This is a genomic window from Vreelandella boliviensis LC1, assembly GCF_000236035.1.
In the GTDB taxonomy this organism is placed as follows: Bacteria; Pseudomonadota; Gammaproteobacteria; order Pseudomonadales; family Halomonadaceae; genus Vreelandella; species Vreelandella boliviensis.
Window position 1 is genome coordinate 1488392 of the sequence record NZ_JH393257.1, and the last position, 57233, is coordinate 1545624.

54 protein-coding genes and 1 tRNA gene (1 of these 55 cut by a window edge) are annotated in these 57233 nt (G+C 56.2%); 35 read left to right on the forward strand and 20 right to left on the reverse strand.

Annotated elements, in window-relative coordinates; all coding sequences use genetic code 11:
* From KUC_RS19970 to hemE, 4 genes are all read right to left on the reverse strand, one after another.
* Nucleotides 1-524 (reverse strand): ABC transporter permease subunit (locus KUC_RS19970; RefSeq protein WP_244264749.1); only part of this gene is annotated, 524 nt, incomplete at its 3' end.
* A gap of 102 nt (nucleotides 525-626) precedes the next feature.
* Nucleotides 627-1652 carry an amino acid ABC transporter substrate-binding protein gene (locus KUC_RS06635; protein WP_007112381.1) on the reverse strand — a complete coding sequence of 342 codons (1026 nt, stop codon included), beginning with the start codon at nucleotides 1650-1652 and terminating at the stop codon, nucleotides 627-629.
* A 285-nt stretch (nucleotides 1653-1937) separates the two neighbouring features.
* Nucleotides 1938-2804, reverse strand: coding sequence for a polyamine aminopropyltransferase (speE, locus tag KUC_RS06640; protein WP_007112382.1), 867 nt, complete (start codon nucleotides 2802-2804; stop codon nucleotides 1938-1940).
* Nucleotides 2801-3916: a uroporphyrinogen decarboxylase gene (gene hemE, locus KUC_RS06645; RefSeq protein ID WP_007112383.1), complete on the reverse strand. Its 1116-nt coding sequence runs from the start codon at nucleotides 3914-3916 to the stop codon at nucleotides 2801-2803. Before hemE ends, speE begins: the two co-directional genes overlap by 4 nt.
* A 299-nt stretch (nucleotides 3917-4215) precedes the next feature.
* On the opposite strand from hemE, the gene ribA reads away from it, so the two are divergent.
* From ribA to cheZ, 3 genes are all read left to right on the forward strand, one after another.
* Entirely contained in the window at nucleotides 4216-4851 is a 636-nt protein-coding gene (gene ribA / locus KUC_RS06650; protein ID WP_007112384.1) for a GTP cyclohydrolase II, read from the forward strand.
* Between the two features lie 36 nt (nucleotides 4852-4887).
* Entirely contained in the window at nucleotides 4888-5598 is a 711-nt protein-coding gene (trhA, locus tag KUC_RS06655) for a PAQR family membrane homeostasis protein TrhA (protein ID WP_007112385.1), read from the forward strand.
* Between the two features lie 233 nt (nucleotides 5599-5831).
* Nucleotides 5832-6518, forward strand: coding sequence for a protein phosphatase CheZ (gene cheZ, locus KUC_RS06660; RefSeq protein WP_007112386.1), 687 nt, complete (start codon nucleotides 5832-5834; stop codon nucleotides 6516-6518).
* 85 nt (nucleotides 6519-6603) lie between these two features.
* Here the strand turns inward: cheZ and KUC_RS06665 are convergent, their stop codons facing one another.
* The 5 genes from KUC_RS06665 to KUC_RS06685 form a co-directional block, all read right to left on the reverse strand.
* Nucleotides 6604-7227, reverse strand: coding sequence for a glutathione S-transferase family protein (locus tag KUC_RS06665; protein WP_007112387.1), 624 nt, complete (start codon nucleotides 7225-7227; stop codon nucleotides 6604-6606).
* 91 nt (nucleotides 7228-7318) lie between these two features.
* Complete coding sequence (gene djlA, locus KUC_RS06670; protein WP_007112388.1) at nucleotides 7319-8083, reverse strand: co-chaperone DjlA; 765 nt, start codon at nucleotides 8081-8083, stop codon at nucleotides 7319-7321.
* A gap of 32 nt (nucleotides 8084-8115) precedes the next feature.
* Complete coding sequence (dxs, locus tag KUC_RS06675; RefSeq protein WP_007112389.1) at nucleotides 8116-10041, reverse strand: 1-deoxy-D-xylulose-5-phosphate synthase; 1926 nt, start codon at nucleotides 10039-10041, stop codon at nucleotides 8116-8118.
* Between the two features lie 16 nt (nucleotides 10042-10057).
* Entirely contained in the window at nucleotides 10058-10951 is an 894-nt protein-coding gene (locus KUC_RS06680) for a farnesyl diphosphate synthase (protein WP_007112390.1), read from the reverse strand.
* Entirely contained in the window at nucleotides 10945-11235 is a 291-nt protein-coding gene (locus KUC_RS06685) for an exodeoxyribonuclease VII small subunit (RefSeq protein WP_007112391.1), read from the reverse strand. Before KUC_RS06685 ends, KUC_RS06680 begins: the two co-directional genes overlap by 7 nt.
* 248 nt (nucleotides 11236-11483) lie before the next feature.
* Between KUC_RS06685 and serA the strand changes: the two genes are divergently transcribed.
* The gene (gene serA, locus KUC_RS06690; protein ID WP_040479767.1) at nucleotides 11484-12728 is read left to right on the forward strand and encodes a phosphoglycerate dehydrogenase; all 1245 of its coding nucleotides are present in this window, start codon (nucleotides 11484-11486) and stop codon (nucleotides 12726-12728) included.
* A 72-nt stretch (nucleotides 12729-12800) separates the two neighbouring features.
* Here the strand turns inward: serA and KUC_RS06695 are convergent, their stop codons facing one another.
* Nucleotides 12801-13490 (reverse strand): pirin family protein, encoded by a 690-nt coding sequence (locus tag KUC_RS06695; protein WP_007112393.1) that lies wholly within the window; start codon nucleotides 13488-13490, stop codon nucleotides 12801-12803.
* Nucleotides 13491-13701: 211 nt separating this feature from the next.
* Between KUC_RS06695 and trhO the strand changes: the two genes are divergently transcribed.
* The 5 genes from trhO to ybiO all read left to right on the forward strand — a co-directional run bounded on the left by trhO (nucleotide 13702) and on the right by ybiO (nucleotide 19613).
* Nucleotides 13702-14664 (forward strand): oxygen-dependent tRNA uridine(34) hydroxylase TrhO, encoded by a 963-nt coding sequence (trhO, locus tag KUC_RS06700; protein WP_007112394.1) that lies wholly within the window; start codon nucleotides 13702-13704, stop codon nucleotides 14662-14664.
* A gap of 85 nt (nucleotides 14665-14749) precedes the next feature.
* Complete coding sequence (locus tag KUC_RS06705) at nucleotides 14750-15556, forward strand: enoyl-CoA hydratase (RefSeq protein ID WP_007112395.1); 807 nt, start codon at nucleotides 14750-14752, stop codon at nucleotides 15554-15556.
* A 217-nt stretch (nucleotides 15557-15773) separates the two neighbouring features.
* The gene (locus KUC_RS06710; RefSeq protein WP_007112396.1) at nucleotides 15774-16595 is read left to right on the forward strand and encodes an IclR family transcriptional regulator domain-containing protein; all 822 of its coding nucleotides are present in this window, start codon (nucleotides 15774-15776) and stop codon (nucleotides 16593-16595) included.
* Between the two features lie 28 nt (nucleotides 16596-16623).
* Nucleotides 16624-17055 carry a YqaA family protein gene (locus tag KUC_RS06715; protein ID WP_007112397.1) on the forward strand — a complete coding sequence of 144 codons (432 nt, stop codon included), beginning with the start codon at nucleotides 16624-16626 and terminating at the stop codon, nucleotides 17053-17055.
* Between the two features lie 158 nt (nucleotides 17056-17213).
* Nucleotides 17214-19613: a mechanosensitive channel protein gene (ybiO, locus tag KUC_RS06720; RefSeq protein WP_007112398.1), complete on the forward strand. Its 2400-nt coding sequence runs from the start codon at nucleotides 17214-17216 to the stop codon at nucleotides 19611-19613.
* A gap of 85 nt (nucleotides 19614-19698) precedes the next feature.
* Here ybiO and KUC_RS06725 read toward each other — a convergent pair whose 3' ends face one another.
* Complete coding sequence (locus KUC_RS06725) at nucleotides 19699-20445, reverse strand: SDR family NAD(P)-dependent oxidoreductase (RefSeq protein ID WP_007112399.1); 747 nt, start codon at nucleotides 20443-20445, stop codon at nucleotides 19699-19701.
* 167 nt (nucleotides 20446-20612) lie between these two features.
* On the opposite strand from KUC_RS06725, the gene folK reads away from it, so the two are divergent.
* Nucleotides 20613-21056 carry a 2-amino-4-hydroxy-6-hydroxymethyldihydropteridine diphosphokinase gene (gene folK, locus KUC_RS06730; RefSeq protein ID WP_007112400.1) on the forward strand — a complete coding sequence of 148 codons (444 nt, stop codon included), beginning with the start codon at nucleotides 20613-20615 and terminating at the stop codon, nucleotides 21054-21056.
* A gap of 77 nt (nucleotides 21057-21133) precedes the next feature.
* A complete protein-coding gene (locus KUC_RS06735) occupies nucleotides 21134-21955 on the forward strand; it encodes a flagellin N-terminal helical domain-containing protein (RefSeq protein WP_007112401.1) in 822 nt (273 codons plus the stop codon).
* Between the two features lie 5 nt (nucleotides 21956-21960).
* Here KUC_RS06735 and KUC_RS06740 read toward each other — a convergent pair whose 3' ends face one another.
* Nucleotides 21961-23529 carry a BCCT family transporter gene (locus KUC_RS06740; protein WP_007112402.1) on the reverse strand — a complete coding sequence of 523 codons (1569 nt, stop codon included), beginning with the start codon at nucleotides 23527-23529 and terminating at the stop codon, nucleotides 21961-21963.
* 360 nt (nucleotides 23530-23889) lie between these two features.
* Here KUC_RS06740 and KUC_RS06745 point away from each other — a divergent pair, with 360 nt between their 5' ends.
* From KUC_RS06745 to KUC_RS06755, 3 genes are read left to right on the forward strand one after another with little or no spacing between them, the layout of a single operon-like run.
* Nucleotides 23890-24993 carry an ABC transporter substrate-binding protein gene (locus tag KUC_RS06745; RefSeq protein ID WP_244264750.1) on the forward strand — a complete coding sequence of 368 codons (1104 nt, stop codon included), beginning with the start codon at nucleotides 23890-23892 and terminating at the stop codon, nucleotides 24991-24993.
* A 2-nt stretch (nucleotides 24994-24995) separates the two neighbouring features.
* Nucleotides 24996-25778, forward strand: coding sequence for an ABC transporter ATP-binding protein (locus KUC_RS06750; RefSeq protein ID WP_007112405.1), 783 nt, complete (start codon nucleotides 24996-24998; stop codon nucleotides 25776-25778).
* Between the two features lie 11 nt (nucleotides 25779-25789).
* Nucleotides 25790-26560 carry an ABC transporter permease gene (locus KUC_RS06755; RefSeq protein ID WP_007112406.1) on the forward strand — a complete coding sequence of 257 codons (771 nt, stop codon included), beginning with the start codon at nucleotides 25790-25792 and terminating at the stop codon, nucleotides 26558-26560.
* Between the two features lie 13 nt (nucleotides 26561-26573).
* On the opposite strand, the gene KUC_RS06760 is transcribed toward KUC_RS06755, so the two are convergent.
* Entirely contained in the window at nucleotides 26574-27320 is a 747-nt protein-coding gene (locus KUC_RS06760) for a DUF481 domain-containing protein (RefSeq protein WP_007112407.1), read from the reverse strand.
* A 123-nt stretch (nucleotides 27321-27443) separates the two neighbouring features.
* On the opposite strand from KUC_RS06760, the gene KUC_RS06765 reads away from it, so the two are divergent.
* From KUC_RS06765 to ureG, 18 genes are all read left to right on the forward strand, one after another.
* Nucleotides 27444-29198 carry an ATP-binding protein gene (locus tag KUC_RS06765; protein WP_007112408.1) on the forward strand — a complete coding sequence of 585 codons (1755 nt, stop codon included), beginning with the start codon at nucleotides 27444-27446 and terminating at the stop codon, nucleotides 29196-29198.
* Between the two features lie 11 nt (nucleotides 29199-29209).
* Entirely contained in the window at nucleotides 29210-29953 is a 744-nt protein-coding gene (locus KUC_RS06770) for a response regulator (protein ID WP_007112409.1), read from the forward strand.
* Nucleotides 29954-30144: 191 nt separating this feature from the next.
* The gene (locus KUC_RS06775; RefSeq protein ID WP_040479770.1) at nucleotides 30145-31143 is read left to right on the forward strand and encodes a Bug family tripartite tricarboxylate transporter substrate binding protein; all 999 of its coding nucleotides are present in this window, start codon (nucleotides 30145-30147) and stop codon (nucleotides 31141-31143) included.
* 148 nt (nucleotides 31144-31291) lie between these two features.
* Entirely contained in the window at nucleotides 31292-31774 is a 483-nt protein-coding gene (locus tag KUC_RS06780; protein ID WP_007112411.1) for a tripartite tricarboxylate transporter TctB family protein, read from the forward strand.
* 54 nt (nucleotides 31775-31828) lie between these two features.
* On the forward strand, nucleotides 31829-33331 hold the full coding sequence (locus KUC_RS06785) for a tripartite tricarboxylate transporter permease (protein WP_007112412.1): 1503 nt from the start codon (nucleotides 31829-31831) through the stop codon (nucleotides 33329-33331).
* Between the two features lie 477 nt (nucleotides 33332-33808).
* Nucleotides 33809-35170, forward strand: a complete 1362-nt coding sequence (gene urtA, locus KUC_RS06790; RefSeq protein ID WP_007112413.1) for an urea ABC transporter substrate-binding protein — start codon at nucleotides 33809-33811, stop codon at nucleotides 35168-35170.
* A 93-nt stretch (nucleotides 35171-35263) separates the two neighbouring features.
* Nucleotides 35264-36883, forward strand: a complete 1620-nt coding sequence (urtB, locus tag KUC_RS06795; protein WP_007112414.1) for an urea ABC transporter permease subunit UrtB — start codon at nucleotides 35264-35266, stop codon at nucleotides 36881-36883.
* Between the two features lie 3 nt (nucleotides 36884-36886).
* Nucleotides 36887-38062 carry an urea ABC transporter permease subunit UrtC gene (urtC, locus tag KUC_RS06800; RefSeq protein ID WP_007112415.1) on the forward strand — a complete coding sequence of 392 codons (1176 nt, stop codon included), beginning with the start codon at nucleotides 36887-36889 and terminating at the stop codon, nucleotides 38060-38062.
* Nucleotides 38059-38895, forward strand: coding sequence for an urea ABC transporter ATP-binding protein UrtD (urtD, locus tag KUC_RS06805; RefSeq protein ID WP_007112416.1), 837 nt, complete (start codon nucleotides 38059-38061; stop codon nucleotides 38893-38895). Before urtC ends, urtD begins: the two co-directional genes overlap by 4 nt.
* Complete coding sequence (gene urtE, locus KUC_RS06810; protein WP_007112417.1) at nucleotides 38895-39602, forward strand: urea ABC transporter ATP-binding subunit UrtE; 708 nt, start codon at nucleotides 38895-38897, stop codon at nucleotides 39600-39602. The genes urtD and urtE overlap by 1 nt, the downstream gene beginning before the upstream one ends.
* A 128-nt stretch (nucleotides 39603-39730) precedes the next feature.
* Nucleotides 39731-41092: a diguanylate cyclase gene (locus KUC_RS06815; protein ID WP_007112418.1), complete on the forward strand. Its 1362-nt coding sequence runs from the start codon at nucleotides 39731-39733 to the stop codon at nucleotides 41090-41092.
* 239 nt (nucleotides 41093-41331) lie between these two features.
* A complete protein-coding gene (locus KUC_RS06820) occupies nucleotides 41332-42216 on the forward strand; it encodes an urease accessory protein UreD (protein WP_007112419.1) in 885 nt (294 codons plus the stop codon).
* Nucleotides 42217-42253: 37 nt separating this feature from the next.
* Entirely contained in the window at nucleotides 42254-42556 is a 303-nt protein-coding gene (locus KUC_RS06825) for an urease subunit gamma (RefSeq protein ID WP_007112420.1), read from the forward strand.
* A 39-nt stretch (nucleotides 42557-42595) separates the two neighbouring features.
* Nucleotides 42596-42916 carry an urease subunit beta gene (locus tag KUC_RS06830; protein WP_007112421.1) on the forward strand — a complete coding sequence of 107 codons (321 nt, stop codon included), beginning with the start codon at nucleotides 42596-42598 and terminating at the stop codon, nucleotides 42914-42916.
* A complete protein-coding gene (ureC, locus tag KUC_RS06835) occupies nucleotides 42913-44628 on the forward strand; it encodes an urease subunit alpha (protein ID WP_007112422.1) in 1716 nt (571 codons plus the stop codon). Before KUC_RS06830 ends, ureC begins: the two co-directional genes overlap by 4 nt.
* Nucleotides 44629-44827: 199 nt before the next feature.
* Nucleotides 44828-45355: an urease accessory protein UreE gene (gene ureE, locus KUC_RS06840; RefSeq protein ID WP_007112423.1), complete on the forward strand. Its 528-nt coding sequence runs from the start codon at nucleotides 44828-44830 to the stop codon at nucleotides 45353-45355.
* Nucleotides 45345-46076, forward strand: a complete 732-nt coding sequence (locus tag KUC_RS06845) for an urease accessory protein UreF (protein WP_040479773.1) — start codon at nucleotides 45345-45347, stop codon at nucleotides 46074-46076. Before ureE ends, KUC_RS06845 begins: the two co-directional genes overlap by 11 nt.
* A 26-nt stretch (nucleotides 46077-46102) precedes the next feature.
* Nucleotides 46103-46741: an urease accessory protein UreG gene (gene ureG / locus KUC_RS06850; protein WP_007112425.1), complete on the forward strand. Its 639-nt coding sequence runs from the start codon at nucleotides 46103-46105 to the stop codon at nucleotides 46739-46741.
* A gap of 2 nt (nucleotides 46742-46743) precedes the next feature.
* Here the strand turns inward: ureG and KUC_RS06855 are convergent, their stop codons facing one another.
* Nucleotides 46744-47670 carry a YihY/virulence factor BrkB family protein gene (locus KUC_RS06855; RefSeq protein ID WP_040479776.1) on the reverse strand — a complete coding sequence of 309 codons (927 nt, stop codon included), beginning with the start codon at nucleotides 47668-47670 and terminating at the stop codon, nucleotides 46744-46746.
* A 437-nt stretch (nucleotides 47671-48107) separates the two neighbouring features.
* Here KUC_RS06855 and KUC_RS06860 point away from each other — a divergent pair, with 437 nt between their 5' ends.
* A complete protein-coding gene (locus tag KUC_RS06860) occupies nucleotides 48108-49889 on the forward strand; it encodes a methyl-accepting chemotaxis protein (RefSeq protein ID WP_007112427.1) in 1782 nt (593 codons plus the stop codon).
* Between the two features lie 114 nt (nucleotides 49890-50003).
* Here the strand turns inward: KUC_RS06860 and KUC_RS06865 are convergent, their stop codons facing one another.
* From KUC_RS06865 to KUC_RS06875, 3 genes are read right to left on the reverse strand one after another with little or no spacing between them, the layout of a single operon-like run.
* Entirely contained in the window at nucleotides 50004-51266 is a 1263-nt protein-coding gene (locus KUC_RS06865) for a TRAP transporter large permease (protein ID WP_007112428.1), read from the reverse strand.
* On the reverse strand, nucleotides 51263-51787 hold the full coding sequence (locus KUC_RS06870) for a TRAP transporter small permease (RefSeq protein WP_040479779.1): 525 nt from the start codon (nucleotides 51785-51787) through the stop codon (nucleotides 51263-51265). Before KUC_RS06870 ends, KUC_RS06865 begins: the two co-directional genes overlap by 4 nt.
* Complete coding sequence (locus KUC_RS06875) at nucleotides 51788-52825, reverse strand: TRAP transporter substrate-binding protein (protein ID WP_007112430.1); 1038 nt, start codon at nucleotides 52823-52825, stop codon at nucleotides 51788-51790.
* Between the two features lie 290 nt (nucleotides 52826-53115).
* Between KUC_RS06875 and KUC_RS06880 the strand changes: the two genes are divergently transcribed.
* A complete protein-coding gene (locus tag KUC_RS06880; protein ID WP_007112431.1) occupies nucleotides 53116-54507 on the forward strand; it encodes an FAD-binding oxidoreductase in 1392 nt (463 codons plus the stop codon).
* Between the two features lie 14 nt (nucleotides 54508-54521).
* On the opposite strand, the gene KUC_RS06885 is transcribed toward KUC_RS06880, so the two are convergent.
* Nucleotides 54522-55487, reverse strand: coding sequence for a LysR family transcriptional regulator (locus tag KUC_RS06885; RefSeq protein ID WP_040479782.1), 966 nt, complete (start codon nucleotides 55485-55487; stop codon nucleotides 54522-54524).
* Between the two features lie 28 nt (nucleotides 55488-55515).
* Nucleotides 55516-56511, reverse strand: coding sequence for a TRAP transporter substrate-binding protein (locus KUC_RS06890; protein WP_040479783.1), 996 nt, complete (start codon nucleotides 56509-56511; stop codon nucleotides 55516-55518).
* 144 nt (nucleotides 56512-56655) lie between these two features.
* Here KUC_RS06890 and KUC_RS06895 point away from each other — a divergent pair.
* A tRNA-Arg gene (locus KUC_RS06895) sits at nucleotides 56656-56732 on the forward strand.
* A 168-nt stretch (nucleotides 56733-56900) separates the two neighbouring features.
* Here KUC_RS06895 and KUC_RS06900 read toward each other — a convergent pair.
* On the reverse strand, nucleotides 56901-57233 hold the final stretch of the coding sequence (locus KUC_RS06900) for a calponin homology domain-containing protein (protein WP_007112434.1). 354 nt of this gene lie beyond the right edge of the window; the window shows 333 of its 687 coding nt (coding positions 355-687); its start codon lies beyond the right edge, outside the window — the gene reads right to left on this strand; the stop codon is at nucleotides 56901-56903.

Sequence of the window (57233 nt, forward strand, 5' to 3'; positions counted from 1 at the left end):
TACAACCCGCGAACATTGAGGAAAATGGCTTCGCCAAACGCCATACTTTCCCTGGCGCTGGGTAGCGTCCGCAGCACAGCGAAGTACCAGAAGAAAATTTGCAGCAGCAGCGGGATATTGCGAAACGTTTCGATATAAGCGTTGGCCAGTTTAGAGATCAGCCAATTGGGCGATAGCCGCGCAATACCGACGATAAAACCAATAATCGAGGCCGCTAACACCCCCAACCCACCGACCAGCAGCGTGTTTAGCAAGCCAATCACGAAGGTACGGCCGTAGGTGCTTTGGGATGAGTACTCGATTAAGGTTTGACCAATACCAAAGCCGGCTGTGTTGCCCAGGAAGCCGAAGCCAGTGGTGATGCCGCGGGCGTTCAGGTTGGCTTGGGTATTGCCGATAATATAGATCAGGAAAGCCGCGACAACGGCGACCAAAATGAGCTGAAAAATAAGTGCGCGCTTAGCGCGGTCTCGCCAGAAAGGCGGCTTGTGGCCGGCGGGGCGAACGTTAGGTCTTACAGACATGGATGGCGTCTCCGCGATACGGAAGGTCAATCAGATGGCCCGCCTATTCCCTTTTAACAGAAACCTGTGAAGAGGGCGGCGGGCCGGGGTCAAGCGAGACGCTTAGCGAATCGGGGGAGCGTACTGAAAGCCGCCGTCGTTCCACAGGGCGTTTACACCGCGCTCAATTTCCAGCGGAGAGTCCATACCCACGTTACGTTCGAAGCTTTCCGCGTAGTTACCTACTTGGCTAATAATGTTGTAAGCCCAGTCAGCTTCAAGATTCATACCTTCGCCGTAGTTGCCGTCTTGACCCAGCAAGCGAGCTACATCGGGGTTTTCAGAGCTGAGCATCTCTTCAGCGTTTTCGCTGGTCACGCCATACTCTTCTGCGTTAATCATGGCGTACAGTGACCACTTCACAATATTGAACCAAACATCGTCACCCTGGCGAACAACAGGGCCTAGCGGCTCTTTGGAGATTACTTCAGACAAGATCATTGACGCTTCAGGGTCGTCGAGCTGAATACGTAGCGCGGCTAGCTGAGAGGTATCAGAAGTCAGTACGTCACAGCGGCCTGCTTGGTAACCACCCACGGTTTGCTCTGAGGTATCGAATACAATCGGGTTGAATTCCATGTCGTTCGCACGGAAGTAGTCAGCCAGGTTCAGCTCGGTCGTAGTGCCCGACTGAATACAGATGGACGCACCGTCGAGCTCATCGGCACCGGTAATCCCTAAGTCACGCGCGACCATGAAGCCCTGGCCGTCATAAAAGTTAACGCCGGTGAAGTTCAGGCCCAGGGTAGTGTCGCGGGTGGTCGTCCAGGTGGTGTTGCGTGACAGAACATCAACTTCGCCAGACTGCAGGGCGGTGAAGCGCTCAACGGCGTTGAGTGAAATGTAGTTAACCGCATCCGCATCACCAAGTACTGCGGCTGCTACTGCGCGGCAAACATCAACGTCCAGGCCCTGCCAGTTACCGTCGTCATCCGGTGCTGAGAAGCCCGGCAAACCATCGCTCACACCACACTGAACTGCACCACGCTCGATGGTATCTTCCAGGGTATCGGCTTGAGCAGTTGCCATTCCCGCCAGGCTAAGTGAGCCAGCGGACGCTAGCAGCGCTAGGTGTTTTTTATTGAACATTTAGTTTCCCTCGAAGTTATTAGAAATCAGCTATTGGAAATCAGCTATTGAAATCAGTCGCTGAAATCAGTAATAGATATCGTTATGCATGCCGTAGCATGTAACTAAACCTAGCAAGGAAGATGCCAATAAGGGTACATGCGTTAATTCAGCGCTTTTCAACGCTACTCAACGAGTTCGAGACGAAGGTCTAGGTGCAAAAAAGGTTACCGCCCACCTCGCTTTGCACCTTTATAGGGCGAGCAGAGATGGGCGGTAACATAAAGGCGGGTAATAGGCGTGCGTTTACTCGGACGCAAATGCCTTGCGCATAAACGGCGGTAGGGCGAGAGCGCCACGATGGGCTTCAACGGTGTAGTACTCAAGCGGCAGGTCGTGGCTTGCGGCTGCCTGCTCGCGGAACGTATTCACTTCGGTGGCTTTACCGGCCAATGTCACGCTCCACCAGCCTGATGGGTAAACCGGCTGTGGGAAGGGCAGCGTGGCAACGCTGTCAAAACCGGCTTTCAACATGTCGTTACGCAGCTCACGGATGATCGAGCCGCTGTGGTAAAGCGGTGACTCGCTCTGTTGCACCATCACGCCGCCGCTTTTCAAAATACGGTGACAGCGCTTTAGAAAGTCGGTTTTAAACAGACCTTCAGCGGGCCCAACCGGGTCAGTAGAGTCGATAATCAGCACATCGATGCTCTCATCAGGTGCATCGTCCACCCACTTGACGCCATCGGCGAATAGCAACTCTGCGCGAGGGTCTTTATTCGAGGCTACCAACGACGGGAAGAAGCGTTCAGACGCCTTTGTGACCTCTTCGTCGATATCAATTTGGGTAACTTTCTCTATACCCGGGTGGCGCAGCACCTCTTTTAAGGTGCCGCAGTCGCCACCACCGATGATCACCACCCGCTTGGGATCTTGATGGGTAAACAGCGCCGGATGCGCAATCATCTCGTGATAGAGGAAGTTATCGCGATCGGTCAGCATCACGCAGCCGTCCAGCACCATTAGGTTGCCATAAGTCTCGGTAGCGTAGACCTCCAGGTGCTGGTACTGGCTCTGCACATCCAGCAGTTTTTCAGAGATTTTCAGTGAGAAAGCGCTGCCGTGGCTATCAAAGACTTCGGTAAACCACTGGCCGTCGCGTAAATCGCTCATGAATTGGCTCCTGAATGCTGTGCATTCTTGTGAGTCGGAATATCTCGGTGATACTGCGGGCTTAGATCGTGCAGCGCCTCCATAAAGGCGGTGACGTTGTCGGGGTTGGTAAATTGGCTGATACCGTGGCCCAGGTTAAACACGTGGCCTGGGCCGTGACCGTAGCTTTCCAGTACGCGGGCCACTTCGGCGCGGATAGCCGAGGGGCGGGCAAACAGCACGTTAGGATCCAGGTTGCCCTGAAGGGCAACTTTGTGACCAACGCGAGCGCGGGCATCGGAAAGCTCGGTAGACCAGTCGATACCCAGCGCATCGGCGCCTGCGCAGGCAATATGTTCAAGCCACTGGCCGCCGTTTTTGGTGAACAAAATCACCGGTACCCGACGTCCGTCGTGCTCGCGGATCAGCCCGGAAACGATCTGCTCCATATAGCGCAGTGAGAATTCCAGGTAAGCAGGGGTAGAGAGTGCGCCGCCCCAGGTATCAAAAATTTGCACTGCCTGGGCGCCCGCGCGGATCTGCGCATTCAGGTAGTCGGTCACCGCATGAGCCAGCGTGTCCAGCAGCTGGTGCATAGTATCCGGCGTATCGTAGAGCATGGTTTTTAGGTGACGGAAGTCTTTGCTCGAGCCGCCCTCCACCATGTAGGTCGCCAGCGTCCAAGGGCTGCCGGAGAAGCCAATCAGTGGCATACGACCGTTCAGCTCGCGGCGAATGGTCGACACCGCACGCATCACGTAATCCAAGTCGCGCTCGGCATCGGGCACGCTTAGCGCGGCGACTTCTTCCGGTGTACGCACGGTTTTGCGGAATTTAGGGCCTTCGCCGGTTTCAAAATAGAGCCCCAGGCCCATGGCATCTGGGATGGTCAAAATATCTGAAAACAGAATAGCCGCATCCAGCGGGTAACGCTCCAAGGGCTGCAGGGTGACTTCGCAGGCCAAGTCGTGGTTGCGGCACAGATCCATAAAACTGCCTGCATCGGCCCGGCTGGCCCGATATTCTGGCAGGTAACGGCCCGCTTGGCGCATCATCCACACCGGGGTGCGGTCGACGGGCTGGCGCGCTAGTGCGCGAAGGAATCGATCATTTTGCAAAGGTGTAGTGGTCATAGACACTTGCTCTTAAGAAATTTGCCCGCATCGTACTTGAAACAGTACTTGGAAACTTACTTGAAACCGTACTTGCAAACCATAACGGGGAACGTATGGACGCAATTGTACTTGAAGATAGGCATGAGAGCGGCGTACTCAATGGCAAAAATCGTCGCACCCGGCCTATTTTTCTCGCTTAAATAGCCGATTTTAGCTTCTTCGCCAGCGTGAGGCGTGCGCCGCTTCCTGTTAGAATACTGTCCCACTTTGCCAACACTGGTGTGGTTAACTGGTTTGGTCAATCAGCGAGGTAACCTGTGACCATTCGCTTCATTGCCGCTTCCCGGCTGCCCACGCCCTGGGCAACATTTACTATGCATGGCTTCGAAGATGAGGCCACCGGCAAGGAACATATTGCCCTAACGCTGGGTGATGTGACCGGCGGCGAGCCGGTGTTGGGGCGGGTGCACTCCGAATGTTTAACCGGCGATGCGCTCTTTTCCATGCGTTGCGACTGTGGTTATCAGCTTCAGGAAGCGCTTAAACGCATCGCTGAAGAGGGTCGCGGCGTTCTATTTTATCTACGCCAAGAAGGGCGTGGCATTGGCCTGTTAAACAAAATTCGTGCCTATCACCTGCAGGATCTAGGCGCTGATACGGTCGAAGCCAACGAGCAGCTCGGCTTTGGCGCCGACATGCGCCGCTACGACCTGTGCGTGCCGATGCTTAACCATTTGGGCGTCACATCGTTAAGGTTAATGACTAACAACCCACGGAAGGTGGATGCACTCACCCGCGACGGCGTGAATGTAGTAGAGCGCCTGCCGATCACCACCGGCCTGAACCCACATAACGAGCAGTATCTCTCGACCAAAGCGGGCAAACTCGGCCATATGATGGCCCTGGATGACTTCACCCACGCCAGCGATGTGGATATTGAGCGTAAGGGGTGATAATAGTGGGGTGTCGGTTTTTAGGAGCGTCCCAGGATGAACGCCTTAAGTAAGGAGCAGTATAAGCAGTACAACCCGCAGCGTGAAAAGCCTTCCGACGAGCAGGGCGAATTCAGCGTTGTCGAAGAGTACCTGCACAGTATCACCCACGGTATCGGGGCGGTGCTCAGCCTGGTGGGGATGGTCGTACTGCTGGTGGCCGCAAGCTTTGCGGCTCATATCGACCCGTGGAAAATTGTCAGCCTGAGCCTGTACGGCACCACGCTAGTCCTGCTTTATACCGCTTCGACTCTTTACCATGGCATTTCTCATCGGCGCTGGAAGCAGCGCTTTCAACTGCTCGATCACTGTGCGATTTATCTACTTATCGCGGGAACTTACACACCCTTTTTGCTCGTCAATATGCGCGGTACAACGGGCTGGACCTTGTTTGTGGCCGTGTGGTCGCTGGCGCTGGTAGGAATTGTCTGCAAATTGCTGTGGCCTAAGCGCTTTGCGCTGTTACGCGTGGCGATTTATTTGCTCATGGGCTGGATGATCGTGCTGGCGTCAGGTGAGATGGCGTCGAGTCTATCGACGACCGGCATCGCCCTGCTTGCCGCGGGAGGGATTACCTATACGCTAGGGGTGATCTTCTACGCCGTGCGCACTATCCCCTACAACCACGCGATCTGGCATTTGTTTGTGATTGCCGGAAGCGTCTGTCACTACTTTGCCGTATATAGCGCCGTTCTGCCCCACGTCTAGCCTGTTTAATGGCTAAGACCGCTTGAGTGCACCACCGATGACGTAAAAGTAAGAGATCTCTTACAAAATCGAGTGAGCAAAATGAATTGGTGGTTAATAGCTTGTCTTAATGGGTAATCGGCCCTCAAATAAGTATGCATAATGTTGCCCTTATACGTTCGTATATGTATAGATGACGACTGAAAAAGTAATAAAAGCGACATTCAATAAGATTTTCCAACAAGAGGATTGTCATGAGCACTGTTAACAACGCCCACGACACGACCATGCCGTCGGTACTGGGCAAAAAAGACAGTACTGATGAGATGGTACATCGCATTGGCCACTTGACGCGCCTGCTTCGGGACAGCATGAAAGAGCTGGGCTTAGATCAGCAGATTACCCAGGCGGCGCAAGCGATACCGGATGCCAATGACCGGCTCAACTACGTTGCCTCAATGACGGAGCAGGCCGCAGAAAGGGCATTGAACGCCGTTGAGCGGGCGCAGCCAGTGCAAGATAGCCTTGAAGAAGAGGGCGCGGCACTTAATAAGCGCTGGCAGGCAGCGGCAGCTAAGCTCGCCGCGGTAGAGGGTGATCCTAAGCTTGTCGAGGATACACAACGCTTTTTGAGCGATAAGCTGCCCACCGCAACTGGGGCGACGCAAAAAGAGCTGCTCGAAATCATGATGGCTCAGGACTTCCAGGATCTCACCGGCCAGGTGATTAAGAAAATGATCGAAGTCATCAAGCTAATCGAAGAGCAGCTTGTTCAGGTGTTAGTCGATAATGTGCCCAACGTTACCGATGGCGTTAAGCTTGAAGATAACCGCGATGAACATGCCAAACTGCGTAATGGGCCACAGGTGGGTAAAGACAAAACAGATGTGGCAGCAGGGCAGGATCAAGTAGACGACCTGCTTGATGAGCTTGGTTTTTAAGGGGCGCCTAGCCTGAAGCACACATAACCGTTGCCGCGCACTGCCAGCAACGGTCTTGAAAGCGTTTAGATGCCGTTGGTTCTGCTTAGCCCTTCGCTGCTGCCTGCTCTTTTTCCATTGCCTTTGTCATCGCGGCGCGCTGAATATGGCGTTCGCGATAGGCCATTAGCGGTTCGGGTAAGCGGTGCTTCATGCTGATCGCCCACGACAAGGTATGGGTTAAAAACAGATCCGCGAGGGTAAAGGTATTACCCACCAAGTTTTCTTGACCGTTATAGCGGCGCTCCAGGGCGCTTAACGCACGCTGGAACTCCCAGGCGCAAGCTGGTAGAACGGCAGGAACGCGCTTATCTGCAGGCAGGGCAAATTTATGCTTGGCCTGGTTCCATAGCGGCTGCTCAACTTCGGTGACAATAAAGCTCAGCCACTGGTCGACTTGAGCGCGGGCGATGGTGTCGCTGGGTAGTAACGAGCCATCACCGTACGTCTCGGCCAAGTAGCGGCAAATCGGTGCCGACTCAAATAGCGTTAGCTCTCCATCCTCAATCACCGGTACCTTGCCGTCCGGGTGGCGCGCCAAATGCTCGGCTGTTTGCCCCTCGCCTTTATCCAGCGCCACGTGCTGACACTGATACTCAAGGCCTAGCTCTTCAAGCGTCCACGCTGCTCTTAACGAGCGTGAGTGAGGGAAACTGTATAGCGTGATCATGGCGTGCTCCTGGCGACAAAAATCGATTCTTCAATCTAGCGGCCGTTAGGCACGCTGTCGATTACCTAAACACTATCTTTAAAAGCCATTTCTAAGCGCTACCCCTCGCCTCACGGATCCGCTCGTAGGCGTTGCCGATTTCGCTAGTGCGCGCTTGGGCGACGTCACGCATGCTTTCGGGTAGGCCCTTGCCAGCCAGTTTGTCCGGGTGGTTTTGGCTCATCAGGCGGCGGTAGGCTTTTTTGATCTCGCTGTCACTGGCATCTTCAGAAACGCCCAGTACGCGATAGGCATCTTTCAGCGCTTCTTCGCTGGCGCCCTGGGAGTTAGCGGCGGCGCCGTGCAGCATCGCTTCGATCTGCTGAACTTCGGCGTCGCTGCAGCCTACGCCGCGGGCAACGCGCAGAATCATCTCGTGCTCGGCGGGGTGCAGCACGCCATCAGCCGCGATAGCCGAGAGCTGGACCTGGATAAAGACCTGACGCAGAACCGGCTGGCGCTGGGTGAGACGGTTAACGTTGGCCAGCTCGGCGTCAAGATTAAAGTCATCGGCGCGGCCACGCTCGAAGGCGGCGCGCGCCTTGGCCCGCTGTTCGCCCTGGAGGTGCATCTGGTCAAACAGCTTTTCGGCGATGTCCAGCTCGCCGTCGGTGACCTTGCCGTCGGCTTGGCACAGGCAACCCATCACCGAGAAGATCGACTCCAGAAAACCTTCTTGGATGCGCATCCGGGCGATATTTAGGCGACGACTGATGCGCCGCCCCAGCCACCAGCCCAGGCCACCGCCAATCAGCAACCCCACTGGGCCGCCGAACGCAAGACCGATCAGGCCGAAAATAACAATAAGCAATAGCATAGCAATCTCAAAAGTGGTTTAAAGATAATGGCTTATGGTAGTCGGGCGCGAATGGCGCGCTCGATACCTTCGATATCCAGTTGGCAGTCGGCAAGCAGCTGCGCAGGCGTGCCGTGCTCCACAAAGGCGTCCGGTAGGCCGAGGTTGAGCACTTCCACCTGAACGCCATCGGCGTGGAGCAGCTCATTTACGGCGCTACCTGCGCCACCGGCAATCACGTTCTCTTCCAGTGTCACCAATAGTTCGTGCTCGTCGGCGGCGTGAAGCACCGCATCGCGATCCAGCGGCTTAATGGAGCGCATATTGATATGGGTGGCGTTGAGTCTTTCGGCGACTTCCGCTGCGGCGCTGTTGAGGCTGCCAAAGGCAAGTAGCGCGATACGCACGCCGTCATTGGCAGCATGGCGGCGCACTTCCGCTTTACCTATGGTTAACGGCTCAAGGTGCGTGGGTGTCTCCACGCCTGGGCCGGTGCCGCGGGGGTAGCGTACAGCGGCGGGGCCTGGGTGGTGGTAGGCGGCACTCAGCATGGCGCGGCACTCGGCTTCATCCGCAGGGGCTAGAATCACCATGCCGGGTACGCAGCGCAGAAAGGAGAGATCCATGCTGCCGTGGTGAGTAGGGCCGTCTTCGCCCACCAAGCCCGCGCGGTCAATCGCGAAGGTGACGTCCAGGTTTTGTACCGCGACGTCATGAATCAGTTGATCGTAGCCGCGTTGCAGAAAGGTCGAATAAATCGCCACTACCGGCTTCATGCCTTCGCAGGCCATGCCCGCCGCCAGCGTTACCGCGTGCTGTTCGGCAATCGCCACATCAAAATAGCGCTGCGGGTACTCTTTTGAGAAGCGAATCAGGTCGGAGCCTTCGCGCATGGCGGGTGTAATGCCCATCAGACGCGGATCGGTGGCCGCCATATCGCACAGCCAGTCGCCAAACACGTTGCAGTACTTTTGCTTGGCGGGTGGCGGGGTAACCACCGGTTTCTTGACCGTTGTAGCGTTGGCTAACGTGTCGGGTTTTTCCAGCTTGGTGATGGCGTGGTAGCCAATCTGATCCGCCTCTGCGGGCAGGAAACCTTTGCCTTTCACCGTTTTGATATGCAGAAACTGCGGGCCGTCGAGGTCGCGCAGGTTTTCAAGCGTATGGGTGAGCGCGTCGAGGTCGTGGCCATCAATCGGGCCAACGTAGTTAAAGCCCATCTCCTCAAACAGCGTGGCGGGGCTGACCATGCCTTTCATATGCTCTTCGGTGCGTCTTGCCAGCTCTAACGCGCCGGGCAGGTGCGAAAGCACTTTTTTGCTCTCTTCGCGTATTTTCAGGTAGGGCTTGCTGGAGAGCACTCGGGCAAGGTAGGTCGCCATGCCGCCGACGTTCTCGGAAATCGACATTTCGTTGTCGTTGAGAATCACCAGCAGGTTGGCATCTACGTGGCCTGCGTGGGCCAGGGCTTCAAAGGCCATGCCGGCGGTGAGCGCACCGTCGCCAATAATCGCGCAAACGCGGCGTTTATCACCCTGTGCCTTGGCGGCCAGTGCCATCCCCAGCGCCGCTGAAATCGATGTGCTGGAGTGACCCACACCGAAGGTGTCGTACTCGGATTCGGCGCGGCGGGGAAAGGCCGCCAAACCGCCGTGCTGGCGAATACTCAGCATCGTCTCGCGGCGGCCGGTAAGAATCTTATGCGGGTAAGCCTGGTGGCCAACGTCCCAGACCAAGCGGTCATGGGGCGTATTAAAAGCGTGGTGTAGGGCAACGCTCAACTCGACCACGCCGAGCCCGGCGCCAAAGTGACCGCCAGAGACGCCCACGCTATATAGTAGGTAGGCGCGTAGCTCATCGGCCAGTTGGTCGAGTTGCTTGGCATTCATGGCCCGCAGGGCGGCGGGGTGATCAAAAGTGTCAAGCAGCGGCGTCGTTGGGCGCTCGCGGGGTATTTGGTCGAACAGCTTCATGGGCATGTTTTCATAGACGTGTTTAGTGGTCGCGCTCGATCATATAGTGGGCTAAGTCGGCCAGCGGTGCGGCACGTTCGCCCAATGGGGCGAGCGCGGCAATGGCCTCGTCAATCAGGCTGTGCGCTTTGCGTTGAGCACCCTCTAACCCCAGCAGGCTGGGGTAGGTGGGCTTGGCTCGTGCGGCATCGGCGCCTGACGTTTTGCCTAGGGTAACGGTGTCTCCGGTTACATCCAGGATGTCGTCGTGAATCTGAAAGGCTAGACCAATGGCGCGGGCGTAGCGAGTAAGCGCATTTAATCGGGGGTCGTCGTCGGCGACCGCGACCAAGCCACCCAGGCGCACGGCGGCGACAATCAGGGCGCCGGTTTTATGGGCGTGCATATGGGCCAGCGCGTCGACATCCGGATGGCCGCCAACGGCGTCTAAATCCAGCGCTTGCCCGGCCACCATGCCATCCCGGCCAGAGGCCGAAGCCAAGGTGTGCACTAAATGGCCCAGCCGGGGATGAGCCTTGCTGGCCAGTACTTCAAACGCCAGCGCCTGAAGGGCATCACCGGCGAGAATCGCGCTCGCTTCATCAAAGGCTTTATGCACCGTGAGCTGACCCCGGCGCAGGTCGTCGTCATCCATGGCCGGAAGGTCATCATGGATCAACGAGTAGGCGTGGATTAACTCAATGGCCGCGGCGGGGGCGTCCAGCGCCTCATCTTCTGCGCCCAACGCATGCCCCGCCATATATACCAACAGCGGGCGCAGGCGTTTACCACCCGCCAGCAGGCCGTGGCGCATAGCGGCTTCAAGCCGAGGCGCTACCGCTGGGCGGCTATCAAACAGCGCCGCTAGCGTGGCGTCTACACGGGCATTGCTGGTCTGGCGCAGGGTGGCAAGCTGGCTAGGCTGCATGGCTACCATGGGGGCGTCTCCTTGCTCTCATCCTCGGCCGCATCCTTGGGGTCGTCGTGGCCAGAGAAGGGCGCTACGTTTAAACGCCCTTCACTGTCTTCACTGAGTGCCCGCACCTTCAGTTCGGCGCTATCCAGGCGCTGCTGGGCATCGCGGGTTAGCCGCACGCCCTGCTCGAACGCGGTCAGTGCATCTTCCAATGAGAGCTCGCCTGACTCAAGACGTTCAACGATGGATTCGAGTTGCTCAACCGTCGCGGCAAAGTCCTGCGGGGGTGGTGTCGTGTCGCTCATTGGGGTATGCCTGCAAACCGGTATGTTTTTAAATAAGCTAAAATAGGCCCACAGTATACACCGAGGCTGGGGGGCGGCGTCTGCCCTCTTCAATACAGCGTGTTGCGCGACTTGCGGTTCATTCATCGTCAGCACGCAGACTTTTCATCATTCACACCCGGCCTGAACGACGTAGGCTGTGCTACGATATGCGCCTCCCGTGAACCGATACACGGCGCATGCCGCCGACCATAGAGGTTGATTCAGCCATGGCCAAAACGTCCCTGGACAAGAGCAAGATCAAGATCCTGCTACTCGAGGGCGTCCACCAGAGTGCGGTGGACAATTTTCACACGTCAGGGTACGCCAATATTGAGCACCTGCCGACCTCTCTTGATGAGGATGCGCTGATCGAAAAGATCCGCGATGTTCACTTCATCGGTATTCGTTCCCGCACCCAGCTGACTGAGCGCGTGTTCGAGGCGGCGGAGAAGCTGGTTGGCGTTGGCTGTTTCTGTATCGGCACCAATCAGGTCGATTTAACCGCTGCCCTTACTCGCGGTATCGCGGTATTTAACGCCCCGTACTCCAATACCCGTTCGGTGGCCGAGCTGGTGCTGGCAGAAGCGATTATGCTGCTGCGCGGTATCCCAGAGAAAAACGCCCGTGCCCATCAGGGCGGCTGGCTGAAGTCCGCGAAGAACTCCCATGAAGCGCGAGGAAAAACGCTGGGTATCGTTGGCTACGGCAGCATCGGTGCGCAGCTCTCTGTGCTGGCCGAATCGCTGGGCTTTAACGTCATTTACTATGATGTCATCGCCAAGCTGGGCATGGGCAATGCAAACCAGGTGGCAAGCCTTGAAGAGCTGCTGGGCCGTTCCGATGTGGTCAGCCTGCACGTGCCTGACCTTGCCTCAACCCGCTGGATGATCGGCGCGAAAGAGATTGCCGCTATGAAGCCGGGCGCGATCTTTATCAATGCCTCCCGCGGTAGCGTCGTTGAAATCGAACCGCTGGCCGAAGCGCTTAAAGCAGGTAATCTCAACGGCGCGGCTGTTGACGTCTTCCCGGTAGAGCCGAAAGGCAACGACGAAGAGTTTGAAAGTCCGCTACGCGGTCTGGAGAACGTGATTCTGACCCCGCATATCGGTGGCTCTACCCTGGAAGCCCAGGAGAACATCGGTATTGAAGTGTCAGAAAAACTGATCACTTACTCCGATAACGGTACCACAGTGACCTCGGTCAACTTCCCCGAGGTGGCGCTGCCCGCTCACCCGGACAAGCACCGTTTGCTGCATATTCACGACAACGTACCGGGCGTGCTGTCGCAGATCAACCGGGTACTGTCTGAAAACGGCATCAACATCTCCGGCCAGTATCTGCAGACTAATGAGAAAGTCGGCTATGTGGTCATCGATGTAGATAAAGCCTACGGCCCTCAGGCGCTGGAAGCGTTGAAGCAAGTGGATCATACGCTGAAAATTCGTGCGCTCTACTCGGCGCATAATAGCTAAAACGCCGTTAGCCAAAAAGGCGGTAAAAAAACGGCGCCTCTTAGGAGGCGCCGTTTTAGTTGGTGTCGGTAATCAAGCAAGGTCAAACAACAACACTTCGCCCGCTGCTTTCCCCGTCAGATTGATCGACTCCTCCGGCTGAAACGCCGCGGCGTCACCTGCGCTCAACGTCTCGCCGTTAACGTCCATTTCGCCATTCACTACATGCAGCCAAGCGTAGCGCGAAGGGGGAGGTGCTACCTGTTCGCCCGCGCTAAACAGGCCCGAGTATAGGTTTAGGTCTTGATTAATACTCACCGACCCATCGTGCCCTTCTTGAGAAGCCACTAGGCGCCACTGCCCTTGACGCTCGACGGTAGGAAAGGCTTTCTGCTCGTAGCTGGGTTTAATGCCGAGCTGCTTGGGTTCAATCCAAATCTGTAAAAAGTGCAGCTCGTTCTGCTTGGAGTGGTTGAACTCGCTATGCAGCACGCCAGTGCCCGCTGACATGCGCTGCACGTCGCCAGGGCGCATCACCTCGCCGTTGCCCATGTTGTCTTTGTGCTCCATCTCACCTTCCAGTACGTAGGAGATAATCTCCATATTCCGGTGGGGGTGGGCGCCAAAGCCATGGCCGCCAGCTACGCGGTCTTCATTGATCACGCGCAGGGCGCGAAACCCCATATGGTTGCGGTCAACGTAATTGGCGAACGAAAACGTATGGAATGAGCGTAGCCAGCCATGGTCGGCGTAGCCGCGCTCGTTTGAACGACGAATAATCATGCTGTGCTCCGCAGGTTGCGTGAGGTTGAATAATGACAATATACAGCCTTGCTGACGCCGGGTGGGGTGAAGCTTTCAGCACGATACTGTCGAATAAATCGATGTATTAAATGTGATTGCCAGCGCTAAACTTTTGGTTAGCTTTCGAGTAGAATCGCGGCCTCTTTTAACCCGGTCCGCCCTTTGCGAGGGCGACTACCAGGAGCTTTGCATGCCTGTATCCAACACGGTATCAACCCCAATGCCGCCCATTGTGGTCGCGGCGCTGTATAAGTTTGTCACCCTGGACGACTTTGAAGCGCTGCGCGAGCCGCTGCGCCAAACCATGCTCGATAGCGATGTAAAGGGCACGTTGCTGCTTGCCAAAGAGGGCATTAACGGCACGGTGGCGGGCAGCCGTGAAGGTATCGACGCGCTGCTTACCTGGCTGACCGCTGATCCTCGTTTGGCGGATATTGACCATAAAGAGTCTTACTGCGACGAGACGCCGTTCTACCGCACCAAGGTCAAACTCAAGAAAGAGATCGTCACCCTCGGCGTGCCCGATATCGACCCTAACGACACCGTAGGTACCTACGTCGAGCCGGAAAACTGGAACGCCATCATCGCCGACCCGGAAGTGCTGGTGATCGATACCCGCAACGATTACGAAGTGGCCATTGGCAGCTTCGAGCGGGCGATCGATCCTAAAACCACCACGTTTCGTGAATTTCCCGAGTACGTGCGCGAGCACTACGACCCGGAAAAACACAAGAAGGTAGCGATGTTCTGCACCGGCGGCATCCGCTGCGAAAAAGCCTCCAGCTTTATGCTTAAAGAGGGCTTTGACGAGGTCTACCACCTGAAAGGCGGTGTGCTGAACTACCTGGAAAAGGTCCCGGAAGAGCAGTCGCTATGGAAAGGCGAGTGTTTTGTGTTCGATAACCGGGTCACCGTTCGCCACGACTTGAGCAAAGGCGAGTTCGAACAGTGCCACGCCTGCCGCATGCCGATCTCTGCCGACGATATGCAGTCTTCAGCCTATGAGCCGGGGATCAGCTGCCCGCACTGCATCGATTCATTGCCGGAGAAGACCCGCGCCGCCGCCCGCGAACGCCAGCGCCAAATTGATCTAGCCAAACAGCGCGGCGAGCCGCACCCCTTAGGGCGTGATACCCGCAAAATGAAAAAATGAGGTAGTGCTTTGCACGCAGGCTCTATACGCAAGCCTTGTGCGCTAGACTGATGGGCAATGTGTTACTCAAATTCAGGAGTTCACCATGCCCATCGCCTCTGACGACCTCTCTTCAACGACCCCTCTCTTGCAACGCCTTGACCAGCAAGGCGTAACAACGCTGACGATGAGCACACCGCAGCGCTTTAATGCGCTCTCGGAAGCCATGCTACAAGCCCTTCACGATGCGTTAACCGAGATTGGCGACGATAACAGCGTGCGCTGCGTGGTCATTGCTGCCGAAGGCAAAGCCTTCTGCGCCGGGCATGATCTGAAACAGATGCGCGCCAACGCCAATAAAGCCTACTACCAAGCACTGTTTGCCCGCTGTAGCGAAGTGATGCAGGCCATTGAGCACTTGCCGGTGCCGGTGATTGCCAAAGTGCAGGGCATCGCCACTGCCGCGGGCTGTCAACTGGTGGCGAGCTGTGACTTGGCCGTAGCAGCGCGCAGTGCCCGATTCGCTGTTTCAGGCATCAACGTGGGTTTGTTTTGCTCCACGCCGGCGGTGGCGCTGTCGCGTAACGTTGCCAGAAAGCGCGCCATGGAAATGCTGCTGACCGGCGAATTTATCAGCGCTGATCAGGCCGCCGAGTGGGGCTTGATTAACCGTGTGGCAGAGGATGATGCGCTGGATGAGGCAACTAAACAGCTGACGGCCAGTATCTGCGCTAAAAGCGCCGTTGCGGTGCGCACCGGAAAAGCCATGTTTGCCCGCCAGCTTGCCATGCCGCTCGATGAAGCCTACGCCTTTGCCGGGGAAACCATGGCCTGCAATATGCTGGCTGAGGATGTGGGTGAGGGGATCGATGCGTTTATCGCCAAGCGGCCACCGCACTGGCGGCATTGCTGAGGTGCTATCGCTGACAAGCCATCGCTGACGAGCCATCGCTGAATGAATGGAATTCGTTTCCGTAAACGCGACAATCGCCCTGTTGACACGTTATCCTGACGCCCTTTGTATTTTCAGGGAAGGCTCCGTCAGCAAGGTCGCTTTTAGTAAGTAGGCGCGCTTTTGTGAGTGTCTTTTTAGGAGCGTCTTTTAGGAGCGCCTTTTAGGAGAAAGCCAGGTGAGTGAAGCCAAACGCAGGACGGTCGGTCGTCCGGCGAGTACCGCCAAAGCCAGCGGAGGCCATAGCCAGTCGCTGGTACGTGGCTTAACGCTGCTGGAACATCTCGCAGCCAGCCCGCTTGGGTTAGCCCTTTCAGAAGTGGCAGAGATGGCCGAATTGGCACCCTCTACCACCCACCGCTTGCTACAAGCCTTACAGAGCCAGGGTTTTGTGACCCAGGAGAACGAGCAAGGCCTGTGGCGAATTGATGTCAAAACCTTCCGTATCGGCAATAGCTTTCTTGAAGCCCGCGACGTAGTGGCCACAAGCCGGCCCTTTCTGCGCCGTTTAACTGCGGAAACCGGTGAGACCGCTAATTTGGGCATTCGCGATGGGGCGACCGCGGTGTTTCTCGCTCAGCACGAATCCCCGCAGATGATGCGCATGATCACTCGCCTAGGCTCCCGCGCGCCGCTGCACGCCTCCGGGGTGGGTAAAGCGCTGCTGGCATGGATGCCCGATGATGAGCGCGCCCAATTACTGGATGGTCGCGAGCTGGCAAGAGTGACCGCGAATACGCTGTATCAGCCCGACACCTTACATGTGGAAACGGGGCAAATTCGTGCCCAAGGCTTTGCCTGCGACCGTGAAGAGCATGCCGTTGGCCTGCACTGCGTGGCTGCCTGTGTGTTTGATGAGCACAGCTCGCCGCTGGCAGCGATTTCGGTTTCAGGCCCGGTGGCGCGAATCCCTGAAGCTCGCTTACTCACTCTGGGTGCGCTGGTTCGCCAAACGGCCGATGAGATAACCCAGCAGTTGGGTGGGCAGGTGCCACGTTAACGTGGGCCGCTAAGGTCATGGCAAAACCATGCTAAGCCTGTTTTTTGTCGCCCTGGTCAGCGCAACGCTGCTTCCCGGTGGGTCGGAAGTGTGGCTAGCGCGACTGTGGTGTCTCGGCGAGCCGCCGCTGGGGCTATGGTTGGTGGCCACGGCGGGCAACACCCTGGGTAGCATGATCAACGTAGCGATGGGGCGCTATGCGCGTCGGTTTCAGGATCGCCGCTGGTTTCCTGCATCGCCGCGCAGTTTGGCGCGCGCTGAGGGGTGGTATCACCGCTTTGGTGAGCTGAGTCTGCTGATTTCCTGGGCGCCGATTATTGGTGACCCCCTCACTGTGCTAGCCGGTGTGTTTCGGCTGCCCTGGTGGCGGGCGCTAGCGTGGATTGTGGTCGCTAAAGGAACGCGTTACGCCTTGGTTTTACTGCTGGCACAGCAGTGGCTAGAGCCGCTGTGCCAGTGAAACGTCTTATTAATCAAGTCATGTTGACCTGTACAACTTTTTAACAAGCTGTGCAGGCAGTGTAGAGTGTAAGCAACATCAGTTGCCTAACGGTAGCTTGCGTAAAACCAGGCAGCCGTTAGATTGAACGCAACACTCACCCAAAAGGAGGTTTAGGTGTGAAGCCACTTCGTTTATTACCCTGGCTAGGTGTCTGGCTGTTGGCAATGATCGCCTTAATAGCCACGCCAGCAATGGCGCAAAGCGCGCCAAGTGAGCAAGCCAGCGCCGATGGTGCAGGGTCGTCTGAAAAGGCGGCGCCTACGTCCTACGAGGCGTTGGCCAGTCTGTTGGAAGATGAGCAGTCGCGGCAAGAGTTGATTGAGATGCTGCGCAATCAAGCTTCATCACTGCCTGGTAGCGTAGCTAGCGAACTTTCGCCAGAGGCTGCCGCTCAGGGCGGTGAGATAGCGCCTGAAGATGTCTCGCTGCCGCGCCAGTTAGCTGAACTCACCAGTCGTGTCGTTAGCGATGTGGGTGGCCAGTTTGAGCAAGTGGTGAGTATTGTAGGCGGGTTGTTCGCGGGTCAAGAGACAGACAGTGTCTTTGATATGGCTGCGTTCACCAGTGCGGCAATCAATCTGGGTATCGTGATTGTCGCCACGTTTGCGTTGTTTATGATTGTCCGGCGATTAGCTAAGCCGCTGTTTACCAAAATCAGTGGTTGGTCGCTAAATGGTAATAATTTAACCCCTGTTCTGCGCTTGATTGTCTGTGTGGCGATTGCGGTGGTCATCGATGTATTGCTTGTCGGCTTGGCCTATGTGGGCGGTAATTTGGTGGCGACGTTTGCTGTCGGGGAAGCCGGGGAGCTCACGACCCGTGCCTCACTGTTTTTAAATGCATTCTTAATTATTGAGTTGCTCAAAGCCGGTGTGCGGATGCTGTTCTCGTCGCGCTACGAAGGGCTGCGGCTACTGCCAATTTCAGCCCAGGAGGCGTCCTATTGGAACCGCTGGTTAGCCCGTTTGATCGGCATGGTCGGTTACGGCCTGATGGTCGTAGTGCCGCTGGTTAACTACTACGTGGCGGCCTCGTTGGGTCAGGCAGTTGGCACGCTGATTATGCTGTTGGCGTTTATCTACGCAGTGGTCGTGGTGCTGAGAAACCGTACCCGCCTGCGCGATAACCTGAACGAGATGGCGGTAAAATCAACCTTAACCGCCAGCCGCGTCTCGCTGCAGCTCTTTGCTCGCACCTGGCACCTGTTCGCGCTGCTGTATTTCTTGATCGTATTTGTACTGACGCTAACGCGCCCCGGGGATGCGCTGCCGTTTGTAATGTTCGCCACCCTGAAGACGTTGGCTACAATTGTTGTTGGTCTATTGGTGTCGTCTTTTCTTACCCAGACCATTGGCCGCCGTATTACGCTGTCGGACGATCTGCGGCGCAAACTGCCTCTGCTTGAAAAACGCTTGAACAGCTACGTGCCAAATGCGCTACGCGTCCTGCGCACGATCATTCTGATCGTGGTTGTTATGGTGGTGCTGAATGCTTGGGGCGCCTTTGATCTAGCCGCTTGGTACGCCTCAGAGCGTGGTGCCAACTTGATCGGCAACCTGACGGGTGTCGCGGTGATTTTGATTGTGGCACTAGCCGTTTGGCTGGGCCTGGCGAGCCTTATTGAGCACAAGCTCAACCCGGAAACTGGCTACGGCGAGCCGTCGGCACGGGCGAAAACTCTGCTCAGTTTATTCCGCAATGCGCTGGCAATCGCCATGGTGACCATCACAGGTATGATCGTTTTATCCGAAATCGGCATCAACATTGGCCCGCTGATCGCCGGTGCCGGTGTGCTCGGTTTGGCGATTGGTTTCGGTGCCCAGAAGTTGGTACAGGATGTCATCACCGGGATCTTTATTCAGGTGGAAAACGCCATGAATACCGGCGACGTGGTCACGGTGGGTGGGATTACCGGCACCGCCGAGAAGTTGAGCATTCGCTCGGTGGGGATCCGCGATCTCTCCGGCACTTTCCATCTGATTCCGTTCTCCAGTGTGGACACCGTGTCTAACTACATGCGCGAGTACGGCAACCATGTAGGCGAGTATGGCATTGGTTACAATGAGAGCATCGATGAAGCCATTGAGCAGCTCCAACTCGCTTTTGAAGATCTTAAAGCCAGTGAAGAGCATGGCCACAAGCTGTTAGCCGATTTGACCGTAGCCGGTGTTGTGGCGCTGGCGGACAGCTCTGTGAATATCCGTGTGGTGATCAAAACCACGCCGGGCGACCAGTGGGCCGTTGGACGTGCCTACAACCGTCTGGTTAAGTTGCGCTTTGATGAGGCGGGTATCGAAATACCTTTCCCGCACACCACGCTCTACTTTGGCGATAACAAAAACGGCAACCCGCCGCCTGCCCATGTGCGGGTGCTGGAGTCGACCGCTAAAGAGAAGAAAGTGGAGGCGTCTGCGGAGGTGGCACCGGCTGCTAAGAGCGACATCCAGAAAGGGGTGCAGCAAACCAGCGAGGCTGATCACCTGAAGCCCGACCATGATGATGTCGATGAAACCTAGACGGTGCTCATCTTAACCTTCCGCGGGGTCGCCTTAGGGCGGCCCCGCTGCGTTTTAAGCAGAATAGTTTTAAGCAGAGGCAGTTTTATAAAGAATAGTTTTCCGAGTGGCGCCCTTCTAAGTTGATTGACTCCCCGCCATCCACAAACAGAATTTGTCCTGCCACAAAAGAGTTGTTCAATAAGTAGTGCAAAGATTGTACAAGATGATCAGGGGCACCCTGACGTTTCAGTGGAATACCTTCAATACGCCACTCAATATAGTCGCTAGTACGCTGGGAAGCAGGCAGCACCACGCCAGGGGCGATGCCGTTAATGCGAATGCGCGGGGCGAACTCAAGTGCCGCCATACGGGTCATCTCCGCGAGGCTCTTTTTCGACAACAAATAGGCTGCGTAGGGATACTGGTGATAGGCCACTTTGTTATCAATGATATTGATCACCTGGCCCTCTTGAACCGCTTCGGCAAAGTGGCGCGTGAGTAACAGTGGGGTAAACATATTGACCCGGAACTGGGTTTCCAGCATCGCCAGTTCGGTCTCGGCAATCGGCGCTGGCTCATAGGCAGAGGCACTGTTCAGCAGTAGATTAAGTCCTGGGAAGCGCTGCTTTGCGGCCTGAATTAAATCGCCTGGCTCATCGCTTAAAAAATCGCAGGGAAGAATCTCGCACTCACGCCCCTTAGCACGGATACCGCTGGCGACTTCTTCGGCCTCTTCGCGGGAGCGATTAACATGAATCGCAATGTTGTAACCCGCATCGGCCAGGGCTTCGGAAAAGTAGCGTCCCAAACGGGTGGCACCACCGGTTACCAGAGCAGCTTGTTGGTGCATACAGCGTTCCCTATTGTTTAGTTGGTATAGGAAGACTTTCTGCGTGAGTGTAACGTTTGTCAATAACTTATACAGGACTTGCACGTGGCGCTGGCTTAGAGGTATTGATAGTGGTGTCCTACTCCTAAGAAAATTCTTAAAGACGTCATTTTAAATAGGATGTCGCTATGCCACCTCTGTATTCACCTTCCGAGCAAGCCGCCGTGCTCCATGAGTGTTTCATCTCTTTGGGATCCAATATCGACCCTGAACACTATTTCGCTCAAGCACTTGAGATTATCAGCAGAGAGTGCGTGCTATTGGCACGTTCAAACGCGATTCGTACAGCGCCGGTGGGTTACCAGCAGCAGCCCGACTTCTTAAACGCCGCGCTGTTGGTGAGTACCCCGCTTGAACATGAGGCGTTTCGCGCTTATCTCAAAGGCGTCGAGGATCGTTTGGGCCGTGTTCGTGGGGAGATTAAATCGGGGCCACGTACCATGGATCTAGACATTGTGGCGTGGGATGGGGAGATCGTCGATGACGGCTACTTCCAGCATAACTATGTTAAAAAGCCCGTCGATGAAGTGCTGGCGGGCAGTGGCCGCTCCCTCGAACCTCAAAAGGGCTAATGATTTTTGCGTTAAGGCCGATAGTTACGTTATAGCCACCATAATGTGGGTGGGCTAACCTTCCCCGGAGGCGCGCGGTGCTCAGCCTAAACACCAATGTGATGTCGCTTACCGTGCAGAATAATCTGCGCGGCAGTCAGCAGGCTATGCAGACTGCAATGCAGCGCCTCTCTTTTGGGCTACGCATCAATAGTGCCAAGGATGACCCCGCTGGTCAGGCGATTGCCAATCGCATGACGGCGCAAATCAAAGGCATGACCCAGGCGATCCGCAACACCAATGATGGCATCTCTATGGTGCAGACGGCGGAAGGTTCGCTCAATCAGATTAACGACAACCTGCAGCGCATCCGTGAGCTGAGTGTACAAGCAGCTAACGGCACTAACTCTTCTAATGACCTTGTCTCTATCCAGGCCGAGATTGATCAACGCTTAGAAGAAATTGACCGCGTTTCAGCGCAGAGTAAGTTCAATGGCATTGGGCTGCTTAACGACACTAGGTCACTGAACATTCAGGTTGGCCCCAACGCTGGTGATAGCATTGCCGTTCGTTTTGAAGCAATGAACTTACAAGGGTTAGGTCTGGATGGCTTAAGCGTGCTAGACGATGCTAGCGGGACGGATAAACCGATTGATAGGGTGGATGAGGCGATTAAGCAGTTAGATCGCCAGCGCAGCTATATGGGCGCCGTGCAGAATCGCTTCGAGAGCGTAATTGACGGCCTCAATAACAGCATTGTTAACACCTCGGATGCCCGGTCGCGCATTCAAGACGCCGATTACGCTAAGGAAGTTTCCAACCTTATTCGCGCGCAGATCCTGCAGCAGGCAGGTATCGCTATGCTGGCCCAGGCCAACCAACAGCCGCAGATGATTCTGCGTCTGTTGGAAAGTCTCTAGGTCGCCTAGTCAATAATGCCCTGTTCACGTGCCATGGCGTAAGCTGCCTTAGGGCCATCCCACAGAGAGGGCAATAGAATGAACGACACCGGGATGGCTGTTATCACAATAAATTGTTGAAGGGCTGAGATTTGCCCTGCGCCCATATATAAAAGTACGGCCGCCATAATCGCCATGGCGATTCCCCAGAAGGCGCGTATATAAGGGCTGGGGTCGTCGTGGCCCGCTCCCACTACCGCAATGGCGTAGCTCATTGAGTCGCCGGTGGTGGCGACGAATATCGTCGTCAACACTAAAATGGCCAGTGTCATCCAAGCACCGCCCGGTAGGGCCTGGGCAACCGTCAACGTCGCGACATCAAACTGGAAGTTATTAAGCGCTTCGCTTAGCTCAATTGCGCCCGTCATTTGGTAGTAAATACCTGAGCCACCGAGCAGAGTAAACCACACGGTGGTGGCAATGGGTGCGAGAACTGCCACGGCGACGATCATCTCGCGGATGCTGCGGCCGCGGGAAATACGCGCCACAAAAATCGCTACCAGCGGGCCAAAACCGATAAACCAGGCAAAGAAAAACACCGTCCACCACTGCATCCACCAGGCGGGAGCGGTTTCCGCTGTCATGGTGGCCATGGGGAAGAACTCCCTCATATAGACCCCCATGCTGGAAAGGTAGCTATTGAATAAAAATAGGCTAGGGCCAAACAGCATAATGACGCCACCCACTGCCAGGGCCAGAAACACATTGAAACGGCTAAGCAATTGCATCCCTTTGTGAACACCACTCATGGCAGAAAGCACATACATGCTGGCTAACACCGCTAATATAACCAATTGACTGGTGTAGCTGTTGGGAAGACCGAACACCTCATGCAGACCAAAACTGACCTGGGTCGCTAAAAAACCGATGGGGCCAACCGTACCGGCGACAACCGCTATAACGCAGCACGCATCAATGATGCCACCCAAGGGCCCACGCATTAGTCGCTCTCCTAATAAAGGGTAGAGCAGGGTACGCGGCTGTAACGGCTGGCCTTTCACATAGTGGGCATGGGCCAGCACGATAGCCGTTAATGATCCTAATACCGCCCAGCCGATAAATCCCCAATGCATAAACGACTGCGCCAAGGCGTTGGAAACGGCTTCCGCCGAGCCTGCTTCGCTACTAAAAGCGGGCGGCGTGACGATGAAATGGTAGACCGGCTCCCCGGCGGCAAAAAATACCCCGCCGCCCGCAAGTAACGTACACAAAATAATCGAAAGCCACTTAAACGTGCTCATTTCTGGTGCATCTAAATTGCCGATTTTGGCTTTTGCTGCGGGTGTGACCGCCAATCCCATCGCAATAAAGAACGTGAGTAGCAGCAGCAATTGGAAGTAACTACCCAAGGCTAATGCCGTCCAAGCGAAGCCTTTGCTGATGGACTCAGCGACGAGTGTCACGTCGTAAAGCGATAGCGACAAAAAAGCGATGATAAAGCCGATGCTCAAGATTAAAACGACAGGATCGCCGAGCGAAAGCCGCCCAGAACCGTTAACGTCAGGGGCTTCGCCGTCAGGGGCGGGGTGATTCATGGTGAATACCTTGTAGGGGGCAGGGCTGGCAAAACAGCAGCCTATCAACGCCTTTTGTTAAGCGGCGTAGTGTTAATTAAGGAGTGCTGATTTACATGCCAAATAACGGATAAAAAAAAGCGCCATTCAATGAATGGCGCAAGGACAGGAAACTGAGCATAGTATACCGTCAATTTAGACTAACGTCTAACATGATTTATTTTGGTGCGTTATTAGATTGGAAATGCACCATATTGGCGAAATAAGACCAGAGGTGAGCGCTTAAAAAGTTGTCTAATAACCTGATAAATAAATAAAAAACTAAAAATGGCAACATTGCTGCAGAGCTAAATTATATTTTGTATACAAGGTATGCTCACAATGATGACGCCCGCTTCAATATCCTTTATTTCTACTCCAAAAACCTCTTCTTCTACTCCAATCCCCGGTCACTCTACTGCGCGCCTGCTCACTGGCTGCGTGGCAGCGTTACTATTAATACCGGCGATCAGCCATGCCGATGACACCCAAATACGTTTTCAATTGGACTGGCGCTTTGAAGGCCCCTCCGCGCCGTTTTTAATGGCCGCTGAAAAAGGCTACTTCGCTGAAGAGGGGTTGGATGTACAAATTGATTCGGGCAGCGGCTCGGCAGGGGCGATTAACCGGGTGGCATCCGGGGCCTATGAAATGGGCTTTGGCGATCTTAACGCGTTGGTCGAGTTTCTCGCTGAAAATCCCGACGGCCCCGGTATTCAGGGCGTATACATTGTCTATGACGGCACCCCTGCCGCGGTGTTCGCCCGCAAAGACCGCGGTATCGAAAGCCCGGCTGATTTAGCCGGTAAAACCATCGCCGCTCCCACCTTCGATACCGGTTATCGCGCCTGGGGCGTGTTTGCCGCCGCCAATGACCTTGAAGCCGACGCAGTGGCGTGGCAAAACGTCGACCCCACACTGCGTGAAACGCTGCTCACTCGTGGTGATGTGGACGCGATCACCGGCTTTTACTTTACCAGCCTACTCAATCTTGAAGAGCGCGGTATGAGTGAAGATGAGCTGACGATTATGCCGTTCCCCGACTACGGCGTGCCGCTGTATGGTAATGCCATCATCGCCAGCGAATCCTTCGCCGAAGACAATCCCGAAGCCGTGAAGGGCTTTCTGCGTGCCTTTAATCGCGCCCTCGGCGATACCATTGCCGACCCCGAGGCTGCTATTGAATACGTCAAAAACCGCGATGGTCTGATTGACGTGGAAATGGAAACTCGACGTTTAAAACTCGCTCTTGATGGCGTCGTTGACACCCCCGAAGTGCGTGAAAATGGCGTAGGTGGCGTGGATGACGAGCGCCTGGCTCAGGCGATTCAACTGGTCGCCGATGCTTACGACCTCACGTCAATTCCCACACCCGATCAAGTGTTTAATTCAAGCTACTTACCTACTCAGGAAGAGCGCATGCTGTTTTCGGCCGAGGGTGAATAAGCATGTCGGCAGCGTTCGTCACCTTTGATGACGTGAGCCTGGCCTACGATGCATCAGGCAACGCCATTGAAGATATCAACCTAAGCATCCATGAAGGCGAGTTTGTCGCCTTCGTTGGGCCTTCTGGGTGCGGTAAGTCGACCTTTATGAAACTTTGCACCGGTTTGCATGCGCCGACGACGGGAGCGATTAAGGTCGATAATGAGCCAGTCACCGGGCCGCTGAAGATCTCTGGCATGGCGTTTCAAAACGCTAACCTGCTGCCCTGGCGCACCACCTTGGATAACGTCTTGCTGCCGCTGGAAATCGTCAAACCTTACCGCCATCAGTTTCGCAAACGGCGTGAAGAGTTTATCGGCTGGGCGCGCAAGCTACTCAAGACGGTAGGACTTGAAGGTTACGAAGATCAGTACCCCTGGCAGCTTTCTGGCGGTATGCAGCAGCGGGCGTCGATCTGCCGGGCGCTGATTCATCAGCCGCGCCTGCTGATGTTGGATGAACCCTTTGGCGCGCTGGATGCGTTTACCCGCGAAGAGCTGTGGTGCGTGCTGCGTGACCTGTGGGAGGCGCAGCGCTTTACGGTAGTACTGGTGACCCACGACCTGCGTGAAGCGGCGTTTCTCGCCGACACCGTCTACATCATGAGTCGCCGCCCTGGCCGAGTGATCGAGCGCCGTCAAATCGAGCTGCCGCGCCCCCGCGCATTGGAAACCACTTACCAAAAACCCTTTATTGATCTGGTGCAGGAACTGCGCGCCCAGATTGGCGAAGTACGCAGCACTTAACAGGCACGCTTATGACGAAACATAACCCGTTAATTGAACGGCTCGCGCCGTGGATCGCGGTGGTGGCACTGGTCATTATCTGGGAAGTCACGGTGCGAGTGTTTGACGTACCCAGCTTTATCTTCCCCAGCGCCTTAGAGACCGCCCAGGCGCTGGTGACCTATTCAGGGCCCATCGCCATGCACTCCTGGCAAACCTTCTGGACCACGCTGATTGGTTTTGGCCTGGGCGTTGCCGTGGGGCTGGTGTTGGGCTTTATTATCGGCTCGTCGCGCTTTCTGTATAACGCCTGCTACCCGCTGCTGGTGGGCTTTAACGCTATCCCCAAGGTCGCTTTCGTGCCGATTTTAGTGGTCTGGTTTGGGATTGGCTCGGTGCCGGCGATTCTCACCGCCTTTTTGATCTGCTTTTTCCCGATTGTGGTCAACGTGGCTACCGGTTTGGCCACGCTGGAGCCCGAAATGGAAGACGTACTGCGAGTGCTGGGGGCGCGGCGTATGGATGTGCTGCTGAAAGTCGGCCTGCCGCGCTCGCTGCCCTACTTCTTTGCTTCACTGAAGGTCGCCATTACCCTGGCGTTTGTAGGCACAGTCGTGTCAGAAACCGTCGCTTCGAACCAGGGCATTGGCTACCTGATGATGAGCGCTGGTTCGCAAATGCGCATGGGGCTGGTATTTGCCGGGTTGCTGGTGATCAGCGCCATGGCCATGGTGATGTACGAGCTGTTTGCCCAGTTGGAAAAGCGTATGACCGGCTGGGCGCACCGGGGTCAGAATCGCTAAGCCAGTATTGGGCTTACCAACGATAGAGCAGCGAGGCGCTGGTGGTACTGTCGGTGCGCGCGCTGGTGTCATCGGGTGGCTGGGAGTTGTGCTTAAGTTCGTGGGATAAGCGCAGCGACAGCTTCGCGTTAAGACGGGCGGTAAGCGCCGTTAGCGAACGGGAAGTGGTGTTCTGGTCGGTATACTCCACCGACATTTCCTGCTGAATATCGGCGTAGTCGGAGAACCCCCAGCGATAATCCAGCGCGGTGTAGGTCACCATCAAGCGTTCATCATCGTACTCGCGCAGCCGGTCGTGACGATAGCCGGGGCCCGCTTCTAACGATAGGGTGTGGGTGTCGTTCTCCAGAATCTGGCGCCCGTAACCCCCAATCGCTGACAGTTGCTGATCATAACCGGCAAAACGATCCTTCTCCCAGCGGGCAAAGCCAAATAGATAGTGTGGGCCGTCTAGCTCATAGCGCTCGCGTCCAGAGATCAGGTACTGCTCGGCGCTGGTTTCGTTTTCTTTACTCACCGTGCGCACTTCACCACGCAGCGAATAGGTGAATTTACCGGTTAGCCATGTCAGCAGCGTTTTACCAATCAGCGTTTGGCTATTGGTATTGCCCGAAAGGTGGGTAAAGCCCAGCTCGGCGTCGCCACTGAACACCGGCGCATCTTCCAGGGGAGGTGGTGGGGCGTAAAACGGGCTGGCATAGGCAGCGTTTAACCACAGTGGCCAGCAGGCCAGTACAATAATCCATCTAACGATTGCCACTACATCCCTCCTTGGTTTAGGCCGAGGACTATTATATCAGCGAACGATGACAGGAGTGATGGCAATTAACGTCGTTTGCTGGCGCGTGCCATAATGGTGCGGTCACGCATTTTGAGTCTACCTATGAGTGTTTCTCGCCCCCGAACATTAGCCGATCTGCAGCGCTGGCGTCGCACCCGCGCAAGGCGCAGTTGGTATAAGCGCAGCTTTCGCCTGCAGGTGATGCTGTTGGTCGGGCTGCTATTAGCGGGCATGCTACTGGCACAGGGCACCTATCTCAATCACCGCAAGGCGGAAATTATTAGCCAGCAGATGGGCGAACGAGCGCTGGCGGTGGCCAAAACGGTGGCCTCGATGCCGCAAATTATTAATGCCTTTGCGATCCCCGACCCCGCGTTCATTATTCAGCCCCTCGCAGAGCGAATTCGCCATGAAACCGGTGCTCGCTACGTCGTTGTGGGCAATGCCCGAAGTATTCGCTACTCCCACCCGGTGCCGGAGCGGATAGGTAAGCCAATGGTAGGCGGCGATAATGATCAGGCGCTGATTCATGGCCAGTTTTATGTCTCCGAAGCGACCGGTTCACTGGGCACCGCCATTCGTGGCAAAGCGCCTATATGGGACGAAGAAGGCAATATCATTGGCCTGGTGTCTGTCGGTTTTATGATGGATCGAGTGGCCATGGACGTGGCGCGCCATAACAGCTTTGGCTGGGCGCTGGTCGCACTAATGATTACGCTGGGCTTTGCTGGCGCCTACTGGCTATCACAGCACCTTAAAAAGGTCATTTTAGGCCTTGAACCCTACGAAATTGCCCGCTTGGCCATGGAGAAAGAAGCCATTTTGCAGTCGATCCACGAAGGCATTCTGGCGGTTAATCGTGAAGGCCATATTACCCTGGTCAACCAACAGGCGCGGCGCTTTCTCAACTTAGACGATGAGCATGTGCTGTTGGGGCAGCCCATTCGTGAGGTGGTGCCTAATTCGCGGCTACTGGAGGTGCTCAGGCGCGGCGAGCAAGAGTTCGACCAGGAGATGTGGCTGGGCGATCACCCGGTGGTGGTCAACCGCGTGCCGATTCTGCACGAGGGAGAAATTGAGGGTGCGGTGGCGACTTTCCGCAGCCGTCGCGAGATCGTTGATCTATCCCAGGCGCTAACTCAGGCCAGCCGCGACGTGGATATGCTGCGCGCACAGGCCCACGAGTTTTCCAATAAGCTCTACACCATCTCAGGGCTGCTGCAGTTAGAGCGTATTGAGGAAGCCTTGGCGCTGATCCACCAGGAAACCGAACGCGCTCAGGCGCAAATGAACTTCTTAATGCGCAATGTAGCCGATGCCGTGCTTAGCGGCACGCTACTGGGTAAACTAACCCGTGCGCGGGAGCTGGGCGTGGCGCTGGAAATTGATGAGCAAAGCTCGCTCTCTTGCCCGCTAACGCCCACCGGGCAAGAGGTAATGATGGGCGTGGTGGGTAACCTGCTGGACAACGCCTGCCATGCCGCGCTGAATGGGCCGAGCAAAGAGCCCAACGTTCGCCTGTTTTTCACCGATTTGGGCGAGCAGCTGTTGATCGAAGTGGAGGACAACGGGCCTGGAGTGCCCGCCCAATTTGCCGAGTCGATTTTCCAGGAAGGCTTCTCGACCAAAGCTGGCAAGCACCAGGGTATCGGCCTGGCGCTGGTGGCCAGGCTTTGCCGCCAGCACGGCGGCGCTGTGACCCTAGAGGAGAGTGAGCTAGGCGGGGCGTGCTTTATCGCGGTACTCGACCGTTCGATCTGCGCGCAGCCAGACCAGCAGCAGTCCCAACAACGCTATCAACATCGCTCTCAACAACAATTCCAAAGCAGTACCAAAAACAGTGACTACGACGGCTAGGGAGGCAGGCAATGTCTGATGGGCAGTACGGTATTTTGGTCGTTGAAGACGATTTTCGCATTGCCGATATTCACAGGGCCTTTATTGAACAGAGCGATGGCTTTTATGTGGTGGGCATGGCGCGCAACGGCAGTGAAGCCAAGGCCATCATGGCCGAGCAGGCTGCCAGCATTCAGTTGATTCTGCTCGACGCCTACCTCCCCGATGTTGAAGGATTGGAGCTGCTATGGGCGATTCGCCGCGACTATGTGCATGTGGATATCGTCATGGTCACCGCCGCACGGGAAGTGGAAACCATCAGCGAGGCGCTGCGTGGCGGGGTGTTCGACTACCTGATCAAGCCCATTGAAGCCACCCGAATGACGCAAATGCTGACCCGCTTTCGGCGCGAGCGTGAAGCCTTGGCCAACCGGGCCGAGATGAACCAAGACGAGCTGGATTCTGTGCTGGCGCGCATGCAGCCCGGCGAGTCGTCGCGGGCTAAAAACGCCGCTCAGTCTCAAGCCCTGCCCAAGGGAATAGATCGGCTGACGTTGCGTCGGGTGATTGACGCCCTGGCAGACGCCCCGGACTCCCTCACCGCCATGCAGATGGCGCGCACCATGGGCGCCAGCCGCTCTACCGCGCGCCGCTATTTAGAATTTTTAGTCGCCGAGCAGGCAGTCAGTGCCGAGCTGGGCTATGGTGATGTAGGGCGCCCCGAGCGTCGCTATCGGCTGTTGGAGGCGGCACACGAGTGGCTTGACGCTTTATGAATGCATGCTGTAACCAAATCGGCGTGAACAAAATAAACAAAATGCCCATAAAGAACTTTTTGTCTTTTATGCGCACAAGCTTGTCGGCCAGGGGCATGGTCTTCTAACGTTCGCGACGTGCAGTCTCACAATAAGAAGCGCTACATAGCAACACCATCACACAACAACACTGATACGTGGAGAACGCCATCATGACATCGCTTACCCTCAAGCGTTTATCGCTATTTGCTCTGCCCCTGGCTGCTGTTGCCGGACTGAACTCAGCCGCACAGGCGCAAGAGTGGACCCCAAGCCGCTCCATCGAATTCGTTGCACCGGCTAACCCCGGCGGCGGTTGGGATACCCTTGTTCGAACCGTATCGCGGGTTATTCAGCAAGAAGGGCTGGCTGACGAAAGCTTTGCTGCCATCAATGTCCCCGGCGGCGGCGGCGCCGTAGCCTGGGCGCAAATTGCGCGTGATAGCGGTAACCCGCATAAGCTGTTCGCCACCAGCCCGCCAATTATTCTGGTGCCGTTAGCGGGTGCTTCACGTTACGACCATACTGATTTTACACCTATCGCGCGCCTGATTACTGACTACTCCATCATTCTGGTACCGACAGATTCTGAGTACCAAACGCTCAGCGACCTTTTTGACGCTCTGAAAGACAATCCTGGGTTAAGTGTAGGTGGCGGTAGCGCGCCAGGCTCTATGGATCATATTTCTCTGGCAGGGCTGGCTGATGCTGCAGGTCTTGAAGCATCCAGTGTGAACTATATTCCTTTTTCGGGTGGCGGTGATGCCATGACCAACCTGATGGGAGGGCATATTGAAGCCGTGGTGACCGGTGCCGGTGAAGCGGTAGGTCAACTGGGAGAAGGCAGCCAAATCCGTGCGTTAGGCGTATCAGCTCCTGAGCGACTAGGTGGCGGGCTTGCCGATGTGCCAACTTACCAGGAGCAGGATATCGACTATACGTTTGATATCTGGCGCGGCGTAATGGGTGCTCCCGATATGCCTGCAGAAGCCGTGGCTTACTACCAGGATCTGTTCGTTGAAATGCAAGAGACGGATGGCTGGCAGCAAGCACGCGATCAGTTAGGTTGGATCGACGCCTATCAAGACAGTGAAGAATTTGGTGCCTTCCTGGATCAGCAGCAAGAGCAGTTCAGCGACGTGTTGAGCGAGCTTGGCCTACTGCGCCAGTAACCCTACTCCTGTATAACCCAGCCGCCCAAGTGCGGCTGGGGCTTCCTGTCGTTAACCGCTGGTTGTTAGCTACTAGTCTTTAAAACTGGTTGTTAAGAACAAGTTTGTTAATCGCTGGAGGCGTGTTGGCTCCTTCGGAGAGACTCCTATGACTCGTTTAAATACCAATCAGTGGTTAGCACTGGTATTTGCGGTATTGGCCGTTGGCTATATCGCGATGGCGTGGCAAATCCCTACTTTCCCCCTGCCACGACCGGTCGATTCTGACCTCTTTCCTAAAGTATTAGGCTTCGCGCTACTGATCCTGTCGGTGTTTCTGTTTTTCGAGAAGCCTACTCCGATAGCCGGTGCCGATGAGATAGATCAAGAAGCCACCCAAGGCCCAATGCTGCTTACGCCATGGGCGCGGGTCATCGTGACCTCGCTAGCGATTGCCGCCTATGCTTTTTTGCTGGTACCTCTGGGCTTTGTGCTCGCCTCAACGCTACTCTGCGTTGGTCTGACGGCCTACTACGGTTATCGCCGCCATGGGGTCAACCTCGCTACATCGCTGGGGGTAGTGCTGGCGCTCTACCTGACCATGACGCGGGTGATGGATGTTTACCTACCCACTGGCGTGCTGCCTTTCTAAACAAAGTAGTGTTAGCAGGTCTTTCCGCTAGCAGTTCTTAAGAGAGTAATTCCCATGGATGCCTTCAATAATTTGATGTACGGCTTTGGCATCGCGCTTGAGCCAATCAATATTGCCTACGTATTTGCCGGCGTATTTGCTGGCACCATCATCGGTATGCTGCCGGGCCTGGGGCCTATCAGTGCACTTGCCTTGATGATTCCTATCACCTTTGCCATGGAGCCCTCGTCGGGCTTGATCCTGATGGCAGGGGTTTACTACGGCGCCATCTTCGGTGGATCCACTTCGTCGATTTTGCTCAACGCCCCCGGCGTGGCGGGCACTGTGGCGACCTCTTTTGATGGCTACCCGATGGCTAAAAAAGGTCAGGCGGGTAAAGCGCTGGCGATTGCCGCCTACGCTTCCTTTATCGGTGGTACCATTTCCGTTATTTTCTTAATGCTGATCGCTCCGCTGCTGTCGAAAGTGGCCGTGAGCTTTGGCCCTTCTGAGTACTTCGCCTTAATGGTGCTGGGCTTGACCGCTGTCGTTTCGCTCTCGGATAAGTCACTGGTTAAAGGGCTAATTGCCGCCGTGGTGGGGGTGATTATTTCTATTATCGGTATCGACATGCAGACCGGTACTGAGCGCTTTACCTTCGGTTCGGTGCAGTTGCTTGATGGCATCGACTTCCTGGTCGTGGCCCTGGGTATTTTCGCCCTTGCCGAGGTCTTTTACATGTTGCTGCGCGGCGGCGGTGGCAAAGAGGCGCCCCGCAATGCGATTGGCTCGCTGAAATTGACACGTAGCGAACTGAAAGAAATCGCTGGCCCTATTGGTCGTAGTTCGATATTGGGGTTTTTTACCGGCGTGCTGCCGGGTGCAGGCGCTACCATCGGCTCGTTTCTGGGCTACAGCATGGAGAAGCGCATTGCCAAAGATGGCGATACGTTTGGGCAGGGTAATATCAAAGGCGTGGCCGCGCCGGAAGCAGCCAACAACGCTGCCTGCACTGGCTCCTTTGTGCCACTGCTGACGCTGGGTGTGCCGGGCTCGGGCACCACCGCTGTTCTGCTTGGCGCGTTGCTTGTCATGGGCGTTAACCCGGGCCCGATGATGCTTGCAGAGCGCCCAGACGTGTTTTGGGGCGTGGTTGCCAGTATGTATATCGGCAATATCTTCCTGTTGGCACTTAACCTGCCGCTGATTCCCTATATCGCCAAAATTCTCGACATGCCTCGCCCGTTGCTGCTGTCGCTGATACTGATCTTCTGCATGATCGGCGTCTACGGTATGAGCTTCAGCGTATTTGACCTGCTGCTGCTGCTTGGCTTTGGCTTGGTCGGCCTGGGCATGCGCCTGTTTGGGTTTCCCGCAGCGCCGCTGATTCTAGCGCTGATTCTCGGCAACATCATGGAAGAGTCCATGCGCCGAGCGCTGCAGATATCAGGGGGTGACTGGATGACCTTTATCGACAAGCCAATCGCTCTTGGCCTGCTGGTGGTTGCTCTGTTGTCGCTCGGCCTACCGTTACTGAAAAAACGTCGTAAGAAAATTCCACCCGACGTGGCTATTTAATGCCGCCATTTAAAGGGTGAATAGCGAGGAGTCTTGGTGATACCAAGGCTCCTTTTTTATTTACCTCTTTTCATCGACTTTTTTAACTGATGATAAAGAGTGTATTTGTAACTATTAGGTGAGTATTACGTTACCAGTCTGTGTTCAAAAAGCCCGTGTGCTTAATTGGTGCGCTGTATCTTGTTGGTGCATTGAGAGCGTGCTTAGGCAGCGGTGTTGCGCTTTATTTTGGTGCATGCGGGGAATGTTGAAATTTTAAGGTGATTATTAAGTGGCTGATTAAATAGCTATAAGGCCACTTTGTGCCAATCTGGCGCACCCCTTGCAGGTGTTAATGGCTAGTAAACGTATTGGCTAGTGGACGTATTGGCTAGTGGACGTATTGGGGGAGCTAACACCACAACCCCAAGTGCGAAGCCAATCATCAAGCCTCGGTCATAACAAACCCCAGCCATAAGGGGTGCAAGGAGATTAACAATGAACACTCTCAAACGCTCGACACACCCGCGCCCATTCCTGTCACGTGGCCGTTTCGCCACCGCTTTACTGACCGCCGCCGTGATGGGCGCCAGCGCCCAGGCCATCGCCCAAGACGATGACCCGATCAAAGTCGGTATCCTGCACTCCCTCTCTGGCACCATGGCGATCAGTGAAACGGTGCTTAAAGACACCGTTGAGATGCTGATTGAGCAGCAGAACGAAGCCGGTGGCTTGCTGGGTCGTCAGCTAGAAGCCGTAGTGGTCGACCCCGCCTCTAACTGGCCGCTATTTGCCGAGCGCGCCCGCGAGCTACTAGCCCAAGAAGAAGTAGACGTGATTTTCGGCAACTGGACGTCTGTGTCCCGTAAGGCGGTGCTGCCGGTCGTCGAAGAGCTTAATGGCCTGCTGTTCTACCCCGTTCAGTATGAAGGCGAAGAGTCTTCAGAAAACGTCTTCTATACCGGCGCAGCACCTAATCAGCAGGCGATTCCGGCGGTGGAATACCTGATCAATGAAGTGGGTATCGAGCGCTTTGCGCTGGTCGGTACCGACTATGTCTATCCGCGCACCACCAACCGCATCCTCGAAGCGTTCCTTAAGGATGAACACGGCATCGCGGAAGAGGACATCATGGTCAACTACACGCCGTTCGGCCACTCCGACTGGCAGAACATCGTGGCCGAGATTCGCCGCTTTGGCGAAGAGGGTAAACCCACCGCGGTGATCTCCACGGTTAACGGCGACGCCAACGTGCCGTTCTATACCGAACTTTCCAACCAGGGTATCGACGCTGCTGATATCCCGGTTGTCGCCTTCTCGGTGGGTGAGCAGGAACTGACCGGTATTGATACCGGCCCGTTGGTCGGTCACCTGGCCGCCTGGAACTACTTTATGAGCGTCGATAACGACGACAACTACGACTTTATCGATGCCTGGATTGAGTACACCGGCGACGATATGGCGGTCACCAACGACCCCATGGAAGCGCACTACATTGGTTTCAATATGTGGGCCGAAGCGGTGCGTAAAGCGGGTACTACCGACGTAGATACGGTGAAAGACGCCATTATCGGTGTAACCGTACCTAACCTGTCTGGTGGCTATGCGGCGATGATGCCCAACCACCACATCACCAAGCCGGTGCTGATTGGTGAGATTCAGAACAACGGCCAGTTCGATATCGTTTGGCAAACGCCGTCTACCGTGGCGGGCGATGCCTGGTCTGACTACCTGCCTGGTTCGCGTGACCTGATTGCCGATTGGCGCAAGCCGATGGAGTGCGGCAACTTTAACGTCGTTAACGGCTCGTGCGGTGGCAGCACCGCAGCAGAAGAAGCCGAAGCGGCGCTTGCTGAGTAACGCATAACACCCCCTTGCCGCGCCGTGTATCGTTGATTGGCGCGGCAAGGAGCACGCTATCTTTCCCTCTTAGATAACCAAAGGAAGAACCCCATGAGGCGTTTCCTTTCCTTGGCGCTGCTTTGTTTCCTGCTGTTGGGTATCACCCTCACCGCACAGGCACAATCAACAGACGCCGCCAGCAACCCCACAAATGATGCGGCCGCGCTCGAACTATTAGAGGCGCTGGACGTTGAATCCTACACCGCCAAAGGCGAAGCCATTACGGCTATTCTGCAAAGCGACGACGAGCGCGCCCGTGATTGGCTGCAGGCGCTGCTGGATGGCCGCTTACAGCGCACCGACAATGGCCGCTTTGTATTGGTACTGGAGAACCGCGGCCGCGACTGGCCAGTGGCCGATGTGCTGACCGGCGAAGCGCTGGGCGAGATGTCCCGGCGCGACCTGGAGCGCGTTGGTATCAATAACAACCTGCGTAATCAACTGCGCAGCGCCATTGCGGTCGTTGACCTCTACTCGCCCAACGTTGAGCGCCGCCGCACATCGGCGGAGCGCTTACTAGGCGAGGTAGACGGTGAGCTAGTGCAGCCCATTAATGACCTAATCGAGCAGGAAGAAGACGATCAGGTGCGCTATCGCCTAACCCAGGCGGTGGCGATTTATCGCGCGGAAGCGGGCGAAATGGCGGGTGTCGAGGCGCTGGATGGCAGCCTGCACCCGCGCTCTCGTGTGGCCTTAAGCCGAGCGGTCAATGGTGATGACCCGGTGATCGCCAACGCCGCCGCCGCCTCTTTGGCGGGCATCGAGCAGCAGCTCAAAATCAACCGCGGTTTGGAAACCCTCTATTTCGGTTTAAGCCTGGGTTCGGTGCTGGTGCTCGCGGCGATCGGCCTGGCGATCACCTTTGGCGTGATGGGCGTAATCAATATGGCCCACGGCGAACTGATGATGCTGGGTGCCTACACCACCTGGGCGATGCAGCAATTATTGCCCGGCCAGCCAGGGTTAGCGCTGATTCTATCAATTCCCGCCGGCTTTATGGTCGCCGCGCTAGCCGGTGTGGCGATCGAACGCGGCGTTATCCAGTTCCTCAAGGGCCGCCCGCTGGAAACCCTGCTGGCGACGTTTGGTATCAGCTTAATTCTGCAGCAGCTGGTGCGCACGGTGATTTCACCGCTCAACCGTACCGTGATCACCCCGGAGTGGATGAGCGGCTCTCTGGTGGTTAACGATGCGCTGTCGCTTACGCTCAACCGTATGTACGTGCTCGGCTTTGCGCTGGTGGTGTTCGCGGGCCTGATGCTGATTATGCGCCGCACCCGGCTGGGGCTTGAGGTGCGTGCCGTGACCCAGAACCGCGCCATGGCGCGCTCCATGGGTATTCGTGCCACCCGCGTGGATATCATGACCTTTGCGCTGGGTTCCGGCGTGGCCGGTCTTGCCGGTGTTGCGCTCTCCCAGCTTACGAATGTCGGCCCTAACCTGGGGCAGAACTACATCATCGACTCGTTCATGGTGGTGGTGTTCGGCGGCGTGGGCAACCTGTGGGGCACGCTGGTCGCTGGGCTCTCGCTGGGGGTCATCAACCAGGTGCTGGAACCCTGGGCAGGCGCGGTGCTGGCCAAAATTATCGTGCTGGTCTTTATCATCCTATTCATTCAAAAACGCCCGCGTGGACTCTTCCCGCAGAAGGGCCGGGCTGCGGAGGGCTAAGCGATGTCATTAACGACCGAATCATCGACCAACTTTTGGCTAACACGCCCATTCAGCGAACGTTCCACGCAGATCTTTCTGGGCGTACTGCTGGCCGCCTTGGCGCTGGTCACCATCTTGCACGTGGTGGTGCCGCCAAGTAACCCACTGCATGTAGGGGCTTATACGGTCAATCTGTTCGGTAAGTACCTAAGCTACGCGCTGCTGGCAGTAGCGGTGGACTTGGTGTGGGGCTATCTGGGCATTTTGAGTTTGGGGCACGGCGCCTTTTTCGCCATCGGCGGTTACGCCATGGGCATGTACTTAATGCGCCAAATTGGTGAACGTGGCACCTACGGCCACCCGGTACTGCCCGACTTTATGGTGTTCCTGAACTGGGACAGCCTACCCTGGTACTGGCTCGGCTTTGATATGGCCTGGTTTGCCTTTGCCATGGTGCTGATCGCGCCGGGGCTACTGGCGCTGGTATTTGGTTTTCTGGCATTTAGATCGCGAGTAACCGGGGTCTATCTATCAATCATTACTCAGGCGCTGACCTTTGCCTTGATGCTGGCGTTTTTCCGCAACGAGATGGGTTTTGGCGGTAATAACGGCTTAACCGACTTCCGCGAGCTGCTTGGCTACAATTTGCGCAGTAATGACACGCGGCTGGGGCTGTTTTTAGCCACCGGCGTGGCGCTAGGGCTGGGCTATATTCTCTGCCGCGCTATCGTGACCAGTAAACTGGGCCGGGTCAGCATTGCCACTCGTGACGCCGAAGCGCGCACGCGCTTTCTTGGCTACCGGGTCGAACGCTTTCAGCTGTTTGTGTTTGTGGTGTCGGCCATGCTGGCGGGCCTGGCGGGCGCGCTCTACGTGCCCCAGGTGGGCATTATCAATCCCAGCGAGTTCTCGCCGATTTTCTCCATCGAGATTGTGCTGTGGGTAGCGTTAGGCGGCCGCGCCACACTTTACGGTGCGGTGATAGGCGCTATTTTGGTCAACTACGCCAAAACCATCTTTACCGGCGTAATGCCCGATGCTTGGCTGTTTGCGCTAGGGGCGATGTTCGTACTGGTCACGGTGTTTCTGCCTAAAGGGGTGGCAGGGTTGTTTCACTATCTCAAGCGTCGCAAACGCGACGATACGGCAAATAATGACCCGAACGCTGATCCCACTTCCAAGGAGGCCTCTGCATGAGTTTGCTGCACTCGCTGACCCAGCGTGACCGGGTGTTCGATTTTATGGCGCCCCAGGCCTCGCCGGTGGACGTCCGCCACGGCCCGATTCTCTACATGGAAGATGTCACCGTGAGTTTCGATGGTTTCAAAGCCATCAATAACCTCAACCTCACCATCGACGACGGTGAGCTGCGCTGCATTATCGGCCCCAATGGGGCGGGTAAAACTACCATGATGGATATCATCACCGGCAAAACGCGCCCCACGAGCGGTAGTGTTTGGTTCGGCAGCCGCCATAACCTGTTGAATATGAACGAGCCCGATATCGCCAGTCTGGGCATTGGCCGTAAGTTTCAAAAGCCCACGGTGTTTGAAGCGCTGTCGGTGTTTGAAAACCTGGAGCTGGCCATGGCCGCCGATAAGCGGATCTTCCCTACACTTACTGCCCGTATGACCGGCGAGATCAAAGACCGCATCGATGAAGTGCTGGAAACCATCGGCTTAACCGCGCTTCGCCATCAGCCCGCGGGGATTCTTTCCCACGGTCAGAAGCAGTGGCTGGAGATCGGCATGCTATTAATGCAGCGCCCACGGTTACTGCTGGTCGATGAGCCAGTGGCGGGCATGACCGAGCAGGAGATGGAGCGCACCGCCGAGCTGCTAACCGGGCTTGCCGGAAAGCAGTCCGTGGTCGTAGTAGAGCACGATATGGGCTTTGTGCGCTCGATTGCTCGCCAGGTGACGGTACTGCACCAGGGCAGCGTGCTGGCGGAAGGCAGTATGGATCAGGTCTCCAACGACCCCAAAGTCATCGAGGTCTACCTGGGTGCAGACGACGAGGAGGTCGCCTGATGCTTGCGATCGAAAAACTCAACCAGTTTTACGGCGAAAGCCATACCCTTTGGGATCTGGATCTTGACGTGCCCACCGGCCAGTGCACCTGCGTGATGGGCCGCAACGGCGTAGGCAAAACCACGCTATTAAAAGCCGTCATGGGCGAAGTCGCAGTAAAAAGCGGCAAGCTGCGTTACACCACTGAAACGGGCGAGATTGAGCTAACCAAAAAAGCGGTGGAAGAGCGTTCGCGCCTGGGCATCGGCTATGTGCCCCAAGGGCGGCAGATATTTCCGCTGCTCACCGTGGAAGACAATCTACGCACCGGCCTTGCCGCCCGCAGCGACGGGCTGAAGAAAATCCCCGAGCGGGTCTACGAGCTGTTCCCCGTACTCAAGGAGATGAAAAACCGCCGGGGCGGCGACCTTTCTGGCGGGCAACAGCAGCAGTTGGCCATTGGCCGCGCGCTGGTGATCGAGCCCAAAATGCTGATTCTCGATGAGCCGGGGGAAGGCATTCAGCCCAATATCGTCGCCCAAATCGGCCAGGTAATACGTCAGTTGATCAACGAGGACGGTCTTACGGTATTGCTGGTAGAGCAAAAGCTACCTTTTGCCCGCAAGTACGCTGACCGCTTCGTGATCATGGATCGCGGCCGACCGGTGGCCAAAGGCGAGATCAGCGAACTTTCTAATGAGCTGATCAAGCAGCACTTGACGGTTTAAGTTAACCATACACGGTTATAAGCCCACCCCCTTGGTGGGCTTAATCGCTAAAATCCTGTTCTATGTTCGGTTGACATCACGCCTTTGTGTGTAATATAGGCTGTTTATCAATTAGAAGCAGGTGGGGTATGCGCTATAAAGATAAACATCAGCTCGCCGCCGAGTGGCAGACGCTTCTAGAGCGCACGCCTAAGCCGTTGCGGCAAGCAGTAGAGACGTTGGTGGAGAACCACTGCCACCGCTTTGCTGACCAATTTTATCGGGTGATGCTGGAAGATCCGCATGCCTCGCTATTTCTCTCCAACGATCAAGTGGAGCAGCGTTTAAACCCCTCTATGCGGCGTTGGCTGAAGGCCATGTTTTCCGTCGAGCACGCCGATTTCGAAGCTCTGGTTGAGCAGCAGGAAAAAGTGGGGCAGGTGCATGCCCGCATCGATATTCCGGTAAACCTGGTGCTTAACGGGGCGCGGCAACTTAAGCAGGCGTTTTATCAGCAGATCAACGCCACGCTTACAAGCCCGCTGTCGACGGGGGATGCCTCGGTGTATGTCTCCGAGCATATTGATATGGCCATGGAAATTATGAGCCACGCCTACTCAGTGGCCAGCGACCGTAATGCGCGCACCGAAGAGGCGTACAAGCTATTTTCCCTCACTCAAAACATCGGTGACGAGCGTGAGCGCCAGCGTTCGGCGCTGCTGAACTGGGAAAATGCGCTGATGTTTGCGGTGGCCGCCCAACAAAATATCGCCACGCTGCCGAAGTTAGCCAATTCCGATTTTGGTCTTTGGTATCTCCATAAAGCATGCCATGCGTTTGAGGGCGCGCCGGAGATCGCCACTATTTCCCGGCATATTCAGCAAGTGGATCGTGAGTGGCTGGAAGTCCTGCTGCATGACGATGCTAGCCAGCGGCTTAAGGCGCTGGGCGAGATTAGAGATGCCACCCGCACGGTGTTGATGCTGCTCGACGATGTACTCGAGCGTGCTTCCGGTTTAGATGCCGGACGCGACAGCTTAACCCGCTTACTCAACCGCAAGTTTCTACCGGTCGTGCTCAGTCGCGAAATCGACATTGCCCGCCATTCGGAGCACTGTTTTGCGCTGTTAATGGTCGATATCGACCACTTCAAGTCGATCAACGACACCCATGGTCACGACTCAGGCGACAGCGTGCTCCAACAGGTGGCGAGTATTCTTGACCGCTCCACCCGTGGGGGGGATTACGTGTTCCGCATGGGCGGCGAAGAGTTTTTGATTGTGCAGGTCAATACTGACTATGAAGGTAGCCGGCTATTTGCAGAGCGGTTGCGCCAGTCGGTGGCTAAAGAGCCGTTGCTCGCGGGCGCGGATACGCTGCTTAACGTGACGATTAGCGTGGGCGTTACGCTCCACGACGGCCATCCTGATTATCACCACTCCCTGCAGCGGGCTGACCAAGCACTTTATCAAGCGAAACGCGGCGGGCGAGACCGGGTTGTTGTGCAGTGATGGTGCTGGAAATGTAAATCTGGCCTGCTAATGCACTTTTTTGGTGCTTTCTTCATGCTTTTGATCTTTTTTAGTGCGTAAAAAAGAAGGGGTCTGCCATGTTATTTGGCTTATATCCCCGCATTGAACGCCCAATAGGGTTTTTCACCATTTTGGCGCATTAATTGCTTCTATTAAGTTAAGGGCACAGTGAATATCTGTCTGCCAAAAGCTTAATGAAAAGGAAGCGACAGCTACCCATGATTCTGTGCGAACTCGCCAAACCACAAGTTGCCTCCGGCCACCGCTTCGACGCAGGCCGCCACTGGGCGGCTTCGTTGGCGTTACGCTTTGCCAACCGCGATGGCGCCACCCGCATGGTGCAGGCGCGCCACTCAGGGCCGCTGCGGGTGCAGCGTCCGTTTTACCCGGAAGGCGGTGATGAGGCGTGCCATATCTACGTCCTGCACCCGCCGGGCGGGTTGGTCAGCGGCGATGCACTTACCATCAGCGCCCACGTAGAGCGCGGCGCCCATGCGCTACTCACCACGCCTGCCGCCAATAAACTCTATAAAGCCGACAGCCAGGGCGTTGCCTGGACACAGCACACCCGGTTGAGCGTTGAAGATGGCGGCACCCTTGAGTGGCTGCCCCAGGAGACCATCGCCTTTGATGGCTCCAAGGGCGAGCAGCGCACCCAGATTGACCTTCACGGCAGCGCCCGCTGCCTGGGTTGGGAAGTGATGGCGCTAGGCCGCCCGGCCAGCGAGTTGCCTTATATTTCCGGGCGTATCGAGCAGCACTTTCGCTTAACCCTGGACGGCAAGCCGCTGTGGCTAGAACGCCAGCCGCTCGATCCGCTTCACCCACGCTTTAAGGGCCGCTGGGGCCAAGGCGGTGCCACCGTGCAGGCGACGCTGTGGGCGGTGGGCATTGCTGACGCGCCTGCGGCGATTGATGCCCTGCGTGAAGCGCTGCCGGATAATCCACGCTGGGCGGTTACCGTTCGCCATGGCGTCCTGCTGCTGCGCTATCTGGGCAACTCGCGTAACGAAGCCTGGGCGCTATGTGAACAAGCCTGGCACCTGCTGCGCCCCCGTTGGATCGACCGCGCCGCGCATACGCCGCGAATTTGGCTAACCTAATCCGTATCCCTGTGATGCACTGCTGGAGACACGTTCCATGGAATTAACCCCGAGAGACAAAGACAAGCTGCTGCTGTTCTCCGCCGCTCAACTGGCCGAGCGCCGCAAAGCCCGCGGTTTAAAGCTCAACTACCCGGAAGCGGTGGCGCTAATCAGTTTTGAGATTATGGAAGGCGCCCGGGATGGCCGTAGCGTAGCCGATTTAATGAGCTATGGTCGCGAGATCCTTAGCCGCGACGACGTGATGGAAGGCGTCGCCGAAATGATCGACGACGTTCAAGTGGAAGCCACCTTCCCCGACGGCACCAAGCTGGTCACTGTTCATACGCCTATTGTTTGAGAGGCGATTCAAAGGAGCAACCAAATGATTCCCGGTCCAATGATTCCAGGACAGTACAAGTTAAAAGACGGTGATATCGAGCTGTGCGTGGGCCGTGAGCGGATTAGCGTGGAAGTGGCCAATACCGGCGACCGGCCGATTCAGATCGGTTCCCACTACCATTTTGCCGAAGCCAACCCCGCATTGACCTTTGATCGCGCCAAGGCGCGGGGTTACCGCTTGGACGTGGCCGCAGGCACGGCGATTCGCTTTGAGCCCGGCCAAACCCGTGAAGTCACGTTGATTCCCTATGTGGGCGAGCGTGCAATTTACGGCTTCCGTGGTGATGTCATGGGTAAGCTCGACGGAGATAAACAATGAAACCGGTTAACAAGATCAGTCGGCAGGCTTACGCCGATATGTACGGCCCCACGGTGGGCGACCGCGTGCGCCTGGGCGATACCGAGCTATGGATTGAAGTCGAAAAAGACGCCACCCACTACGGCGATGAAGTGAAGTTCGGCGGCGGCAAAGTCATCCGCGACGGCATGGGCCAGAGCCAGCGTGCCGACGACACGGTGATGGATACAGTCATCACCAACGCGCTAATTCTGGACTGGTGGGGCATCGTTAAAGCCGATGTGGGCATTCAAAACGGCCGCATCGCGGCGATTGGCAAAGCGGGCAACCCGGATACCCAGCCGGATGTCGAGATCGTGATTGGCCCCGGCACCGAAATCATCGCCGGTGAAGGCAAGATTCTCACCGCTGGCGCCCTGGATGCCCACATCCATTTTGTCTGCCCACAGTTGGTCGAAGAAGCACTGATGAGCGGCATTACCACCATGCTCGGCGGCGGCACCGGCCCGGCCACCGGCACCAACGCCACCACCTGCACTCCCGGCGCATGGCATATCGGCAAGATGCTGCAAGCGGTGGACGATATGCCCATGAATATCGGCTTTCTGGGCAAAGGCAACGCCAGTCTGCCCGAATCCCTGGAGCTTCAGCTCAAAGCGGGCGCCATGGGGCTCAAGTTGCACGAAGATTGGGGCACCACGCCCGCGTCGATCAATAACTGCCTTAACGTCGCCGATGCCTACGATGTGCAGGTAGCGATCCACACCGACACCCTAAATGAATCGGGCTTTGTGGAAGACACCCTGGCCGCGTTTAAAGAGCGCTGCATTCACACCTACCACACCGAAGGCGCTGGCGGCGGTCACGCCCCAGATATCCTCACTGCCTGCTCGAAAGCCTATGTCCTGCCCTCTTCCACCAATCCGACGCGGCCCTATACGGTCAACACTATCGACGAACACCTCGATATGCTGATGGTGTGCCACCACCTCGACCCCAATATTCCCGAAGATGTGGCCTTTGCCGACTCGCGCATTCGCCGCGAAACCATCGCCGCGGAAGATATTCTGCATGACTTGGGTGTGATCTCGATGATCGCCTCAGACTCCCAAGCCATGGGGCGGGTCGGTGAAGTGGTCTGCCGTACTTGGCAAACCGCGCATAAGATGAAGGTGCAGCGTGGCCTGCTGCCGGAAGATGAAGCCCTGGGCGCCGATAACTTCCGCGCCAAGCGCTATATCGCCAAGTACACCATTAACCCGGCGATTACCCACGGCATCGCTCATGAAGTGGGCTCCATTGAAGTCGGTAAACTGGCGGATCTGGTGCTATGGAAACCGGCGTTCTTCGGCGTAAAACCGGCGATGATGATCAAAGGCGGTATGATTGCGGCGGCGCCCATGGGCGACCCCAATGCTTCGATTCCCACGCCCCAGCCGGTGCACTACCGCTATATGTTTGGTGCATTAGGCCGAGCGGCTAGCCAGACCCGGCTCAGCTTTGTTAGCCAGGCTGCGTTAGACGCCGGCATTAAAGAGACACTGGGCCTCAATAGCCAACTGGCCGCGTGCAAAAACGTGCGCCAGGTGCGCAAGCAGGATATGAAGCTCAATGATGCCTGCCCCGATTTAACCGTCGACCCGCAAACCTATGAAGTGCGCTGCGATGGCGAAATTTTAACCTGCGAGCCCGCCACCGACCTGCCGCTGGCACAGCGGTATCATTTATTTTGATTGAGCTATTATCCGGGGTGCCGGGGGTAGGCCTACGAGAGGGCGCTGTAAATACATCCGTGTACGCTACTTTTGCCATCTGCCCTCCAGGGATGGAGGAAATGCCGGAAATGTATGGAACATTTTCCGGCCATGGCAAAAGACCCTCTCTACGGCCTACCCCCGACACAGCCGCACCGAGCGAGAAAGGAAGTTAGTCATGTTAAAACTAATAGAACGCTTAGGGCCGATAGAGGAGAGCGCGGCGAGCGACACACTCACGCTGCCCTTTGAACTACGCATTCGCGGGCGCTTAAAAGCCCAAAGTGATAGCGGCCGCGAGCTGGGACTGTTTCTGGATCGTGGCCCGGTGTTGCGCAGCGGCGAAGGCCTAAAAGCCGAAAGCGGCGAAGTCGTGCGCGTCTGCGCCGCCGTAGAGCCTGTGGTGACCGCGCGAGTGAGTGCTGGCTTACCGCTGGCGCGTCTGGCTTACCACCTGGGCAACCGCCACGTGCAGCTGGCGCTGGGCGAAGATGAGAAGGGCGCTTGGGTACGCTTCCCCCCGGATCACGTGCTGGAAGAGCTCGCCGAACTGCTGGGGGCCGAACTAGAGCACCATAACGCCACCTTCGACCCAGAGCCCGGCGCCTATAACCAAGTGGGCGGCGGGCACTCTCATTCACACGGTCATGGCCATTCGCACGATCATTCCCACGACCACGCACATGAGCACCACCATGCCCACTGATTCAGCTGCGCTAAAAAGCCAAAGCGATGAGCTGGCGCTGCTAGGCTTAATGCAACTGGTCAGCCCTGCGCTACCCATCGGTGCTTTTGCGTTTTCCCAAGGCTTGGAAAGCGCTTTTGAACTTGATTGGGTGCGCGATGAAGCCAGCCTTGGCGAGTGGCTAAGCGGCGTGCTGGAAGATGGCTTAACCCGCTGCGAGCTGCCAGTGCTGGCGCGGCTACATCAAGCGTTTGATCAGGCAAATGGTGAATCCATTGCCGTTTGGGATGAGTGGCTGGCCGCCACGCGGGAAACTGCTGAACTGGCCGCTGAAGATAGCCGCCTGGGCGCCTCGCTCAAGCGCCTGTTAGGCAGCCTGGACCTATTGCCAAGCGAAGAACCGCTGCCGAGTGAAGACTTACTATCGCCGTTATTACCGAATCAAGCAGGCTATGTGACGCTATTTGCCTATACAGCGCATGCCCGCGGCGTGTCCGTTCGCCAAACCTTGCTGGGCTTTGCCTGGGCGTGGTTGGAAAACCAACTGGCGGTGGCTTGCAAAGCACTACCGCTGGGCCACACCGCTGCCCAGCGTGTGATTGAGCAGCTCCGTCCCGTGCTAGTGAATGCCGTTAACCAAGCGCTAACACTGGAAGATGACGAACTAGGCCCCGTGCTACCCGGTTTGGCCCTGGCCAGTGCGCTGCACGAAACCCAGTATTCACGCCTGTTTAGAAGTTAATCAGCTTATCGATTGAGGAGAGATTTATGACTCACTGTTTACGCATTGGCGTGGGTGGCCCGGTTGGTTCCGGCAAAACCGCACTGCTCAAGCAACTCTGTTTAGCGCTGCGGGACTACTACGATATCGCCGTGGTCACCAACGATATCTACACCCGCGAAGACGCCGACTTCCTGCTTAAGCACGATGCCCTACCGGCGGATCGTATTCTGGGGGTAGAAACCGGCGGCTGCCCGCATACCGCGATACGCGAAGATGCTTCGATGAACCTGGCGGCCATCGATGAGCTACAGGGACGCCATCCCAAGCTGGAGCTGGTCATGGTGGAGTCGGGCGGCGACAATCTTTCTGCGACCTTTAGCCCCGAGCTTTCCGACCTGACTCTCTACGTCATCGACGTTTCCGCTGGCGATAAAATTCCGCGCAAAGGCGGGCCGGGCATCACCAAATCCGACCTACTGATTATCAATAAAATCGATATCGCCGAACAGGTACATGCGTCGTTAGACATTATGGAGCGCGATTCCAAGAAAATGCGCGGCGAGCGGCCCTTTGTGTTTACCAATCTTTATGACGGGGTAGGGCTTGAAGAGATTATCCGCTTTATTCTCGATAAAGGGATGCTTGATGAGCGGCGCCCGCAGGCCGAAGCGACCGCAAGCTAACGTTAATCGACCCGCGTAATCGGCTGGCGATTTGGATCGACGTGCCATGGCAGGCCAAGGCGGGTATTGCGTTCCAGCTCGGCAATCACCTGGGCGCCCAGCAGTAAAATGATGGCGCCCACTTCCAGGCTAATCAGCACGACCACCAACGTCGCCAGCGAGCCGTAGACGGCGTTAACGAACGAGAGGTTGGCGAAATAGTAGACCAGCAGCAGGCGTACCCCTTCCCAGAGCAGGGCTGCCACAAAGCCGCCTACAATTGCCCGGCGTAAAGCGATGCGCACCACCGGCAGTACTTTGTAGATAGCGCTGAAAAGTAGAAAAACGCCGATGAAGCTGGCCAGGTTAAGCACTGGTTCTGATAACCCCGCCAAAGGCAGCTCTCGGTCGAAAATGGCCATGACCAGCGCATTCAGCGAACTGGCCAGGGTGACTACGAGGGTAAGCACCATGAGTGCTGCCCCGAGTACCACCATAAAAGCGTAAGGCAGCATGACTGATACCCAGGCACTGCGCTTGATATGCGGGCTATCCGGCGCATGGAAAATGATCGCTAAAGCGTCTTCAAGCATACGAAAGGCGAAGGAGCTGAACAGTAGCAGAATGGGAAAGCTCAGAATGCCGATCACGTCCCGCGAGTCCAGCAGGCTGCGAACGGCCTCTAACAAGACCTCGGCGTGGGCGGGCGCCATATGGCGTGCTTGTATCGACAGCACATTGAGAAGGTGCTGCTGATCTACCACCTGGGTTAATAGCACCACCAGCACGGCAAAAAGCGGCACAATTGAGAGCAGAATATTGTAGCCCACGCCACCGGCAAGCAGGATGCCGTGATTTTTCAAAAAATTGCGTAATACGCGCCAAGCAAAGTGAGCCAACCGGGGGAGCAGGAGCAAGACAGCGCTAAAAAATGAGGGGTTTTGAACCATGCTTGCCATTCTCCTTGTTACTTGCTGATGCCATGATACGCCCATGGCGCTAGCAAGTAACAAGGGCAAAGATCAAGAAAGTCAGGAATGGACGGGGCTGGGTTAAGATGGCGGCAGTAGAAAGCTCTGTTGAAGGTAAGCCTTAAAAACAAAAAGGTCGCCCTGACCAGGCAGTAGAAAGGTCAGGGCAACCGAAGAAGGTGGCTAAGCGTCTTGCTTAAAACGGGCCATCCTTGGCCACCACCACTCCAGAATGAACGTTTACGCTATCGATAGCCTTAACTTAGGTTATGAACCTAATTATTGATTGTTAATTATTGGAATATTAAGTAAAAAACACCGCAAATTGGTTAAAGACTGTGCATTTTAGGTCGATAAGGCCCCTATAATTATTAAAAACTCTTTCCCTCAAGACTGACTCTGGAACTTGTTCACAAATGACCACTTCTTCTGATTCCAAACGAGCTCTTGGTTTACAAACCAAGGTGCTGATGCTGGTACTGCTCCCCCTTCTGTTAGTGACGGTTGCGCTGGTCGGGTTTAAAGCCTACAGCAACATCCAAGACACCCGCGATACGTTAGCAAATCAGCGTGAAATGCTGATTGAAGAGCGCCGCCAATCGGTGCGCGATATCGTCCAGATGGCGACTTCTGCCATCGAGCCCATTTACGAGCAAGCCGGTGCCAACGATGAGGCCGCCAAGCAGCAGGTAGCCGAGCTGGTGCGTTCCATGCGCTTTGAAGATAACAACTACATCTTCATCTACGATTATGACGGTAACAATATCGTAACGGCGCCTGCGCCAGAGCGTGAAGGCACCAACATGATCAATGCGCAAACCCCCGATGGCACCTATTTGATTCGCGAGATCATTAAGGTCGCTCAAAGTGGTGGGGGCTTCTATAGCTATATGTGGGATTACCCGGGTACCGACAGAATTGAACCCAAGCACTCCTTCGTTGATCGCCTGGAAAAATGGGGCTGGCTCATTGGTGCAGGCGTTTACGTCACCGATGTTGAGGACGCCGTTGCCGAACTTGAAGCCGCGGCTGCCGCCGATTTGCGTCAAGGCATTATATTTGCCTCCCTGTTGGGGCTGGGTCTATTTATCGTGATTGCACTGATTGCGTATGGCTTGGTGCGTCGCACGCTGGGACCGATCAAGCGCACTACCGCGGCTATGCACGATATTGCTCAGGGGCGCGGTGACTTAACCCGTCGCTTAGCAGTTGAAAGCGGCGATGAGATTGGCGAGCTAAGCGCTCAATTTAACGCCTTTGTGGCGCGCATGCAGACCACTTTGCGCGATGTGCGCAGCAGTACGCTGAGCGTGCACCAGGCGGCGGGGGAAATCTCACAAAGCTCCGAAGAACTCGCCACTCGGACTGAGCAGGCGGCGGCAAACCTGCAACAAACTTCCGCTTCCATGGAGGAGATCACCTCGACGGTTAACCACAGTGCCGACAATGCCCAGCAGGCCAATACGCTGGTGCAATCTACCGCCGACGTGGCCCGTGAAGGCGAAACTGCGATGGGTCAGGTTGAGACCACCATGCGTGATATCAACGACTCCGCTTCGCGTATCAGCGATATCATCACCATGATCGATGCGATTGCCTTCCAGACCAATATTCTGGCCCTTAACGCCTCGGTGGAAGCTGCACGGGCGGGCGAGCATGGGCGCGGCTTTGCCGTGGTGGCGCAAGAGGTGCGGGTGCTGGCCAGCCGATCAAGCGATGCTTCCAAAGAGATTCGTGCGCTTATCGATACCTCGGTTCAACACACAGAATCGGGTGCGAAATTGGTGCGCAATGCAGGCGACACCATGCGCGAGATCGTTTCCAGCGTGGCGAAGGTTACCGACGTGATAGGTGAAATTACCGCTGGCGCTAAAGAGCAGAGCAGCGGTATCGGTCAGATCAACACCGCCGTGGCCGAAATGGACACCATGACCCAGCAGAACGCTGCCATGGTAGAAGAGTCGACCACCGCTGCTGCCAATATGCGCCGTCATGCAGAGCACCTGAATCAGTTAATCAACTCTTTTGTACTTGGCGAAGACGAGCCCCAGCATCAGGCGCTAGCCTCTCCGGCGCCTCAGCAGCGCGGCGGTGATAGCGGCCTGAAACGCCCCGCGCTTTCATCGCACGCCTCATCACAGCCATCATCAAAGCCCTCACCGGCAAAGCATGCTGCAGATGAGTGGGAGGAGTTCTAGCGCTCACTCTTGCTGTGGATAAGCACTGCGGATAATGACTGCAGATAGTAGATGGACATAAAAACGGGGCTTGCCAAATGGCAAGCCCCGGTGCGTTAACGCCGGTATGCGCAGTTAATTGCCCGACCAGCCCAGCATAATCGGTACGTAAACCACTAACAGCAGCACCCCGATCAGCCCCAGCAGGTAAGGGATAATCGCGCGGGTAATCCGCTCTAGCGGCAGCTGGGTGATCGAGGAGGCCACGTAGAGGTTAATCGCCACCGGCGGGGTAATCATGCCAATGGATAGCCCCACCACGATAATCAAACCAAAGTGGATCGGGTCAATCCCCAGCTGCAGCACCAGTGGCAGTAGCACTGGCGTAAGAATAATCAGCGCACTGGCGGTTTCGATAAACACCCCGGTGAGCAGAATAATCCCAACGATCAGCAGCATAATCACGTAAGGGTTGGTGGAGAGCGACAGCACCGCCTGGGCAATCGCCCCCGGCACCTGCCAGCTTGACAGCGTCCAGCTCAGCACCGCCGACATGGCAATCACCAGCATAATCACCGCGGTGGTCATCGCTGAACGGATCAGCAGCTTATACACCTGCGGCAGTGTTAGATCGCGATAGACAAACAGCGACACCAACATGGCGTAGTTCACCGCCACCACCGCGGCCTCTGAAGGCGTGAATATCCCCGAGAAGATACCGCCGAGGATAATTACCGGCGTCATCAACCCCCAACTGGCGTCTTTAAAAGTCGCCCAGATAGTCGCCAGCGACAGCGGCGTGCCTTTGGGGTATTGGCGCTTATAGGCCTGCGCAATCGCAATGGCCATCAACCCCAGCCCCATCGCCAGCCCCGGCAAAAAGCCGTTTAGAAACAGCTTGGAGACCGACTGCTGGGCGATGACCGCGTAGATGATCATAGGCACCGAGGGCGGGATCACCACCCCAATGGTGCCGCTGGCGGCAATCAAACTGGCTGCCGAGGCCGGATCATACCCTTTGCGCTTGAGCTCCGGCACTAGGCTTGAACCCACGGCGGCGGTCGTTGCCGCACCAGAGCCGGAAATCGCCGCAAAGAACATGCCCGCCATCACCGAAACCACCGAAAGCCCGCCGCGCATAAAACCCACTAGCGAGTCGGCAAAGCTGACCAGCTTTTCGCTCACCTTGCCCTGGGCCATTAAATCCCCAGCGAGGATAAACATCGGGATCGCGACCAGGGCAAAGGAGTTAATGCCCTGGAACATCTGTTGGGTGACCACCATCAGCGGCACGCCGGATTGGTGCAATGCATATAGTGTGCTGGCGCCAATCGCAAAGGCAATTGGCACGCCCAACAGCATAAACAGGAAGAACAGCCCAAACAGCAGCAGCGTCATAGCGACTCCTCCTGGGGCTGGGTGGTTTCGCCATTAATCAGCAGCTCAATGATATCGACCAGCGCATACCACGCCATGATGGCCGCACAGATCGGCATCACCGCGTAGACGTAGGTCATCGACAGCCGCAGCGAAGCGGATTTCTGAAAGCTCTGCACCTGCATATAGCGGTAGCCGATTACGATCAGCGCGATCATAAACGCCAGCACGATCAGCAGAGCGGCAATGCGGGCGATTTGGCGCAGGCGACCGGGCAGGGCATCCACCGCAAAGGTCACGGCAATATGCCGCCCGCGCTGAAACGCCAGCGTGCCCGCTAAAAAGGTGATCCACACCAGCAGAAAGCGGGCGACTTCTTCGGTCCAGCCTACCGCAGTGAACAGCACCCGGGAGACGATCTGCAGGGTAATCACCCCAATCAGCGCCGCCATGCCCGCAAAGACCACGGGCTGGATGATGGCGTCCAGAAAACGTTCAGTACGCTGTAGCAACGTTACCAGTGGGTGCGTGTGAGTGGGCACTTACTTCACTTCCTCCTGGATGCGTTGCAGGTAGTCGCCGAACTGATCACCGTACTTTTCATACACCGGGGCAACGGCTTCCTGGAAGGCGGCGATATCCGGCGACTGATTGATTTCCATGCCCGCCTCGGCCAATTCGGCTAACTGCTCTGCTTCCATAATGGCGTTCTGTTCCCTGGCATAGGCAGAGGCTTCGCTGGCGGCATCAAGTACGATGTCCTGAACCTCCACTTGCAGACCGTTCCAGGCGGGTAAGCTCATAATGAAAATCGCTGGCGCGTAGATATGCCGCGTCATGGTGAGGTAGTCCTGGGTTTCTGCCAGGTTAAAGGCATGAATAGCGTTAACCGGGTTCTCCTGACCATCAATCGTGCCCTGTTGCAGCGCGGTCAGTGCTTCTGTCCAGGCCATGGGCACGGCATTGGCGCCGAGCTCGCGGAACGTATCCACGTAGACCTCGTTCTCGATAACCCGCAGTGTCAGGCCGTCGAGATCTTCGGGCGCATTGATCGCGTGCTGACTATTGGTGATATTGCGAAAGCCGCGTTCTGCAAAGGCCAGCCCTTTCAGGTTCACATCTTCTAACTTGGCCAATATTTCCTGGCCGATCTCGCCATCCAGTACGGAGTAAGCGGATTCGGCGCTTGGAAACAGGAACGGCAGTTCAAACACTGAGAACTCATCAACGAAGTTGGCCACCGGCCCGTTGGTGATCACGCCCATATCGACGGTGCCGATCTGCATGCCTTCCAGAAGAGTGCGCTCGTCACCTAAGGAGGCGTTGGGAAATATCTCAACCGAGACCGCGCCGTCGGTCTGTTCGCTGACCAACTGCTGAAAGCGCTCTGCGGCAATATGGTAAGTATCTTCTGTATTTACCACGGTCGCTAAGCGCAGGTTAATAGGGGTAATTTCCTCGGCCTGGGCCATTAGCGGTAAACCCAACAGGCCAGTGCACAGCAAAGTTAGGTTTAACTGTTTGAATTTGCTTGTATAACAGGATGCGGCGTGAGCGGTAAAACGGGCGCGATGTTTCACATTATCTCCTAGTGGTGGCTGTTCTTATTATCTTGGTGGGCTTCATCTATACCATATCGAGCTAACAGGGCAAATTACTTATTTTTATTCCACTATTCGCGATAATAATCCAAAAAATCTTTATAGATCTTAGGCTTGAGTGGTTTTAAGGTTAGCGCTAGCCTGCAAGCATTAACGATTGATTAACTGCCTTGGAAAGCGATGGTAAGGCTTGGCCGGTGGTGAGTCTTGCTAACCATGTTCTTACTAACCAATAACCATGGCGACGCCAGCTAAAACAGGAATAACCAATGGATAAGTTGCTCAACGACCTAGTGGCGGTAGTCGGCCCAGAAAACGTGTTGCTCGGTGACGATGTCTCCCAGCGTAGCGTCGACTGGTTTACCGGGGCGCCCTGTCGTGCCAAGGCCATTGTCAGGCCCCGCAACACCGAACAGCTTAGCAAAGTGATGGCGCTGTGCTACCAGGCCGACCAGCTGGTGGTGACCCATGGCGGCATGACCGGCATCGTGCACGGCGGTGAAGCCAGCCCGGAGGAACTGGTGGTGTCTCTGGAACTGATGAACCAGATCGAAGAGGTCGACCTAGTTGGCTCTACGATTCAGGTTCAGGCCGGGGTGACACTCCAACGGGTACAAGAAGCCGCAGCGGAGGTCGATATGCAGTTCCCCCTCGATCTCGGCGCCCGGGGTTCGTGCACCATCGGGGGTAATATCGCCACCAACGCGGGCGGAATACGGGTCATTCGCTACGGCATGATGCGCCAGCAAGTGCTGGGGCTGGAAGCCGTGCTCAGCGATGGCACCGTGGTCAGCTCGCTCAACAAAATGCTCAAGAACAACGCGGGCTACGACCTCAAACAGCTATTTATCGGTAGCGAAGGCACCCTGGGCATTGTCACCCGCGCCGTGCTGCGGCTGCAGCCACATATGCCCAGCGAGCAAACCGCTCTGGTCGCGGTGCCCTCCTTCGATGCCTTGACCCAGCTGTTGCGCAGGGTCTCCCAACAGCTCGCCAACAGCCTTAGCGCCTTCGAGGCGCTGTGGAATAGCCACTACAAGCTGGTCACCACCGAGAGCGGTAAGCACGCGCCGCCACTGGCCGACGACTCGCCTTTCTACGCCATCATCGAAACCCTGGGCCTGGATGATACCCAGGATGCGGAGCACTTCGCCGAGATACTGCAACAGGCCATGGAAGACGGCTTGGTCACCGACGCCGTGCTAGCCAATTCCGGTGCCCAGCGCCAAAGCATTTGGGCGATTCGGGAAGATATCGAAGTGCTGGTGAAAGAGCTGAAGCCGATGTTCTCCTACGATATCAGCCTGCCGATTCCGCATATGGACGCCTACGTCGATACTCTGGAGCAAAGCCTCAAGGCGCAGTTTCCCCAAACAGGAAAAATGATCGTGTTCGGCCATCTCGGCGATGGCAACCTGCACATTATGATCACGGTGCGCGACGACAGCCCGCAAAGCCGCCGTCAGGTTGAGCAGTTGGTTTACTCCCCGCTAAAAGAGTACGGCGGCTCGATCTCTGCCGAACACGGCATCGGGCTCGAAAAGCGCGACTACTTGAGTATTTCCCGCTCCAGCGAAGAGATCGCTTTAATGAAGCGCATGAAAATCGCCCTGGATCCCAAGCTGCTGTTGAACCGCGGCAAAATCGTGGCGGTGGAGTGAGTTTGGCGGTTTGACTATAGGCCGTCCAGGGCGGAGGGGGCTGGTGTTATCAGCTCCCTGGTAAGTTGCCGCAACCAGTGGATGCCCGAATCGTGATCCTTCCTTTCATCCCAGCACAGGCAGACTTTGAACGCTGGGACGTCCAGAGGCAGGGCGTAGAACTTCAGGCTATTGTTGCGGCAAACGACCCTGGCCGCGCTCTCTGTGACCACGCAGAGCAGCGTTGTCGATACCAATATTTCCTGCAGGGGGTTGATGTAGGGCGTCTTGGCGACGATTTTTCGCTCCAACCCCAGTTCCCGCAGCTTTTCATTGATGAGCAGCGGGCTGTCCTCGCGATGGGATAAAGCCACCTGCGGGGAGTTTAAAAACGCCTCAAGAGTGATGGCGCTGCCCTCGCCATGAAAGGTGGCATCGCCCACACAGCCAATCACATCATCAAACAGGTACTCGTGGTGCGAGGTGAGCGGCAAGGTTTCGAGCTGCACCACCGCAAGATCAATATCGTGCTCTTGCAGAACCTGCTGGGCGCCTTCCGCGCTGGCGATGCGCGTGGAGAGCATGTTGAAACACACATCGGGCGCGTGTTCCAAGCAGTGCTGGATAAGTTTGGGTTGCAGTTGCTGGCTGACATAGTCCACCAGGCTGACACGAAACTCCCGCTTCGATGTGGCGGGAGCAAACTCGCTGTTGCTGTGAACCGCCTGATCAAGGTAGAACAGCCCTTTGGCCACCGCGGCGTCCATCTGCCGGGCAAGCGGGGTGGGCTGCATCCCGTCCAGCGTCTTGATGAACAGCGGGTCGTCCATTAACAGGCGCAGCTTTTTCAGCGAGTGGCTGACCGCCGGTTGCGTCAAGCAGAGCGCCTCTGCGGTCAGCGTCAAACTCCGTTTCCCATAAAGCGTGTGAAAGACCAAGAGTAAATTGAGATTTATCTTATTGAGTCTGCTCGCCAGCTTCATATGGGGGGTGTCAGCCATCAGGCGTGTCTCTTAATCAGCAGGCGAGTTACTTGAGCGCTTCCTGAATGCGCGGCAGGTAATCACCGAATTGCTCGCCGTACTTCTCATACACCGGCGCCACGGCGGCTTGGAAGGCTTCCATATCCGGATTGTCGTTGATCTCCATGCCGGCATCACGCAGCGCTTGCAGCTGTTCGCTCTCCATCTCTGCGTTCACTTGGCGCTCATGCTCGGCGGCTTCCTGGGCTGCCGCTAGCAATACTTCCTGGGCGTTTTCAGGCAGTTGGTTCCAGGCGGGCATGCCCATGACAAAAATCGCCGGGGCGTAGGTGTGGCGGGAAAGGGTCATGTAGTTCTGGGTTTCATCCAGGTTGAACGAGTGAATCACGTTCACCGGGTTCTCCTGGCCATCGATAGTGCCTTGCTGCATGGCGGTAAGGGCTTCAGTCCATGCCATAGGAATCGCGTTGGCGCCCAGCTCGCGGAAGGTGTCGGTGTAGACCGGGTTCTCCATCACGCGGATACGCAGGCCATCCAGGTCTTGCGGTGTGTTAATTGCCCGCTCGCTGTTGGTCAGGTTGCGGAAGCCGCGCTCGGCGTAGGCCATGCCTTTCAGATTCACCTCAGAAAGCTTATCGAGCAGCTCCTGGCCAATCGGGCCATCGAGCACTTCGTAAGCGGCTTCCGGGGAAGGGAACAGGAAAGGCAGTTCAAATACCGCCATCTCTTCAACAAAGTTGGCTACCGGACCGTTGGTAATCACGCCCATATCGACGGTGCCGATCTGCATGCCTTCCAGCAGCGTGCGCTCGTCACCGAGTGAGGCGTTGGGGTAGATCTCGATATCCACCTTGCCGTCGGTGCGCTCTTCCACTAGCTCTTCAAATTTGGTGGCGGCGATGTGGAAACCATCCTGCTCATTAACCACGTGGGCCAGGCGTAGGGTAACGGGATCCATATCAGCAAAATCAGCGGCGTTTGCGGCGCTGACCAGCGCCAGTGAGATGCCCAGAGCCAGCGTGCTACGTGCAAAAGTTTTCATATTATTGTGTTCCCAATGGACTAAGGTGCAGAAGTGCTTCCAAAGCATGCACCAGAGAGGGGAAAACGGTCAATCGACCCCGCCTGCAAAACCGCTTCGCGGCTGGACACAGCGCCCCTGCACGGTTACGATACGCACCCACAAGCGCCCGTAGCTCAGTTGGATAGAGTATCGGCCTCCGAAGCCGAGGGTCGCAGGTTCAAATCCTGCCGGGCGCGCCAAATTGTAAAAACGGGGCCTGCGAGAAATCGTGGGCCCCTTTTTTGTTTTGGGCTTGACTGCTATCGGCCAAGAGCAGTCATTCAGACGAAGCTGTATAACGCCTTGGGTAAGCTGCCGGTACGGAGCGCAGCGTAGTGCCGGTCAGTTTCACCCATTGGTTAGCCCATTTAGGGGCCAAAACTCGGGCCTGGGTCTGATCTGGGTGGAGTCGGCCGGGGCGGATTATTATCCATCCACAGTTTCAGCTCACTCAACGAGGCAAACTCCAAGGCTCCAATCGCATCTTCGTCGGGATTCTCAATAATCAGCTCAATACTATCGGTACCACTTTCTTCAAAATCTGATAGCCACGAAACATACGCCTCAAAATCTTCAAGCTCCAAACCGATATTGCCAGAAAGGAACTCATCAACGAACGATTGATCCTCGCATCTCGGGTCCGGATAAGCCTTGTCATCAAGACCGTTTTGCTCGCCCCATATCTGTGCATTACAGACTTC

Coding starts and splice junctions, on each gene's coding strand:
- KUC_RS06745 (WP_244264750.1), top strand. CDS start 23,890: ATGATGACGCCCGCTTCAATATCCTTTATTTCTACTCCAAAAACCTCT.
- KUC_RS06780 (WP_007112411.1), top strand. CDS start 31,292: ATGACTCGTTTAAATACCAATCAGTGGTTAGCACTGGTATTTGCGGTA.
- urtE (WP_007112417.1), top strand. CDS start 38,895: ATGCTTGCGATCGAAAAACTCAACCAGTTTTACGGCGAAAGCCATACC.
- KUC_RS06705 (WP_007112395.1), top strand. CDS start 14,750: ATGCCCATCGCCTCTGACGACCTCTCTTCAACGACCCCTCTCTTGCAA.
- KUC_RS06855 (WP_040479776.1), bottom strand. CDS start 47,670: ATGGTTCAAAACCCCTCATTTTTTAGCGCTGTCTTGCTCCTGCTCCCC.
- urtC (WP_007112415.1), top strand. CDS start 36,887: ATGTCATTAACGACCGAATCATCGACCAACTTTTGGCTAACACGCCCA.
- KUC_RS06715 (WP_007112397.1), top strand. CDS start 16,624: ATGCTAAGCCTGTTTTTTGTCGCCCTGGTCAGCGCAACGCTGCTTCCC.
- KUC_RS06685 (WP_007112391.1), bottom strand. CDS start 11,235: ATGAGCGACACGACACCACCCCCGCAGGACTTTGCCGCGACGGTTGAG.
- folK (WP_007112400.1), top strand. CDS start 20,613: ATGCCACCTCTGTATTCACCTTCCGAGCAAGCCGCCGTGCTCCATGAG.
- KUC_RS06860 (WP_007112427.1), top strand. CDS start 48,108: ATGACCACTTCTTCTGATTCCAAACGAGCTCTTGGTTTACAAACCAAG.
- ureC (WP_007112422.1), top strand. CDS start 42,913: ATGAAACCGGTTAACAAGATCAGTCGGCAGGCTTACGCCGATATGTAC.
- KUC_RS06770 (WP_007112409.1), top strand. CDS start 29,210: ATGTCTGATGGGCAGTACGGTATTTTGGTCGTTGAAGACGATTTTCGC.
- serA (WP_040479767.1), top strand. CDS start 11,484: ATGGCCAAAACGTCCCTGGACAAGAGCAAGATCAAGATCCTGCTACTC.
- KUC_RS06765 (WP_007112408.1), top strand. CDS start 27,444: ATGAGTGTTTCTCGCCCCCGAACATTAGCCGATCTGCAGCGCTGGCGT.
- djlA (WP_007112388.1), bottom strand. CDS start 8,083: ATGCTATTGCTTATTGTTATTTTCGGCCTGATCGGTCTTGCGTTCGGC.
- KUC_RS06755 (WP_007112406.1), top strand. CDS start 25,790: ATGACGAAACATAACCCGTTAATTGAACGGCTCGCGCCGTGGATCGCG.
- urtD (WP_007112416.1), top strand. CDS start 38,059: ATGAGTTTGCTGCACTCGCTGACCCAGCGTGACCGGGTGTTCGATTTT.
- KUC_RS06635 (WP_007112381.1), bottom strand. CDS start 1,652: ATGTTCAATAAAAAACACCTAGCGCTGCTAGCGTCCGCTGGCTCACTT.
- KUC_RS06830 (WP_007112421.1), top strand. CDS start 42,596: ATGATTCCAGGACAGTACAAGTTAAAAGACGGTGATATCGAGCTGTGC.
- urtA (WP_007112413.1), top strand. CDS start 33,809: ATGAACACTCTCAAACGCTCGACACACCCGCGCCCATTCCTGTCACGT.
- KUC_RS06820 (WP_007112419.1), top strand. CDS start 41,332: ATGATTCTGTGCGAACTCGCCAAACCACAAGTTGCCTCCGGCCACCGC.
- KUC_RS06885 (WP_040479782.1), bottom strand. CDS start 55,487: ATGGCTGACACCCCCCATATGAAGCTGGCGAGCAGACTCAATAAGATA.
- KUC_RS06680 (WP_007112390.1), bottom strand. CDS start 10,951: ATGGTAGCCATGCAGCCTAGCCAGCTTGCCACCCTGCGCCAGACCAGC.
- KUC_RS06725 (WP_007112399.1), bottom strand. CDS start 20,445: ATGCACCAACAAGCTGCTCTGGTAACCGGTGGTGCCACCCGTTTGGGA.
- trhO (WP_007112394.1), top strand. CDS start 13,702: ATGCCTGTATCCAACACGGTATCAACCCCAATGCCGCCCATTGTGGTC.
- KUC_RS06785 (WP_007112412.1), top strand. CDS start 31,829: ATGGATGCCTTCAATAATTTGATGTACGGCTTTGGCATCGCGCTTGAG.
- KUC_RS06775 (WP_040479770.1), top strand. CDS start 30,145: ATGACATCGCTTACCCTCAAGCGTTTATCGCTATTTGCTCTGCCCCTG.
- KUC_RS06695 (WP_007112393.1), bottom strand. CDS start 13,490: ATGATTATTCGTCGTTCAAACGAGCGCGGCTACGCCGACCATGGCTGG.
- dxs (WP_007112389.1), bottom strand. CDS start 10,041: ATGCCCATGAAGCTGTTCGACCAAATACCCCGCGAGCGCCCAACGACG.
- KUC_RS06825 (WP_007112420.1), top strand. CDS start 42,254: ATGGAATTAACCCCGAGAGACAAAGACAAGCTGCTGCTGTTCTCCGCC.
- ureG (WP_007112425.1), top strand. CDS start 46,103: ATGACTCACTGTTTACGCATTGGCGTGGGTGGCCCGGTTGGTTCCGGC.
- KUC_RS06815 (WP_007112418.1), top strand. CDS start 39,731: ATGCGCTATAAAGATAAACATCAGCTCGCCGCCGAGTGGCAGACGCTT.
- KUC_RS06890 (WP_040479783.1), bottom strand. CDS start 56,511: ATGAAAACTTTTGCACGTAGCACGCTGGCTCTGGGCATCTCACTGGCG.
- KUC_RS06740 (WP_007112402.1), bottom strand. CDS start 23,529: ATGAATCACCCCGCCCCTGACGGCGAAGCCCCTGACGTTAACGGTTCT.
- hemE (WP_007112383.1), bottom strand. CDS start 3,916: ATGACCACTACACCTTTGCAAAATGATCGATTCCTTCGCGCACTAGCG.
- speE (WP_007112382.1), bottom strand. CDS start 2,804: ATGAGCGATTTACGCGACGGCCAGTGGTTTACCGAAGTCTTTGATAGC.
- KUC_RS06845 (WP_040479773.1), top strand. CDS start 45,345: ATGCCCACTGATTCAGCTGCGCTAAAAAGCCAAAGCGATGAGCTGGCG.
- KUC_RS06750 (WP_007112405.1), top strand. CDS start 24,996: ATGTCGGCAGCGTTCGTCACCTTTGATGACGTGAGCCTGGCCTACGAT.
- urtB (WP_007112414.1), top strand. CDS start 35,264: ATGAGGCGTTTCCTTTCCTTGGCGCTGCTTTGTTTCCTGCTGTTGGGT.
- trhA (WP_007112385.1), top strand. CDS start 4,888: ATGAACGCCTTAAGTAAGGAGCAGTATAAGCAGTACAACCCGCAGCGT.
- KUC_RS06865 (WP_007112428.1), bottom strand. CDS start 51,266: ATGACGCTGCTGCTGTTTGGGCTGTTCTTCCTGTTTATGCTGTTGGGC.
- cheZ (WP_007112386.1), top strand. CDS start 5,832: ATGAGCACTGTTAACAACGCCCACGACACGACCATGCCGTCGGTACTG.
- KUC_RS06665 (WP_007112387.1), bottom strand. CDS start 7,227: ATGATCACGCTATACAGTTTCCCTCACTCACGCTCGTTAAGAGCAGCG.
- ureE (WP_007112423.1), top strand. CDS start 44,828: ATGTTAAAACTAATAGAACGCTTAGGGCCGATAGAGGAGAGCGCGGCG.
- KUC_RS06880 (WP_007112431.1), top strand. CDS start 53,116: ATGGATAAGTTGCTCAACGACCTAGTGGCGGTAGTCGGCCCAGAAAAC.